Source organism: Stenotrophomonas maltophilia group sp. msm4 (assembly GCF_032025605.1).
In the GTDB taxonomy this organism is placed as follows: Bacteria; Pseudomonadota; Gammaproteobacteria; order Xanthomonadales; family Xanthomonadaceae; genus Stenotrophomonas; species Stenotrophomonas sepilia.
In genome coordinates, this window is the sequence record NZ_JAVSKK010000002.1 from 275,658 (window position 1) to 330,256 (window position 54,599).

The 54,599-nt window shown below is 67.7% G+C and carries 57 protein-coding genes and 1 riboswitch (2 of these 58 cut by a window edge); of the genes, 34 read left to right on the forward strand and 23 right to left on the reverse strand.

The features are described 5' to 3' along the window. The 13 genes from ROV93_RS10400 to ROV93_RS10460 form a co-directional block, all read left to right on the forward strand. Positions 1–126 carry the 3' end of a YciI family protein gene (locus ROV93_RS10400; RefSeq protein WP_032953878.1) on the forward strand. It extends 288 nt beyond the left edge of the window, so the window shows 126 of its 414 coding nt (coding positions 289–414); the start codon falls outside the window, past its left edge; it ends in the stop codon at positions 124–126. Positions 127–193: 67 nt separating this feature from the next. Further along, positions 194–616 (forward strand): VOC family protein, encoded by a 423-nt coding sequence (locus tag ROV93_RS10405; protein WP_061478615.1) that lies wholly within the window; start codon positions 194–196, stop codon positions 614–616. Between the two features lie 33 nt (positions 617–649). Beyond that, positions 650–1,060 carry a VOC family protein gene (locus tag ROV93_RS10410; protein ID WP_005415091.1) on the forward strand — a complete coding sequence of 137 codons (411 nt, stop codon included), beginning with the start codon at positions 650–652 and terminating at the stop codon, positions 1,058–1,060. A 22-nt stretch (positions 1,061–1,082) separates the two neighbouring features. Further along, positions 1,083–1,439 carry a DUF1428 domain-containing protein gene (locus tag ROV93_RS10415; RefSeq protein WP_032128771.1) on the forward strand — a complete coding sequence of 119 codons (357 nt, stop codon included), beginning with the start codon at positions 1,083–1,085 and terminating at the stop codon, positions 1,437–1,439. Positions 1,440–1,484: 45 nt separating this feature from the next. Further along, a complete protein-coding gene (locus tag ROV93_RS10420; RefSeq protein WP_072167719.1) occupies positions 1,485–2,747 on the forward strand; it encodes a sigma-70 family RNA polymerase sigma factor in 1,263 nt (420 codons plus the stop codon). Positions 2,748–2,853: 106 nt separating this feature from the next. Next, positions 2,854–4,050 (forward strand): hypothetical protein, encoded by a 1,197-nt coding sequence (locus ROV93_RS10425; RefSeq protein WP_312539645.1) that lies wholly within the window; start codon positions 2,854–2,856, stop codon positions 4,048–4,050. After that, entirely contained in the window at positions 4,041–5,141 is a 1,101-nt protein-coding gene (locus ROV93_RS10430; RefSeq protein ID WP_061478618.1) for a hypothetical protein, read from the forward strand. The genes ROV93_RS10425 and ROV93_RS10430 overlap by 10 nt, the downstream gene beginning before the upstream one ends. A gap of 100 nt (positions 5,142–5,241) precedes the next feature. Beyond that, positions 5,242–5,919, forward strand: coding sequence for a hypothetical protein (locus ROV93_RS10435; RefSeq protein WP_005415096.1), 678 nt, complete (start codon positions 5,242–5,244; stop codon positions 5,917–5,919). A 16-nt stretch (positions 5,920–5,935) separates the two neighbouring features. After that, on the forward strand, positions 5,936–7,591 hold the full coding sequence (locus ROV93_RS10440) for a CsgG/HfaB family protein (RefSeq protein WP_072167721.1): 1,656 nt from the start codon (positions 5,936–5,938) through the stop codon (positions 7,589–7,591). A 248-nt stretch (positions 7,592–7,839) separates the two neighbouring features. After that, positions 7,840–9,489 (forward strand): M28 family metallopeptidase, encoded by a 1,650-nt coding sequence (locus tag ROV93_RS10445; protein ID WP_072167722.1) that lies wholly within the window; start codon positions 7,840–7,842, stop codon positions 9,487–9,489. A 189-nt stretch (positions 9,490–9,678) separates the two neighbouring features. Beyond that, positions 9,679–10,938 carry a histidine kinase gene (locus ROV93_RS10450; protein WP_072167723.1) on the forward strand — a complete coding sequence of 420 codons (1,260 nt, stop codon included), beginning with the start codon at positions 9,679–9,681 and terminating at the stop codon, positions 10,936–10,938. After that, a complete protein-coding gene (locus ROV93_RS10455) occupies positions 10,928–11,698 on the forward strand; it encodes a LytTR family DNA-binding domain-containing protein (RefSeq protein ID WP_088496427.1) in 771 nt (256 codons plus the stop codon). The genes ROV93_RS10450 and ROV93_RS10455 overlap by 11 nt, the downstream gene beginning before the upstream one ends. Before the next feature lie 34 nt (positions 11,699–11,732). Next, positions 11,733–12,077, forward strand: a complete 345-nt coding sequence (locus tag ROV93_RS10460; protein WP_072167816.1) for a hypothetical protein — start codon at positions 11,733–11,735, stop codon at positions 12,075–12,077. Positions 12,078–12,116: 39 nt separating this feature from the next. Here the strand turns inward: ROV93_RS10460 and ROV93_RS10465 are convergent, their stop codons facing one another. Further along, the gene (locus tag ROV93_RS10465) at positions 12,117–12,731 is read right to left on the reverse strand and encodes a hypothetical protein (RefSeq protein ID WP_049411437.1); all 615 of its coding nucleotides are present in this window, start codon (positions 12,729–12,731) and stop codon (positions 12,117–12,119) included. A 309-nt stretch (positions 12,732–13,040) separates the two neighbouring features. On the opposite strand from ROV93_RS10465, the gene ROV93_RS10470 reads away from it, so the two are divergent. After that, positions 13,041–13,970 (forward strand): oxygenase MpaB family protein, encoded by a 930-nt coding sequence (locus tag ROV93_RS10470; RefSeq protein ID WP_072167724.1) that lies wholly within the window; start codon positions 13,041–13,043, stop codon positions 13,968–13,970. A 108-nt stretch (positions 13,971–14,078) separates the two neighbouring features. Here the strand turns inward: ROV93_RS10470 and ROV93_RS10475 are convergent, their stop codons facing one another. Further along, entirely contained in the window at positions 14,079–16,190 is a 2,112-nt protein-coding gene (locus ROV93_RS10475) for a M13 family metallopeptidase (protein ID WP_072167725.1), read from the reverse strand. A 176-nt stretch (positions 16,191–16,366) separates the two neighbouring features. On the opposite strand from ROV93_RS10475, the gene ROV93_RS10480 reads away from it, so the two are divergent. Next, positions 16,367–19,429 (forward strand): EAL domain-containing protein, encoded by a 3,063-nt coding sequence (locus ROV93_RS10480; protein WP_312540212.1) that lies wholly within the window; start codon positions 16,367–16,369, stop codon positions 19,427–19,429. 137 nt (positions 19,430–19,566) lie between these two features. On the opposite strand, the gene ROV93_RS10485 is transcribed toward ROV93_RS10480, so the two are convergent. Continuing rightward, positions 19,567–20,448: a LysR family transcriptional regulator gene (locus tag ROV93_RS10485; RefSeq protein WP_072167727.1), complete on the reverse strand. Its 882-nt coding sequence runs from the start codon at positions 20,446–20,448 to the stop codon at positions 19,567–19,569. Between the two features lie 96 nt (positions 20,449–20,544). On the opposite strand from ROV93_RS10485, the gene ROV93_RS10490 reads away from it, so the two are divergent. The 3 genes from ROV93_RS10490 to ROV93_RS10500 all read left to right on the forward strand — a co-directional run bounded on the left by ROV93_RS10490 (position 20,545) and on the right by ROV93_RS10500 (position 23,542). After that, positions 20,545–20,955: a DoxX family protein gene (locus ROV93_RS10490; protein WP_061478627.1), complete on the forward strand. Its 411-nt coding sequence runs from the start codon at positions 20,545–20,547 to the stop codon at positions 20,953–20,955. A gap of 31 nt (positions 20,956–20,986) precedes the next feature. Next, positions 20,987–21,775: a class III extradiol ring-cleavage dioxygenase gene (locus ROV93_RS10495; RefSeq protein WP_072167728.1), complete on the forward strand. Its 789-nt coding sequence runs from the start codon at positions 20,987–20,989 to the stop codon at positions 21,773–21,775. 117 nt (positions 21,776–21,892) lie between these two features. Beyond that, entirely contained in the window at positions 21,893–23,542 is a 1,650-nt protein-coding gene (locus tag ROV93_RS10500; protein WP_005415111.1) for a Na+/H+ antiporter, read from the forward strand. Positions 23,543–23,690: 148 nt separating this feature from the next. Here ROV93_RS10500 and ROV93_RS10505 read toward each other — a convergent pair whose 3' ends face one another. After that, positions 23,691–23,939, reverse strand: coding sequence for a DUF3297 family protein (locus ROV93_RS10505; RefSeq protein ID WP_005415112.1), 249 nt, complete (start codon positions 23,937–23,939; stop codon positions 23,691–23,693). 90 nt (positions 23,940–24,029) lie between these two features. On the opposite strand from ROV93_RS10505, the gene ROV93_RS10510 reads away from it, so the two are divergent. Beyond that, positions 24,030–24,572: a hypothetical protein gene (locus ROV93_RS10510; protein ID WP_061478630.1), complete on the forward strand. Its 543-nt coding sequence runs from the start codon at positions 24,030–24,032 to the stop codon at positions 24,570–24,572. 108 nt (positions 24,573–24,680) lie between these two features. Here ROV93_RS10510 and ROV93_RS10515 read toward each other — a convergent pair whose 3' ends face one another. The 5 genes from ROV93_RS10515 to msrB (ROV93_RS10535) all read right to left on the reverse strand — a co-directional run bounded on the left by ROV93_RS10515 (position 24,681) and on the right by msrB (ROV93_RS10535) (position 27,915). After that, entirely contained in the window at positions 24,681–24,956 is a 276-nt protein-coding gene (locus tag ROV93_RS10515) for a DUF4031 domain-containing protein (protein WP_061478631.1), read from the reverse strand. 13 nt (positions 24,957–24,969) lie between these two features. Next, on the reverse strand, positions 24,970–25,464 hold the full coding sequence (locus ROV93_RS10520; protein WP_072167729.1) for a hypothetical protein: 495 nt from the start codon (positions 25,462–25,464) through the stop codon (positions 24,970–24,972). A gap of 95 nt (positions 25,465–25,559) precedes the next feature. Further along, on the reverse strand, positions 25,560–26,498 hold the full coding sequence (motB, locus tag ROV93_RS10525) for a flagellar motor protein MotB (protein ID WP_072167731.1): 939 nt from the start codon (positions 26,496–26,498) through the stop codon (positions 25,560–25,562). Between the two features lie 3 nt (positions 26,499–26,501). After that, entirely contained in the window at positions 26,502–27,356 is an 855-nt protein-coding gene (gene motA, locus ROV93_RS10530) for a flagellar motor stator protein MotA (RefSeq protein ID WP_005407915.1), read from the reverse strand. Between the two features lie 91 nt (positions 27,357–27,447). Continuing rightward, entirely contained in the window at positions 27,448–27,915 is a 468-nt protein-coding gene (msrB, locus tag ROV93_RS10535) for a peptide-methionine (R)-S-oxide reductase MsrB (RefSeq protein ID WP_005415117.1), read from the reverse strand. A gap of 140 nt (positions 27,916–28,055) precedes the next feature. On the opposite strand from msrB (ROV93_RS10535), the gene ROV93_RS10540 reads away from it, so the two are divergent. Together ROV93_RS10540 and ROV93_RS10545 are read left to right on the forward strand one after the other, a co-directional pair. Continuing rightward, positions 28,056–28,427 (forward strand): hypothetical protein, encoded by a 372-nt coding sequence (locus tag ROV93_RS10540; RefSeq protein WP_053498066.1) that lies wholly within the window; start codon positions 28,056–28,058, stop codon positions 28,425–28,427. Positions 28,428–28,570: 143 nt separating this feature from the next. Then, positions 28,571–28,750: a lana protein gene (locus ROV93_RS10545; RefSeq protein ID WP_072167733.1), complete on the forward strand. Its 180-nt coding sequence runs from the start codon at positions 28,571–28,573 to the stop codon at positions 28,748–28,750. A 50-nt stretch (positions 28,751–28,800) separates the two neighbouring features. Here ROV93_RS10545 and ROV93_RS10550 read toward each other — a convergent pair whose 3' ends face one another. Further along, positions 28,801–29,280: a winged helix-turn-helix transcriptional regulator gene (locus tag ROV93_RS10550; protein WP_005407919.1), complete on the reverse strand. Its 480-nt coding sequence runs from the start codon at positions 29,278–29,280 to the stop codon at positions 28,801–28,803. Between the two features lie 149 nt (positions 29,281–29,429). On the opposite strand from ROV93_RS10550, the gene ROV93_RS10555 reads away from it, so the two are divergent. Both ROV93_RS10555 and alr read left to right on the forward strand, forming a co-directional pair. Further along, on the forward strand, positions 29,430–30,734 hold the full coding sequence (locus tag ROV93_RS10555; protein ID WP_072167735.1) for a D-amino acid dehydrogenase: 1,305 nt from the start codon (positions 29,430–29,432) through the stop codon (positions 30,732–30,734). Continuing rightward, positions 30,713–31,780, forward strand: a complete 1,068-nt coding sequence (gene alr, locus ROV93_RS10560) for an alanine racemase (RefSeq protein ID WP_072167736.1) — start codon at positions 30,713–30,715, stop codon at positions 31,778–31,780. The genes ROV93_RS10555 and alr overlap by 22 nt, the downstream gene beginning before the upstream one ends. A 95-nt stretch (positions 31,781–31,875) precedes the next feature. On the opposite strand, the gene ROV93_RS10565 is transcribed toward alr, so the two are convergent. Next, entirely contained in the window at positions 31,876–32,439 is a 564-nt protein-coding gene (locus tag ROV93_RS10565; RefSeq protein ID WP_072167817.1) for a DUF3016 domain-containing protein, read from the reverse strand. A 244-nt stretch (positions 32,440–32,683) separates the two neighbouring features. Here ROV93_RS10565 and ROV93_RS10570 point away from each other — a divergent pair, with 244 nt between their 5' ends. Continuing rightward, positions 32,684–34,672 (forward strand): ATP-binding protein, encoded by a 1,989-nt coding sequence (locus tag ROV93_RS10570; RefSeq protein WP_005415123.1) that lies wholly within the window; start codon positions 32,684–32,686, stop codon positions 34,670–34,672. Positions 34,673–34,715: 43 nt separating this feature from the next. After that, positions 34,716–35,009: a DUF3247 family protein gene (locus tag ROV93_RS10575; protein WP_019660923.1), complete on the forward strand. Its 294-nt coding sequence runs from the start codon at positions 34,716–34,718 to the stop codon at positions 35,007–35,009. A gap of 70 nt (positions 35,010–35,079) precedes the next feature. Here ROV93_RS10575 and ROV93_RS10580 read toward each other — a convergent pair whose 3' ends face one another. After that, positions 35,080–35,343, reverse strand: coding sequence for a hypothetical protein (locus ROV93_RS10580; protein ID WP_005415125.1), 264 nt, complete (start codon positions 35,341–35,343; stop codon positions 35,080–35,082). Positions 35,344–35,501: 158 nt separating this feature from the next. Between ROV93_RS10580 and ROV93_RS10585 the strand changes: the two genes are divergently transcribed. The 3 genes from ROV93_RS10585 to ROV93_RS10595 are packed head-to-tail and all read left to right on the forward strand — an operon-like array spanning position 35,502 to position 37,944. Continuing rightward, positions 35,502–36,566 (forward strand): class I SAM-dependent methyltransferase, encoded by a 1,065-nt coding sequence (locus ROV93_RS10585; RefSeq protein WP_072167737.1) that lies wholly within the window; start codon positions 35,502–35,504, stop codon positions 36,564–36,566. Continuing rightward, positions 36,563–37,264: a pseudouridine synthase gene (locus ROV93_RS10590; protein ID WP_072167738.1), complete on the forward strand. Its 702-nt coding sequence runs from the start codon at positions 36,563–36,565 to the stop codon at positions 37,262–37,264. The genes ROV93_RS10585 and ROV93_RS10590 overlap by 4 nt, the downstream gene beginning before the upstream one ends. Then, a complete protein-coding gene (locus ROV93_RS10595) occupies positions 37,261–37,944 on the forward strand; it encodes an HAD family phosphatase (protein WP_072167739.1) in 684 nt (227 codons plus the stop codon). Before ROV93_RS10590 ends, ROV93_RS10595 begins: the two co-directional genes overlap by 4 nt. A gap of 128 nt (positions 37,945–38,072) precedes the next feature. Here ROV93_RS10595 and fabB read toward each other — a convergent pair whose 3' ends face one another. Both fabB and fabA read right to left on the reverse strand, forming a co-directional pair. Beyond that, complete coding sequence (gene fabB, locus ROV93_RS10600) at positions 38,073–39,281, reverse strand: beta-ketoacyl-ACP synthase I (protein ID WP_005415129.1); 1,209 nt, start codon at positions 39,279–39,281, stop codon at positions 38,073–38,075. Beyond that, positions 39,281–39,796: a 3-hydroxyacyl-[acyl-carrier-protein] dehydratase FabA gene (gene fabA, locus ROV93_RS10605; protein ID WP_005415130.1), complete on the reverse strand. Its 516-nt coding sequence runs from the start codon at positions 39,794–39,796 to the stop codon at positions 39,281–39,283. The genes fabB and fabA overlap by 1 nt, the downstream gene beginning before the upstream one ends. A gap of 190 nt (positions 39,797–39,986) precedes the next feature. Between fabA and dinB the strand changes: the two genes are divergently transcribed. Then, positions 39,987–41,081 (forward strand): DNA polymerase IV, encoded by a 1,095-nt coding sequence (dinB, locus tag ROV93_RS10610; RefSeq protein ID WP_072167741.1) that lies wholly within the window; start codon positions 39,987–39,989, stop codon positions 41,079–41,081. Positions 41,082–41,374: 293 nt separating this feature from the next. On the opposite strand, the gene ROV93_RS10615 is transcribed toward dinB, so the two are convergent. After that, positions 41,375–42,286, reverse strand: a complete 912-nt coding sequence (locus ROV93_RS10615) for an MBL fold metallo-hydrolase (RefSeq protein ID WP_072167742.1) — start codon at positions 42,284–42,286, stop codon at positions 41,375–41,377. Positions 42,287–42,351: 65 nt separating this feature from the next. Further along, the gene (locus ROV93_RS10620) at positions 42,352–42,990 is read right to left on the reverse strand and encodes an NAD(P)H-binding protein (RefSeq protein WP_072167743.1); all 639 of its coding nucleotides are present in this window, start codon (positions 42,988–42,990) and stop codon (positions 42,352–42,354) included. A 108-nt stretch (positions 42,991–43,098) separates the two neighbouring features. Here ROV93_RS10620 and ROV93_RS10625 point away from each other — a divergent pair, with 108 nt between their 5' ends. The 3 genes from ROV93_RS10625 (at position 43,099) to gph (ending at position 45,548) form a co-directional block, all read left to right on the forward strand. Further along, the gene (locus tag ROV93_RS10625) at positions 43,099–44,028 is read left to right on the forward strand and encodes a LysR family transcriptional regulator (protein WP_072167744.1); all 930 of its coding nucleotides are present in this window, start codon (positions 43,099–43,101) and stop codon (positions 44,026–44,028) included. Next, a complete protein-coding gene (locus ROV93_RS10630; protein WP_072167745.1) occupies positions 44,025–44,816 on the forward strand; it encodes a class I SAM-dependent methyltransferase in 792 nt (263 codons plus the stop codon). The genes ROV93_RS10625 and ROV93_RS10630 overlap by 4 nt, the downstream gene beginning before the upstream one ends. Before the next feature lie 63 nt (positions 44,817–44,879). Further along, a complete protein-coding gene (gene gph, locus ROV93_RS10635; RefSeq protein WP_072167746.1) occupies positions 44,880–45,548 on the forward strand; it encodes a phosphoglycolate phosphatase in 669 nt (222 codons plus the stop codon). Between the two features lie 91 nt (positions 45,549–45,639). Here gph and btuB read toward each other — a convergent pair whose 3' ends face one another. Next, on the reverse strand, positions 45,640–47,481 hold the full coding sequence (gene btuB / locus ROV93_RS10640) for a TonB-dependent vitamin B12 receptor (RefSeq protein ID WP_072167747.1): 1,842 nt from the start codon (positions 47,479–47,481) through the stop codon (positions 45,640–45,642). 115 nt (positions 47,482–47,596) lie between these two features. Beyond that, positions 47,597–47,820, reverse strand: a riboswitch (cobalamin riboswitch). A 143-nt stretch (positions 47,821–47,963) separates the two neighbouring features. Between btuB and ROV93_RS10645 the strand changes: the two genes are divergently transcribed. Then, entirely contained in the window at positions 47,964–48,542 is a 579-nt protein-coding gene (locus ROV93_RS10645) for a histidine phosphatase family protein (protein WP_072167748.1), read from the forward strand. Positions 48,543–48,631: 89 nt separating this feature from the next. Here ROV93_RS10645 and ROV93_RS10650 read toward each other — a convergent pair whose 3' ends face one another. Together ROV93_RS10650 and ROV93_RS10655 are read right to left on the reverse strand one after the other, a co-directional pair. Further along, entirely contained in the window at positions 48,632–48,994 is a 363-nt protein-coding gene (locus ROV93_RS10650; RefSeq protein WP_053498035.1) for a TfoX/Sxy family protein, read from the reverse strand. Continuing rightward, positions 48,991–49,473, reverse strand: coding sequence for a GAF domain-containing protein (locus ROV93_RS10655; protein WP_072167749.1), 483 nt, complete (start codon positions 49,471–49,473; stop codon positions 48,991–48,993). The genes ROV93_RS10650 and ROV93_RS10655 overlap by 4 nt, the downstream gene beginning before the upstream one ends. Before the next feature lie 68 nt (positions 49,474–49,541). Here ROV93_RS10655 and bioD point away from each other — a divergent pair, with 68 nt between their 5' ends. Next, positions 49,542–50,225: a dethiobiotin synthase gene (bioD, locus tag ROV93_RS10660; protein ID WP_072167750.1), complete on the forward strand. Its 684-nt coding sequence runs from the start codon at positions 49,542–49,544 to the stop codon at positions 50,223–50,225. A 78-nt stretch (positions 50,226–50,303) separates the two neighbouring features. Here bioD and ROV93_RS10665 read toward each other — a convergent pair whose 3' ends face one another. The 4 genes from ROV93_RS10665 to msrB (ROV93_RS10680) form a co-directional block, all read right to left on the reverse strand. Beyond that, positions 50,304–51,755, reverse strand: a complete 1,452-nt coding sequence (locus ROV93_RS10665; RefSeq protein ID WP_072167751.1) for a PLP-dependent aminotransferase family protein — start codon at positions 51,753–51,755, stop codon at positions 50,304–50,306. A 172-nt stretch (positions 51,756–51,927) separates the two neighbouring features. Beyond that, positions 51,928–52,665: a peptide-methionine (S)-S-oxide reductase MsrA gene (gene msrA, locus ROV93_RS10670; protein ID WP_072167818.1), complete on the reverse strand. Its 738-nt coding sequence runs from the start codon at positions 52,663–52,665 to the stop codon at positions 51,928–51,930. 14 nt (positions 52,666–52,679) lie between these two features. Next, complete coding sequence (locus ROV93_RS10675) at positions 52,680–54,449, reverse strand: cytochrome c biogenesis protein CcdA (protein ID WP_072167752.1); 1,770 nt, start codon at positions 54,447–54,449, stop codon at positions 52,680–52,682. Between the two features lie 2 nt (positions 54,450–54,451). Continuing rightward, positions 54,452–54,599 carry the 3' end of a peptide-methionine (R)-S-oxide reductase MsrB gene (msrB, locus tag ROV93_RS10680; RefSeq protein ID WP_005415145.1) on the reverse strand. It continues 425 nt past the right edge of the window, so only the last 148 of its 573 coding nucleotides appear in the window; its start codon lies beyond the right edge, outside the window; the stop codon is at positions 54,452–54,454.

A 54,599-nucleotide genomic window follows, 5' to 3' on the forward strand; every position in this document is an offset into this window, starting at 1 on the left:
GCGCCGTTCGGCGAGGGCGGCACGCTGGAACTGCGTCCCCTGATCTCCGCAGAAGACTTTGGTGAAGCCTTCACCCCCGAATTACAGCAGCAGGAACAGCGTCTGCGTGCACAGCTGGAAGGCTGACCCGATTCCTCTCCCAACCGGGCACGCCCCGGCACTACCACCCTGAACCGCACAACGGAGTATTGCCATGAGACTGATTCCCTTCCTCGGCTTCAGCGGCCAGGCCCACGAGGCAATGGCGTTCTATGCCAAGGCACTCGGTGGCCAGGTCACCTCGGAAATGAAGTACCGCGACATGCCGCCCTCCGATGGCTCGCCGGGCTGCAACGAAATGCCGCCGGAAACCCTCGACCACGTCGCGCACAGCCAGCTCGAGATCGGCAACGCCATCCTGATGGCAGCCGACGGCCCCGGCGGCGGCGAGGGCGGCTCGACCACCATCAATGTCGATGTCGACAGCATCGAAGAAGCCGAACGCGTGTTCGCCGCGCTGGCCGAAGGTGGCCAGGTGCAGATGCCGATCGGCGAAACGTTCTGGGCACATCGCTGGGGCATGCTGATCGACCGTTACGGCAAGCCGTGGATGGTCAACTGCATGAAGCAGCCCTGATCCCGCCTCTGTCATCCACAAGGAGCTTCAACGATGAGTGCACCACAACCGCAGATGATCTTCGTCAACCTGCCCGTGCAGGACCTGGAGAAGTCCAAGGCGTTCTTCACCGCGCTGGGCTACAGCTTCAATCCGACCTACACCAACGACGACGCGGCCGGCATGGTCATCAGCGAAAGCATCTACGTGATGCTGCTGACCCAGCCCTTTTTCCAGCAGTTCACCAACAAGCCGATTGCCGACGCGCACACCCACACCGAAGTGATCAACGCACTCTCGGCACCCAGTCGCAAGGCCGTTGACGAGTTGGTGGACAAGGCCCTGGCCGCCGGCGCCAGCGAACCGCAGCCGGCGCGCGACTACGGCTTCATGTACCAGCGTGGCTTCCAGGACCTGGACGGCCATCTCTGGGAGATCGCACACATGGACGGCGAGCCGGGCTGACGGCCGCCGCAGGAGAACCCGCATGGCTTACGTGGACGCTTACGTGCTGCCGTGCCCGCAGGACAAGGTGGCGGCCTACCGCCGCCTTGCCCGCAAGGCCGGCGCGGTGTGGAAGGACCATGGCGCGCTGCAGTACATGGAATGCGTGGCCGACGATGTGGAGCCGGGCAAGAGCACCTCGTTCCCGCGCGCGGTCAAGGCGAAACCGGGCGAGACGGTGATCGTCGCCTTCGTGGTGTTCCGCTCGCGCGCGGCACGCGACCGCATCAACGCAAAGGTGATGGCCGACCCGCGACTGGCGTCGCTGGGCCCGAAGGACATGCCGTTCGATACGAAGCGCATGTTCTGGGGCGGCTTCAAGCCGATTGTTGAAGCGTGAGCTGCGGCGCTTGTGCGGGCCGGGCCTGCGTGCTGTGATCGGCGCATGCTCGAGCCCGCACTGACGCAGCGTCTGGAAACCCTCTGGCGGATGGAGTCGCCAGTGCTGATCGCGCGCCTGGCGCGGCTGCTCGGTGGCGATGTCGGCCGTGCCGAGGAACTGGCCCAGGACACCTGGCTGGCCGCGCTGGAGCGTTGGCCGGAGCAGGGCATCCCGGACAACCCCGGAGCCTGGCTGATGACCACCGCGCGCAACCGTGCCATCGATGTGCTGCGCCAGCACCAACGTGTGGCTCAGCAGCACGCGCAATGGGGCGAGGAACTGCATCCGGCGGCGCTGCCGGCACCCGATGACAGCCAGGCGCTGGAGGACGACCTGGGCGATGACCTGCTGCGGCTGATGTTCGTGGCCTGCCATCCCGTGCTGCCGGCCGATGCGCGCGTGGCGCTCACCCTGCGCCTGCTCGGTGGCCTGACCACCGTGGAGATCGCGCGCGCGTTCCTGCAGCCGGAACCGACCATCGCCCAGCGCATCGTGCGCGCCAAGCGCACCCTGGCGCAGAAGCAGGTGCCCTATGAAGTGCCGCGCGCGGAGGCGATGCCGGAGCGCCTGGCCTCGGTGCTGGAGGCGATCTACCTGGTGTTCAACGAAGGCTATGCGGCCAGCGCCGGCGACGACTGGATGCGCCCGACGCTGTGCGAGGAAGCGCTGCGGCTGGCCCGCATCCTGGCCCATCGGTTGCCGGTGCCGCCGGTATTGGGCCTGCTGGCGCTGATGGAGCTGCAGGCCTCGCGCGCAGCGGCGCGGGTGGACGCGCAGGGCGTGCCGGTGCTGCTGGACCAGCAGAACCGCGCACGCTGGGATTGGCTGCAGATCGAACGTGGGCAGCAGGTGCTGGCGCGTGCGCTGGCCGCGGGTGGTGGCGACGATCCCTACGTGCTGCAGGCGCGCATTGCGGCCTGCCATGCAGCGGCGCGCCGCCCCGAGGATACCGATTGGCCGCGCATTGCTGCGCTCTATGCACAGCTTCTGCAGGTGCAGCCTTCGCCAGTGGTGGCATTGAACCGGGTGGTGGCGATCCTGCGCAGCGACGGTCCCTTTGCCGCCTGGGCGCAGCTGCAGCCCTTGCTGGTCGACGCGCGCCTGCGTGACTACGCGCCGCTGCAGGTGGTGCGTGGCGAGCTGTTGCAGGCACTGGGGCGCGAGCAGGATGCGCGTGACGCTTTTGGCGAGGCGGCTCGGCTCAGCCAGAACCAGGCCGAGCGCGGACTGTTGCGGCAACGGGCGGGCCTGCCCCCCACGGACTGAGCCGACAAGGACAGCACTTGTCGCCGCGCGCCTTAGCGGCTATGTTTCGCGCCCAGCGGACGCATCAGCGCCCGCATTCCGTGCGTATTGACCGAGGAGCGGTTGGATGTATTCAAGGACGAAGAGCGCATCGCGCGCTTTTGCGCGCCTGCTTGCCTGTGCCCTGTGCCTGGCCGTATGGCCGATGGCCGTGCAGGCCGCGGACAAATCGCAGCAGGCCTATTGGGCCGGTTTTGCCTATACCGCTGACGCCGCCGCCGTGCAGGCGACCACCCCACATGCGCATGCGGTGCTGGAACGGCGTGGCCTGATTCCGCTGAACCAGACGCTGGCGCAGTCGCTCAAGCGCCGCGAACCGGCCCATCTGGAGCTGATCGACCAGCCGGTGGCGATGCTCGACGGCACCACCAGCGCCACCGTGCTGGCCGCCGCGCTGGACCGCGAACTGGCCTCGGTCGAGCCGATCGGCGACCAGTACAAGGTGCTGGTGGAAGTGGCGCTGCAGGCGTTGTTCTTCGACTTCCGCGAGCGCCAGGTGATCGCGTCCTATCCGCTGACCCTGCAGCGCATCGACGTGCAGGATTACCGACCGGACAACGACGATATCGACGCGATCGTCGCCGATCTGCTGTATGGCGGCGCCGATACCAGCCTGTCGCAGGTGCTGGCGGCCAGCCTCGCCCAAGCCAGGTTGCCCGACGCGGCGGTGCGCCGTCTGCAGGTCGGTGGTGTAACCCTGTCCGACGCGGTCCGCGCCAAGCTGCCCGACCCGAAGTGGGAAGCGCCGCTGCGCGCCACCCTCGCCCATGAACTGTCCAAGACGCTGTCGTCCAACACCGGCGTCGGGCTGCTGCCGCCGGCCTCGGGCCAGGCGATCGGTGGCGCGATGGCTGCCCGCTTTGCCGACGGCAAGGTCTACCAGCTGAAGATTCCCGAGCCCGACTACGTCATCAACCTGCAGGTCGATGCACTGAAGAGCGGTGTGATCGAGGAAACCCCGGCGATGAAGACGATGCTGTTCGGCGCCTTCTTCACCGCCAGGGTGACCGAGCCGTTCTCGGGGAAGGTCTATTTCGAACAGCCGCTGCGCAAGGGCGCCACCAAGGTGGTGCCGGCCACGCAGTGGCAGGTCGACCAGTGGTCGGCCAGCTACGAAACCCTGCTGGCCGGGCTCGACGCCTTCGCCGGCGCCGCCGCCAAGCGTGCCGATTCGCGCGCCTGGCTGGACGAACAGAAGCCGGGCGGCCGCCCGTTGCAGCAGCAGACCCAAGCCCTTCAGGAGTTGATCAAGTCATGTCGTTGATGCGTACCATCCTGCTCATCCTCATCGCGCTGGTGGTGGCCTCGCCGGTCGCTGCGCAGACCGCGAGTTCGCGCGGCACCGGCTCGGCCAGCTACGGCCTGCGCCTGAGTGCCGATACCCGTGCCCAGGCCCTGAACAAGGCCAAGGTCAATGCCCTGGAGGCGTACATCGCCGAAACCGGTGCGGCCAAGCTGCGCCTGTTCGAAGCGCGCCGCGCCGAGTTCATCGGTGAGATCGACCGCTACGTGCTCAGCGCCGTGCCGCTGTCGGACACCGAAGACAAGAAAGCCAAGACCTACACCGTCACCGTCCGTGCCGAGATCAACACCACCCTGCTGCAGACCAAGCTGGATGCGGGTTCGGCCGTGGCCGGTGCCACCGCCGCGCAGCGCTCGCTGCTGACCTTCCTGTTCATGGCGCGCTCGCAGGACACCGTGCAGTCGTTCCAGGACAAGGAATACCGCCGCGTCGACGCCAGCAGCAGCTACAGCGAGAACACCCGTGAGGGCGACAGCTTCCGCGGCAACTCGGTCAGCACCAACGGCAGCATCAACCAGAATGGTTCGGTGTCGGTCACCAGCGGCGGCAGCACCACCGCGCGCGCCGACAACATCACCTGGAAGGTGGCCAACGCCGCCGAGGTCAACACCGCGATGACCGGGGCCTTCAGCGCCGCGGGCTACGAAGTGGTTGAAGCCGAATACGTGGAAGGCGAATCGCGTGGCCTGCTCAGCATCGAGCGCATCCGCAAGGACTTCAGCACCGGCAACGACCTGGCCCCGGCCACCCTGCGTGACACCGCCAACGGCATCCGTGCGGCCAACATTCCGTACATCGCCGTCGGCACCCTCGACATCGGCATGCGCGACCGTGATCCGGCCAGTGGCAACACCCGCGTGTTCGTCACCGTCACCGGCAAGGTGCTGGATGTGACCGGTCGTTTCCCGCGCACCGTGTCGTCGGTCGGCCCGGTGCAGTTCTCCGGCACCGGCCCGAATGAAACCGTGGCCCGTACCAATGCCCTGCAGCTGGCTGCCGAAAAGGCCGCCCAGCAGATGATCAACGAACTGAACGTCAAGGCGGTCCGCTGATCCGCCGCCCCGGTGGGTGCCGAGCGCGCTCGGCATCGCCCCGGGGCTCACCGATTCCCCACGTGCCGCACCGCGGCCGTCTCTCCCAAAGGACTCTCACATGATCCGCAATACCGCTCTTGTCCTGGCCATCGCGGCCGCCACCCTGTCGATGCCGGCGCACGCTGGCCTGGGCAAGCTGAAGGACCTGGCCGGCGCCGCCACCGGTACCTCCAGCAGCAGCGCCTCCAGCGCCGCCGCACCGGATGAAGCCGCGCAGGAAGCACTGGTGCGTCGTTTCGTCAGCTCGCAGTCGCACTCGCTGCAGGCCCAGACCTCGTTCGCCCGTGCCTTCGGCCTGGCCGAGCAGGTGCAGCTGCTGGAAGCCGAGCGCCAGGCGCTGTCGTCGGGTTCGGTCAGCGTCGATGCGATGAAGAAGTCGGTGTCGGTCAGCGAAGCCGCTCAGGCCGCGATCGACGAGCGCCAGGCCGCGCAGCCGGAGCTGAACGCTGAATCCAAGCAGCACTATGCCGAAGGCCTGGTCTCGCTGCTGGCGTCGGCTGCCGAAGCGCAGAAGCTGGGCGGCGAAGCCAGCAACTTCACCGCCGGCATGAAGAACCTGGGCGCCACCCAGATGGCCACCGTCGGCCGCAAGCTGGCTGCCGGTGCATGGGTGGCCAAGGAATCGCCGGGCTTCATCCAGGGCCTGTACGGCTCGACCAAGTCGGCCGTGACCTTCGCCAAGAAGAGCAAGGTGAAGGTGCCGTCGAACGCCGATTCGATGCTCGACTCGATCTGATCCGAGGATCAACCCCATGCGTACGACCTCCCGTTTGATCGGCCTGGGCCTGGCTGCCGTGCTGCTTGCAGCCTGCGGCAAGCAGGACACCCCGGCCGCCGATGCGCCCACACCCGCCAAGGACAAGGCAACCAGTGCACTGGCCAGCAATGCGCCAGTGGAAGCAGCGCCCCTGCGTGGCACGCCGGATTTCGGCGGCACCACCCAGGTCGCGCGCGAGGCCGACGGCATCGGCAGCACCCCGGAACTGGCGGTGCTGGCGGCGCTGCAGTCGGCGGTGGCGCAGGTCAACGGCGTACGCGTGGCCAGCCAGATGCAGAGCCTGCGCGCAGGCCTGCATGTGGACGTGGATGATGAACACGTCGGCGATATCCGCGCCGACGCGTTCACCCAGCAGATGATCGCCGGCTCGCAGGGCGCGGTGCTGGGCTATGAAATCCTGTCGCAGGACGAAGTGCGGCAGCTGGACGAGGAAACCATCGCCCGCGTGCGCGCCAGCGATGAAGGCTGGAGCTTCAAGGGCTCGGCCTCTGCCAGCGCCTCTGGCGAAGCCACGGCCAAGGGCGGCGGTGCCTCGGCCAGCGTCAGGGAAAGCTACGACGAGAAGGTCAGCGTCGATGCCAAGCGTGGCGCAAGCTCGTTCGATTCCGACGTGACCCACCGCAGCATGCGCAGCTACTGGAAGGTACGCGTGCGTGCCCAGATCGCCCAGTACCGCGCACCGGACGAGCAGGGCAAGCCGAAGATCGTGGTCGCGCTGCCGCGTACGAAGGCCGGCAGCTATGCCGTGGGCGATGGCCGCGTGAGCGCCGATGAAGTGGCCGACGCGATCCGCGCACGCCTGTCCGACACGTTGACCCATACCCAGCGCTTCATCGTGCTGGATCGCGAGTTCGGCGACGAACTGCAGGCCGAGATCGACCACATCAACAGCGGCAACGTGCGTTTGCAGGACACTGCCCGCGTCGGCCAGCAGCTGGCGACCGACCTGATCCTGATCCCGACCATCGAACGCTTCGAGTACCCGCGCAGCGTGCGCAACCTGCGCATGTCCGACCGCCAGGTGACCTCGTATTCCGGTGGCGGCCGCATCACCCTGCGCCTGATCAACGCCACCACCGGCCAGGTGGTGATGTCCGACAGCTTCGACCACCAGTTGGCCTCGACCGGCCCGAGCACCCTGCCGCGTGTGGTCAACGGCCGCAACATGGCTGCGGCGATGATGGAATCGCTGTCCGGCCAGATCGGCACCAGCATCGTCACCACGCTGTTCCCGGTATCGGTGGTGTCGGTGGACGGTGATCAGGTGGTGCTGAGCCAGGGCGGTGACACCGTGCAGGCCGGCCAGCGCTGGCAGGCCGTGCGCCTGGGCGAGGAACTGAAGGACCCGCAGACCGGCCGTTCGCTGGGCCGCAGCGAACACCCGTGCTGCACCATCCGCATCGACCGCGTGGCTGCGCAGACCTCGTACGGCACCATCGAAGATGGCGTTGACGCGATGCGCGGCGGCTTCCGTCCGGGCCAGATCGAACTGCGCCAGAAGCTGGGCAGCAAGCCGGCTGCCGCCGCTGCTGGCGCAACGGCCTCGGCAGCACCGGCTACCGCCGCGCGCCCGGTGGCCAAGCCGAAGCCCAAACCTGCTGCCGCCCCGGCCGAAGACCCGAACTGGTAACACGCCCAAGCGACACACAGATGGGGTCAGAACCCTTTCCTGCCGGGAAAGGGATCTGACCCCTTCGTGTTTCCGTTCGTGTCGACCAAGGTCGAGACCCCACCAACAGCAGCCGGACCCACCCCGCCTACCCTCAGGAAACCAGCTTTTGCTGTTGCTTCGGCTGTTGCCGTTGTTTCGGCAGGCGCAGGGCGCAGCCCTGCCGAATCCCATTACACTCCAGAAGGATTTCCCTGCTGGAGAGAGCAATGAAACGAGTGGTACTGGGCGTGCTGGCCCTGTCGGTGTCGAGCGCACTGATGGCGGCCACCCCGAAATTCGATGGCGCGCGGATCTCCGCCGACGTCAAGGAACTGGCCTCCGACGCCTACGAAGGCCGCTCGCCGGCCACCGCCGGCGAAGAGAAGACCATCGCCTATCTCAGCAAGCAGTTCGCCGATGCCGGGCTGCAGCCGGGCGGCGACCTGAAGGACGGCAAGCGCCTGTGGACCCAGGCCGTGCCGCTGCGCAAGGGCGACATCGTCGGCACACCGCAGCTGGCGCTGCACCAGGGCGGCAAGACCGTTGCGCTGGAGCAGGGCAAGCAGATTGCCGTGCGCGCCGCCATGAACGGCGCCAGCAACGTCGACATCAGCAAGGCCCCGCTGGTGTTCCTCGGCTATGGCGTGAAAGCGCCGGAGCGCAACTGGGACGACTTCAAGGGCGTGGACCTGAAGGGCAAGATCGCCGTCGTACTGATCAACGATCCGGACTTCGAGACCGGCCAGGGTGATTTCGACGGCAAGGGCATGACCTACTACGGCCGCTGGACCTACAAGTACGAGGAAGGCGCGCGCCAGGGTGCACTGGGCGTGCTGATCGTGCACGAGACCGCACCGGCCTCCTATGGCTGGGCCACCGTGGCCGGTTCCAACACCAACACCATGTTCGACGTGGTGCGCGACAACCCGGCCGAAAGCCACCCGCTGCTGGAAGGCTGGATCCAGCGCGACCTGGCGGTGGAGCTGTTCCGCTCCGCCGGGCAGGACTTCGAGGCGCTGAAGAAGAAGGCGCAGCAGCGCGACTTCACCCCGGTGCCGCTGACCGGCGCCAGCCTGGACGCGAAGTACGCGGTGAAGACCGAAGTGATCACCTCGCACAACGTGGCCGCACGCCTGGAAGGCAGCCGCCACCCGGACGAGACGATCATCTACAGCGCGCACTGGGACCACATCGGCGTGGGCGAGCCGGACGCGCGTGGCGACCGCATCTTCAACGGCGCACTGGACAACGCCAGCGGTACCGCCTCGCTGATCGAGCTTGCCCGTGGCTTCGCCAAGGAAAAGCGCCCGGAGCGCTCGCTGCTGTTCCTGGCGGTCACCGCCGAGGAAAAGGGCCTGCTGGGGTCGGAGTACTACGCCACCCATCCGCTGTACCCGCTGGAAAAGACCGTGGCGGTGATCAACATGGACGGCATGGCGCCGTTCGGCCCGTCGCGTGACTTCGGCATCTACGGCGCCGCGCGTTTCGAGCTGCTGGACCAGCTGAAGGACGTGGCCAAGGGCTGGGATATCCGCTACACGCCGGACCCGAAGCCGGAAGCGGGCCTGTTCTTCCGCTCCGATCACTTCCCGTTCGCCAAGCGTGGCGTGCCGGCGCTGTCCTGGTCGGCCGGCCAGGACTGGGTGGACGGTGGCGTCGCCGCAGGCAAGAAAGCCTCCGAGGACTACACCGCCAAGCGTTACCACCAGCAGGGCGACGAATGGCAGCCGGACTGGGTGTTCGCCGGTGCCGCCCGCGACCTGGAAGTGCTGTACACGCTGGGCAACCAGCTGGCCAACTCCCGTGCCTGGCCGAACTGGAGCAAGGACGAGTCGTTCCGCGCCGTGCGTGACGCCAGCGCCGGCCAGCGCAAGTAAGAAGCACCGGTAGTGCCGGCCGCTGGCCGGCACTGCTGCCAGGTTTGCGGACATAACGGGATGCCGGCCAGCGGCAGGGCACTACCAGAACGGCTTCCATCCGCACTTTCCGGCCCTTCGTCGCAGGCCGCTTGCTTGCCCGGCCGGCCGCCCTATGCTCGGCTCACCCCCTTCCTCCAAGGCGCCGCCGTGTTCGCCAGCCTCTCACTCCTGTTCCGTCACCTGCTGGCCTGGGCTGCGGCGCTGTTCGTCGCTGGCATGGTCTGGAGCGGCATCTTCAGTGGCATGAACGATGGCCCGGGCTGGATTTTCGGCCTGCTGGCGATGTTCCTGATCATTTCCGCGCTGGGCAGTGCCATCACCCACATCCGCCGGGTCTGGCTGGTAACCGGTCGCCTGGACGCCACCACCCTGTCCGGTCGCCAGCGCCGCCAGATCGAACTGCCGATGGACGCCGGCCACGCCTTCTCGGTGGTGGAGGCGGCAATCTCCGAACTACCCCGCGTGGAAGACGTGGAAAGCTCGGCCGGCAGCCTGCAGGTGCGCGCCTATGTGCGCCGGGTCGATCTCTGGAATGGCCGCCAGCCGTCGCGCTGGAACCTGCCTGCGCGGCTGGCGATCAAGCGCAACAGCGTGCTGGCAACGGTCACGCCGGGGCAGGGCACCAGCACCGTTACCCTGCTGTTCGAACCCGATGCCGGCTGGTGGGCCGACCTGCTGGCGCTGGACGAGGGCAGCAACTTCGAGAACGCTGAAGCAGTCACCCGTGCGATCAGTCGCCGCGTCGCCGACCAGCGCCGCGACGAACAGGCTGCGGCCGAACAGACCCAGGTGGAAAAGGAACTGTCGGTGGCGCGGCTGAACCTGCTGCATGCGCAGGTGGAACCGCACTTCCTCTACAACACGCTGGCCAACGCGCAGGTATTGACCCGCACCGACCCGGCACGGGCCGAGCAGATGCTCGGCCACCTGATCCAGTACCTGCGCAGCTCGTTGCCACAGGTGGACGAATCGGTGTCCACGCTGGGCGTGGAGCTGGAACGCACCCGCGCCTACCTGGAGATCCTGCGCATCCGCATGGGCGCACGGCTGGCGGTGGAAGTGCAGGTGCCCAGCGAACTGCATGGCGTGCACCTGCCGGCGATGGCGCTGCAGACGCTGGTGGAAAACGCGATCAAGCATGGCCTTGAACCCAAGCCCGGCGGAGGCACGATCTGGATCCTGGCGCGCGGCTTCGATGACCACGTGACGGTGACCGTGGCCGACGATGGGCTCGGCTTCGGCCAGGGCACCAGTGGTACCGGCATCGGCCTGAAGAACCTGCGCGAGCGCCTGCGCCTGACCTGTGGTGAGCAGGCCGGCGTGGCGATCGTCGCCAACTTCCCCAGTGGCGTGGCAGCGACCATGACCCTGCCGCAGTCGCACAAGGAGCGCAGCCATGCCGCTTGAGGCACTGATCGCTGAAGACGAAGAACTGCTGCGGCAGTCGCTGGTGGAGCAACTTCGCCGGCTGTGGCCGGACCTGAAGCTGGTGGCCGAGTGCGAGGACGGCGCCAGCGCGCTGGAGCAGCTGGCCGAGAAGCAGCCGGACATCGCCTTTCTCGATATCCGCATGCCTGGCATCAGCGGCATCGAGGTGGCACGCGCGCTGTCCGAGCTGAGCCCGCGCACCCAGGTAGTGTTCGTCACCGCCTACGACCAGTACGCCATCGATGCGTTCGAGCAGGGCGCGATGGATTACCTGTTGAAGCCGGTCAGCGACGAGCGCCTGCTGGCCACCCGCGAACGCATCCTGTCGCGGCTGCCATCGACGCGCCAGGACGATGCCGTGCTCGAGCGCCTGCTGCAGCGGCTGGGCCCGTCGCAGGGCGCGGCCGAGCGCCCGCCACTGGCCTGGATCACCGCCAGCAACGGGCGCGAGACGCAGCTGATCATGCTGGAAGACGTGGCGTACTTCCGCGCGGACAACAAGTACACGACCGTGGTCACCGCCAGCGGCGAAAGCCTGCTGCGCACGCCATTACGCGAGCTGCTGGAAGTGCTCGATGCGCAGCACTTCCGCCAGATCCATCGTTCGACCATCGTCAACATGAAGGCAGTGGCGGCGGTCAGCCGCGACGATACCGGGCGCGGCGTGCTGCGCCTGCGCGGGCGCACGGAGACGCTGGTGGTCAGCCAGCCGTTCATGAGCCTGTTCCGCGGCATGTAGCCGCAGCCGCATCCCCCTGCACCGAGGAATGAACATGTCCCGTCTGCTGATTGCGTGCGTTGCCGTGCTGGCACTGGCCGGCTGCGAAAAATCCCGCAACACCTCGATCACCCGCACCCATGCCAACGGCGTGGACACGCTGTACAGCAAGAGTACGGTGGTCGATGGCAAGGCGCGCTTTCAGTGCATTGCCAGCAGCAGTGGCCACTGCCATTACCTGGTGCTGGACCCAGCGTGCAGCACCGATGCCGCGTGCACCACACCGCCGCTGCGCCGGTTTGCCGTTGCAGCAGGCAAGACCGAGGCCATGCCTGGGCTACCCAACGGCTTCCGCCAGTGCGTCAGCCAGGACCCGATAGAACACTGCCACCGTGAGTGATCACGGTGGCAGTGTGGGTCCCCCCGCTTCCCTGAAGGCTCAGTAGGCAGGTTGCAGTGTCAGGTCGTGATGGTGCTCGGTCTCGCCCACATGGTTGAGGCGGCCGACCAGTTCGGAGTGCTGCTTCATCCGGCCGATCTCGGTCATGATGCGGATGTCCTCGTGGCGCAGTTCGCGCCTGGCGGTGACCGCCTGCTTATAGTCCAGCACTTCCGGGTAGTGCTCGGCCAGGTCCAGCGCCTCGGCCACGTGCTCCACGCTGTCGGCCTTGGAACTGATGCGGGCGCGGCTGTTGAACGCCTTCATCCAGCGCTCGAAGCCGGCCTGCTGATCGAACATGTTGGCCATGAACCAGATCACGAACAGGATCGAGACCCACGAGCCGAACACGATCACCACGCGGGTGAAGGTGATATGGAAGTCGTCGCGCCACAGGTAGTTGGCGATCAGGCCCAGGATCAGCAGCGAGGCCGCCTGCCAGCCGACGATCGAGGCGATCAGCCACTGGCACTTGGCCTGGGCCAGCACAGCCACTTCATCGCGGATCTGCTGCTCGCTGAGGTTGCGCCAGTGCGCCACCTGTTTGTCGAACGGGCTGCTGTAGAGCTCGTTGTCGCGAAGCAGAATTCCCAAACCCTTGAACAAGGCAATCATGGCTGGCTCCTTGTGGAACGTGCGTCGATCAGCATTGGACGGTGTGGCGGATCCAGTTCTAGCACTTCCAGCGAGCCGTGCAATGGGGGCAATGCCAAGCGGCGCAAGGGTTTGACCGGCGGGAGTGAAAATTGATGCAATGCAGCAGCGCAGTCACGGCCTGCGACAGGATGTCGCAGGGTGAAACGTGCTGCGACCGCACATGAAACCGTCGCTGAGCGGGGAGGCTCGCCGCCGGAGGCGTGATCGCCGAGAATCGGAGCCAACCGCGCAAGACGCGACTGTTCTTCCGCCTCTCCTGGACCTGTGATGCCGGCTTTGCTGCAGCGACTCTCCCGCCCCGTCACGGCGCCGATCCGACGCTGGGTACTGGACGCCTTCCCGCGCGGCCAGAGTGGTATCGACTACGACCATCCGCAGGGCGACCCGGGCTGGTTCGGCCCGGACAGCGTCACCTGGCGGCTGCACGCCGAATTTCCCTCGATGCTCGCCGGTGGCCTGTGCGCGCTGATGCTGCAGACCCTGCACCCACGCGCGCTGGCCGGGGTCTATGACCACTCCAATTTCCGCCAGGACCTGGTGGGTCGGCTGCGCCGCACCACGGCCTTCGTTGCCGGCACCAGCTATGCGCCCAGCGGCGAGGTGGAGGCGCTGGTGGCCAGGGTGCGCCGCATCCATGCGCAGATCCGCGGCCAGACCGCGCAGGGCGAGCCCTACGCCGCCGACGATCCGCAGTTGCTGACCTGGGTGCACGTGACCGAAGCCTTCGGTTTCCTGCAGGGGTTCCGACGCTACGGGCGCGAGGTGCCGGCGCACATCGCCGATCGCTATTACGACGAGTACCGTTGCGTGGCCGAGGCACTGGGCGCGGTGGATGTGCCGCGCAGCGAAGCGGAAGTGGCGGCGTACTTCTGTGCACGTCAGCCGGAGCTGCGTGTGGATGAGCGCTCGCGCGAGGTGCTGGAGGTGCTGTCCGGGGTGCGCCTGCCGGTACCGGTGCCGGGCCTGTCGCGCGAGGTGTTCCTCGGTGCGGGTGCGGCGCTGCTGCCGGACTGGGCCGAAGGCATGCTTGCACGCAGTGGCCGTCAGCGCGCCCAGGCTGCGGCGTCTGCGAAGCTGATGCAGGGCATGGCGCCGCTGTTCCGCCGTGCGCTGCCCGACGGCCTCGCCAGCCGCGCCTGTGCACGCATGGGCGCGCCGGTGGAGATCCTGCGCGAGTGGCCCGCGGTTGCCTGGTAGGTGCCAACCTTGGTTGGCACGCTTTTCGCGGTGCCGCGGAAGCGCCAACCAAGGTTGGCAGCTACCCGCAAGTGAAACGGGCGCCTTGCGGCGCCCGTTCCGGTTACATCACCACACCTTGACCCGCTTGTCCGGGGCCAGGTACAGCTTCTGGCCTTCCTTCACCTCGAACGCCGGGTACCAGGCGTCGATGTTGCGCACGGTCAGTGCGCGGAACTGGCCCGGTGCATGCACATCGGTCAGCAGCGAGTTGCGCAGCGCCTGCTCGCGGCTCTTGCTGCGCCACGCCTGGGCGAAGCCGAGGAAGAAGCGCTGGTCCGGGGTAAAGCCTTCCAGGGTCTGGCCCGGCTTGCCCTGCAGCGACAGCTGGTAGGCATCGTAGGCGGTGCCCAGGCCGGCCACGTCGGCAATGTTCTCGCCCAGGGTCAGCTTGCCGTTCACATGCACGCCGGGGAACGGCTCGTAGCTGCTGAACTGCGCGGCCAGCGCATCACCGGCGGCGTTGAACTGCTTCAGGTCCTCGGCGGTCCACCAGTTGTGCAGCTTGCCGGTTTCATCGAACAGCGCGCCGGCGTTGTCGAAGCCATGGCTGATCTCGTGGCCGATCACCGCGCCGATCGCACCGTAGTTCACCGCGTCGTCGGCGGCGCCGTCGAAGAACGGCGGCTGCAGGATCGCGGCCGGGAACACCAGGCGATTCTCCAGCGGTACGTTCATCGCGTTGATGGTCTGCGGCAGCATCGCCCACTCGCTGTGGTCGACCGGCTTGCCCAGCTTGGCGATGTTGCGCTGGTACTCGAACAGCTCGGCGCGCTGCGCATTGCCCAGCGGGTCATCACGGCGGATCTCAAGGCCGGTGTAGTCGCGCCACTTTTCCGGATAGCCCATGCCCACGGTCAGGCCGGCCACCTTCGCCTTGGCGCTCGCCTTGGTCTGCGGGGACATCCACGCCAACGCGTCGATGCGCTTGGCGAAGGCGGCGATGATGTTCTTGGCCATCTCGTCCGCGCGTTCCTTGGTCTTCGCGTCGAAGTGCTTCTCGACATAGCGCTTGCCGATCGCTTCGCCGACGGCATGGTTGGCATCATCCACGGCGCGCTTCCAGCGGTCGCTCTGCTGCGGCGTGCCGCTCAGCGCGGTGCCATGGAAGGCGAAGCGGGCATCGGCGAACTTCTTCGGCAGGTAGGCGGCGGCACGGTCCAGCGCGTGGAAGGCCAGGTAGTCCTTCCACACCTCCAGTGGCTCGGTGGCGACCAGCCTGGACAGGCCGGCCACGGCCTTGGGCTGCCACACGATGAAGTCCTGCTGCTTGCCCAGCGCGGCCGCGTCGAGGAAGGCGTTCCAGTCCATGCCGGGCGCCTTGGCATTGAAGTCGGCCTGGGTCCACGGATTGGCACCCTTGGTCACATCATTGGTTTCTTCCTGGGTGGCATGCGCCTGCGCGATCTTCGTTTCCAGTGCCAGGATGCGCTGCGCCTTGCCGGCCGGATCGGCCACACCGGCCAGCTGCAGCATCTGCGCGATGTAGGCCTGGTACTGCTTGCGCAGCTCGGCCATGCGGCCGCCGCCCAGGTAGAAATCGCGGTCGGGCATGCCCAGCCCGCCCTGCACCAGGTACGGCGCGGTGCGGTCCGGCTGCAGCAGGTCCACCGACACCCACAGGCCGAACAGGCGGTCGGTGTAGAAGTTGGTGGCATTGAGCAGGTCGACGTCGGCGCGCAGGTCGCCGCCGAGGGCGCGGGCCAGCCCGGCCTTGTCGGCGATCGCATCGATCGCCTTCAGCTGCGGCTCCACGGGTGCAACGCCGCGCTGCTCGATGCCGGCTTCGTCCATGTAGGCAGCGTAGTAGTCGCCGATCAGCTTGTCGTCACCGCTGGCCTTGGTGTTGCCGGCCGCCCCTTCAAGGATGGCGCGGGTGTCGGCCAGGGTCTTCTCGGCAATGACGTTGAAGCTGCCGAAGCGCGAGCGGTCGGCCGGAATCTCGGTGTTCTTCACCCAGGTGCCATTGGCGAAGCCGAAGAAGTCGTCGCCGGCGGCGATGCTGCGATCCATGCCGCTGGCATCGAAGCCGAAACTGCCCAGCATCGGCTTGGCCGCAGCGGGGGCGGCATCGGCCGGCGCGGTGGCACCGGCGGCCGGTTCGGCCGGGCGGTCACAGGCGGCCAGGGACAGGCTGGCAACGATGGCCAGCGCCAGGGTGGGACGGCGCAGCTTGGACATGGACTTCTCTTGCAGCGGAAAACCCCAAGTCTAATCCGCTCCGGCGCCACTGGCCGCGTCCTTGCGCCGCCCGTCCTGTGCAGGATCTGGCTGAACGCGCAGACGCGATCTTCACGCCGTCACCGGGGTGGTGCATGCTGGACCCTGGAGCCCTGCGCGGACACGGGGAGGTGGCCATGCGGCGGCGGGTCAGGCGTCAAGAATGGCGTCCACCGGCCGTTGAGGTCGGGGACGTGGAGGATTCGTTCGCGCATGAAGCCAGCCGACTGCACAAGGAACACCCGCCGATGCCCGCGCTGAAACGCGCGTTGGCCCGCCCGCTGCGCGCCATTACCTGGGGCGGAGTGCTGCTGGGCGTGCTGCTGGTAACCGGCCTGACCCTCATGCTGGTCAATGACTACCACCGCCGCCTGGAAGCGGCACAGCGGCAGAGCCGGGCGCTGGCGGTGGGCAGCGAGCGCCTGCTGGCGCTGGAACTGCGCAACCTGGAGCGCGCCATGTCCGGCATCGCCGCCGACGCCGCCGAGCTGTTCCGCAGCGTGCCGGCGCAGGCGCCGGCCTTGATGGATGCCTCCATCGGCGGGGTGCTGGGCCGGCATGCCGAACTGCACAGCATCGCCGTGCTCGACCGCCATGGCCGACCGTTGACGGCCGGCGAGGGCGACCTGCAGCTGCCGCTGTGGACCGACCCGCAGCGTCGTGGCCAGGGCAGCGCCCTGTACATCGGCCCGCCGCAGCGGGCCAGCGATGGCGGTTGGGTGGTGCCGTTGGCGCTGCCGATGGCCGGCGAACGCTGGCTGCTGGCACGGCTGCGCTGTGGCGAACTGCAACGCATCGTCGGCGGCCTCGATGTCGGCCCCAACGGACTGGTCTCGATCAGCGATGCCGAGGGTTACATGCTGGCCCGCGTGCCTGATCCGCACGGCACGGTGGGCCGCCGCTACGGCCTGCCGCGCCGTGACCTGCTCGGCACGCAGGCGGTGGTCGAGCTGGGCAGCGTGCCGGGTGTGGTCGACGGCGTACCGCGCATCATGACCATCAGCACGCTGGAACACAGCCCGCTGGCGGTGCAGGTCGGCCTGGCCGACGAAGACGTACTGGCGCCGTGGTGGCCGTACCTGCAGGCGTCGGTGGCGATCGTACTGGCTTACATCGCGGTGTTGCTGGTGCTGCTGTACGCCGTGCGGCGCAGCACCCGCAGCCAGCAGGCGATGGCCGAGGAGCTGAAAACAGGCCACGCCGAGCTGCGTCTTGCGCATCAGGTCGGTCGTGTCTGTACCTGGTACGTGGATGAGGACGCCGCATTGCTGCGCTGGTCGCCGCTGGCGCGCGAGATCTTTGGCGTGCAGACCGATGCGCTGTCGGTGGCCGATTTCTTCGCACGCGTGCATCGCGACGATGCCGCGCGCCTGCAGCATGCCTTTGACCAGGCATTCGCCGGCAGCGCCGTGCTCGACCAGGTGTTCCGCCTGGTATTGCCCGGGGGCGAGGTGCGCTGGGTGGGCGCACGTGGGCAGCGGGTGGAAGTGGCCGACAGCGAGCGGCGCATGATCGGCGCGCTGACCGACCTGAGCGAACGCTATCAGGCGCGCGAGCAGATGAGCGAAGTGGAACGGCGCTTCCGGCTGCTGTTCGACCGCAATCCGGCGCCGTTCTGGGTATTCGACCCGGATACGCTGCGCTTCATCGAGGTCAACGACGCTGCGGTGCGCCAGTACGGCTACAGCCGCGACGAGTTCCTGGCGATGAGCATCCTCGACATCCGCCCGCGCGAAGGCTGGGACGAGGTGCGTGGTGCCATCCAGCGCGCACAGGTGGGCGATCCTCCGGACGCGACCGTGCGCCTGCACCGGCGCAAGGACGGTAGTGTGTTCGAGGTGCGCGCACACCTGTCCAAACTCGATTTCGATGGACAGCCGGCGTGCCTCGTGCTGGCCGAGGATGTCAGCGAAAGGCTGGCCTACGAGCGCGACCTGGCCTATCGGGCACGGCACAACCCGGCCACTGGCCTGCTCAACGTGCGCGCCCTGACCGAACAGCTGGACGAGCAGCAGCAGGGCTACACCATCGCCTTCGTGCAGTTGCGTGGCCTGCAGCTTGTGGCCGATACGCTGGGCCGCGAGATCGGCGATGCGGTCCTGCAGTCGATGGCGACCCGGCTCGGTGGACTGGGGGCGCGTTGCGGCACGCTGGCATTCCAGCCGGCGGAAGACTTCGTGTTCGCGATCGGGGCCGAGCACGATACCCAGCGCGTGCTGGATGACCTGCTGCAGATCGTGTCAGCGCCGATGCGTGGCAAGGATTCGCTGCACCAGTTCGAACCGCGCATCGGTGTGGCCGTACACACTGCCGGTGACGGCCACAGCGCCGAGCAGGTGATCGGCATGGCCGCACAGGCCGCGCACGCGGCGCGTGCCGAGGGCAACGTGGTGGTCTGGTTCGATGCGGCAGTGACCACGCGGCTGGCCGACCGCCTGCGCCTGGCCGGGCGCATCCACGCCGCCATCGACAACGAGTTCCAGCTGTATTTCCAGCCCATCCGGCATGCCAGCGATGGCAGCCCGGCCGCGCTGGAGGCACTGCTGCGCTGGCCGCAGGCCGATGGCAGCTTCATCCCGCCCAACGAGTTCATCCAGCTGTGCGAGGACACCGGGTTGATCCTGGCACTGGGCCGCTGGGTGATCCGCGCCGCGGCGAAGGCACAGCGCCGGTTGGTCGAGGCCGGTTGGGGCGAGCTGCCGATCGCGGTCAACGTGTCGGCAGTGCAGTTCTTCAACAGCGACCTGGTGGCCGAATTCACCCGCGTCCAGCAGGAGTTCGGACTGGCCCGCGGCGCACTGCACGTGGAGCTGACCGAGAGCAGCCTGATGCGCAAGCCGGCGCAGGCGATGCAGACCATGCAACGCCTGCACGAGCAGGGCATCCGCGTGTCGCTGGACGATTTCGGCACCGGCTATTCCAGCATGTCCTACCTGCAGCACCTGCCGCTGGACATCCTGAAGATCGATCGCAGTTTCGTCGCCGACGTGGAAACCAATCCGCGCAACGCCTCGATCTGCCGCGCATTGCTGTCGCTCGGCCACAGCATGGGCCTGACCATCATCGCCGAGGGCGTTGAAACGCCGGGGCAGCTGGACTGGCTGGCCGCGCACGGCTGCGACCAGGTGCAGGGCTACCTGCTGGGGCGGCCGGCGCCGCTGGAGCGGATCATCGACGCGCTGGATGAAGTCCCTGCCTGATCGGGGCTTCGTATTTGCCGGCCAGCGGCCGGCACTACCCGACTGAAGCATGACGGTAGTGCCGGTCGCTGGCCGGCAAGCATCAGACGGAAGCATGACGGTAGTGCCGGCCGCTGGCCGGCAAGCGCGAGACTCGGCTACACCCCGGCCTCCACCAGGTGGTTGATGAAACTGCGCACCTTCGGCGCCAGGTGGCTACGGCTGGCATACACCGCGAAGATGCCGATCGGCGAGGCCTCCCATTCCGGTAGCACGCGCACCAGGCGGCCATCGGCCAGCGCGTCTTTCAGCAGGAAGTCGGGTTGCAGGATCACACCCATGCCGGCGATCGCCGCTTCGCGCAGCACGTCGCCGTTGTTGGCGTGCAGCAGGCTGTTCACCGCCACCTTCACTTCACCGCCGGGTCCCTGCAGCGGCCAGTGGTCGCCAGCGGCCCAGTAGCTGTAGCTCAGGCACGCGTGATCCTGCAGGTCCTGCGGCGTCTGTGGGGTGCCGCGTGCAGCCAGGTAGGACGGCGCCGCGCACAGGCTCACCCGCGATTCGCCCAGCCGGCGCGCGATCAGCGCCGGGCTCGGCTCGCGGGTGATGCGGATGGCCACGTCGTAGCCTTCCTCGACCATGTCCACCAGGCGGTCGGACAGGGCCAGGTCCAGTTCCACCTGCGGGAAGCGCTCGCGGTAGCTGGCCAGCAACGGGCCAAGGCGGGCGATGCCCCAGCTGACCGGTGCGTTGATGCGCAGCGTGCCGGAGGGTTCCAGCGCCTGCGCGCCGATGCTGGCCTCCAGCGCGTCGAACTCGGCCAGCAGGCGCACGCACTGGGCGTAGTAGGCGGCGCCGGTGCTGGTGGGGCTGACCCGCCGGGTGGTGCGGTGGAGCAGGCGGGTGGACAGGCGCTTTTCCAGTGCCGCGACCTGGCGGGTGACGCCGGCGGTCGACATGTCCAGGGCCTGCGCGGCGGCACTGAAGCCGTTGCGCTCGACCACCGCTACGAACACGCGCATCGCCTCGAGGGTGTCCATTGTTGCGCCTTCTGAAATAAATAAGGTCAAACGATCGTATTTATCGTCTCATGAAGGCGCAATAACCTGTCTCCACTCCCGTCAAGGTGCTTTGCCATGCACACCACGACCGCTCCTGTCTCGCCGCTGGCCCCGTACGGTGCCACCCTGCTGCGCCTGGCCCTGGGCGTGCTGTTCCTGGTCCATGCGCTGATCAAGCTGCTGGTATTCACCCCGGCCGGTACGGCGGCATTTTTCGAATCGCTGGGCCTGCCCGGCGTGCTGGCTTACCTCACCATCGGCGCCGAGCTGGTGATCACCACTGCGCTGCTGCTGGGCATCTACGCGCGCTGGGTGGGCCTGGCCGGCGTCCCGTTGCTGCTGGGCACCATCGTCACCGTGCACGGCGCCAACGGCTTCGGTTTCGCCAATGCCGGCGGCGGCTGGGAATACCCGGCGTTCTGGGCATTGGCGCTGGTGGTGCTGTTCCTGGTCGGCGACGGCAAGTGGACCCTGCGTTCGCGCTGATCGCCGCCTGACCCTGCAACCGGAGGATTCCATGTCCCGCCTGCCTTCGCTGTACATCTCCCATGGTTCGCCGATGACCGCCCTGCATCCGGGCCAGGTCGGCGTGCGCCTGGCCGAGCTGGCGCGCGACCTGCCGACGCCGCGCGCCATCGTGATGGCCTCGGCGCACTGGCTGGGGCGGCAGCCGCAGGTCGGCGCGCATCCGCAGCCGCCGACGATCCATGACTTCGGCGGCTTCCCGCGCGCACTGTTCGAACTGCAGTACCCGGCGCCGGGCGATCCGGCGCTGGCCGAAGAAGTGGCCGGCCGCATCGCCGCTGCCGGCCTGCCGGTGGCGCTCGACCCTGAGCGTGGCCTCGACCATGGCGCGTGGGTGCCGCTGCGGCTGCTGCGCCCGCAAGCCGACATCCCGGTGGTGCCGCTGTCGATCCAGCCGCTGCTCGGCCCCGGGCACCAGTTCGCGCTGGGCCGCGCGCTGGCGCCACTGCGAGAGCAGGGCGTGCTGCTGGTCGGCTCGGGCAGCATCACCCACAACCTGCACGACTGGGGCGACTACCAGGACGGCAAGGAAGCGCCGTACGTGCGGCCCTTCATCGAATGGGTGGAACAGCGCCTGGCCGCCGATGATCGCCAGGCCCTGTTCGACTACCGCCGGCAGGCGCCGTTCGCCGAACGCGCGCACCCGACCGACGAGCACCTGCTGCCGCTGTTCTTCGCGATGGGCGCAGCCGGCGAGGACAGCTTCGGTGCGCGCCGCATCGATGCCGGCATCGATGCCGGCTTCCTCGCCATGGACCTGTACCGCTTCGACGGGGCATGAGCCGGGGCTGACGCGCGACCGCCCCGGCCGTCGCGCTCATGGCCGCATGTGGTAGTTTTTTCCGGGTTTCCGGCGCTGGCCTTCGAGCCTCCCCGCGCGCCGCTTCCTGGAAGAAGCATGCATACCATTGAAGTCGTCCTGGCGATGCTGGTGGCCGTTGTCGCCAGCGGCTACCTGGTTCGCGTCCTCCCGTTCTCGTTGCCGCTGCCGCTGGTGCAGATCGGCCTGGGCGCGGTCATCGCCGGGGTGTTCAACCGCGGCCACGCGCTGGAGCCGGAAGTGTTCTTCCTGCTGTTCCTGCCGCCGCTGCTGTTCCTTGATGGCTGGCGCATCCCCAAGCAGGGCCTGTTCCGCGACAAGGGCGCGATCCTCGAACTGGCTTTCGGCCTGGTGGTGTTCACCGTCATCGGTGCCGGCCTGCTGATCCACTGGATGATTCCGGTGATGCCGCTGGCGGTGTGCTTTGCGCTGGCGGCCATCGTCTCGCCGACCGATCCGGTGGCGGTCGGCGCGATCGCTTCCAAGGCACCGATTCCCAAGCGACTGATGCACATCCTGGAAGGCGAGTCGCTGCTCAACGATGCGTCCGGCCTGGTCTGCTTCCGCTTCGCGGTGGCGGCGGTGATGACCGGTTCCTTCTCGCTGGCCACGGCCTCGCTGACCTTCCTGTGGGTGGCGGTGGCCGGCCTTGCCGTGGGCGTGGCGGTTACCCTCGGCGTGTCCACGTTCCAGCGCTGGCTGTGGCGCCGCTTCGGCGAGGAACCGGGTGCGGCGATGCTGGTCAACCTGCTGATCCCGTTCGCGGCCTACCTGCTGGCCGAAGAAATCCATGCCTCGGGCATCCTCGCCGCAGTCGCCGCCGGTATCGCGATGAGCTACGTCGAGCTGACCGGCCGTGTCTCCGGCAGCATGCGCGTACAGCGCGCGGGCGTCTGGAACATGCTGCAGTTCAGCTTCAACGGCATCATGTTCGTGCTGCTGGGCGAGCAGCTGCCCGGCATCGTCGAGCGCGCCACCACCACCATGAACGAGTCCGGCCACCAGAGTGCATGGTGGCTGCTGGTGTACGTGGTGGTGATCAACCTGGCGCTGATCCTGTTGCGCCTGCTGTGGGTATGGTTGTCGCTGCGCTGGAACCTGCTGCGTGCACGCCGCCGAGGCCTGGAACGCGGCGAGGCACCGAACTGGCGCATCGTGGTGGCGACCTCGGTGGCCGGCGTGCGCGGCGCGATCACCCTGGCCGGCGTGCTGACCCTGCCGTTGTTCCTGCCTGATGGCAGCGCGTTCCCGGCGCGCGACCTGGTGATCTTCCTGGCCGCGGCGGTGATCCTGTTCTCGCTGGTCGGCGCCAGCGTGGCGCTGCCGCAGCTGCTGAAGGGCCTGCAGCTGCCGGCCGATTCGGGCGAGCGCAAGGAAGAGGACCTGGCACGCCGGCTGTCGTCAAAGGCCGCGCTGGCCGGGGTCGAGCGCATGCGCCAGCAGCTGGTGATGAACCAGAACACCGAGAACGTGCAGCTGTACAACGACGCTGCCTCGCGGGTGAGCCTGCTGTACCAGCGGCACCTGGAGAAGGACAACGATGGGCCCGACGTGGACCCGGAGAAGGTGCGGCGCATGGAGCTGGGGTACCGCCAGCTGCGCAGCGCCGGCCTCAATGCCGAGCGCGAGGAACTGTTCCGGTTGACCCGGCGCGGGGTGATCTCCGATGAGATCTCGCGGCGCCTGATCCGCAACCTGGATCTGCTGGAATCGCGCAAGCGCGAATGACGCCTGGGACCGGGCGTTGCAGACGCTGACGCGGATTCCGCCCTGGCATGTAGAGCCGAGCCCATGCTCGGCTGCGCTTGCTTCAGGCGTCATGAACCCGGAACGAAAAGCAGCCGAGCACAGGCTCGGCTCTACATGCCGGTGCCGGTTATTCCGGCTTCTGGTCCAGGAAATACACCTCGACCTTGCCCTTGACCTTGATCGTCATCGGGTTGCCGCGGCGGTCGCGGGCCTTGCCGGCCTGCACGCGGATCCAGCCTTCGCTGACCGAGTATTCCTCGACGTTGTCGCGCTCGACGTCGTTGAAACGCACGCCGACGCCGCGCTCCAGCGCCTGCGCATCATGGAAGGGGCTGGCCGGGTTGATCGCCAGGTGGTCGGGAGGGGTATCGCTCATCGCTTCATTCACAGTGACGGCCACCAAGGCCGGCTTCAGCGGCACAGGATAAACCGTAGAATGCCGGCCTGCCCCAGAGGACGTTCCGCCATGCCCGACAACAGCGACTATTTCGACTTCGAGGAAGACATCCACGACTTCGACGAGGATGGATTCGAGGCGCGGGTCTGGAACCTGCTGGTGCTGATCAACCCGGGCGACGAAGAGTTGGCCCTGCAGCAGTTCAACCGCTGGCGCGAGCACCTGTCCGAGGACGGGCAGCCGCTGGAAGCGGACAGCGACTGGCTGCCGGCGCTGTTCACCGCCATCGCCTGGCAGTCCGGTTTCGATGTGGAGCGCGACGACCTGGAATCGCTGCAGTCGGCGGTCAACGAGCTGTCGGCGCGCTTCAACCTGCAGCTGGACTGGGGTGGCGACCTGGACGACGAGGACTTTGCCGAAGGCCTGGACGGCGTGCAGCTGATGGCCACCGCCTTCGACCGCCTGCGCGAGCACAACTACACGCTGTGGAGCGTGGATGCCGGCAGCGACGGCTTCACCGGCGTGATGGCGCTGACCCGTGACGACGACGCGATGCTGGCGCTGTGCTCGCTGCTGAACGTGGAAATCCGGCTGGGCAGCGACCCGTTCTGAGCGGGCAGGCAGCGCTGCGCATGTAGAGCCGAGCCCGCGCTCGGCTGCAGTCCGCGAACAGCAGCCGAGCATCGGCCCGGCTCTACAGGAGGCAAACGGCAGCCGAGCCTATGGCCGGTATTGCGCCCGGGCGTTGGCGATCACCGCCTTGACCAGTTCGCGCTCGGTGTGCCGGGAAATCGCTCGCGCGCCAAGCGCGATCGCCTGCGCGCGCAGCTCGACCGTGACATCGTAATGGGCACCGCTGGCCTTGTTCTGGAAGGCCCGCGGGGGGATGCCGAGCTGCGCCGCCATCGCGTGCAGCTCGGCCAGGGTGTCGGCCATCAGGTGCGCCCAGCGCTGTCCGCGCCAGGGATGCACCGCGTCATCGACGTAGACCGTCACCGCCGCGGCCGGTTCAGGCCTGCGGCTTGCTGTCGCTGTCAGCGGCCGGGGTGGCCTCGGCGTCGGCAGCAGCTTCAACCACATCGCCTTCGGCGGCCTCAGCGGCTTCTTCGCCTTCTTCGGCTTCCACGGTCTCGAACTCGGACACCAGCTTGTCCAGGTACTCGTCAGCGGTCTGGCCGGATTCGGCGGCCAGGGTGTCCAGCAGCTTCTGCAGCAGTTCGGAGTACTCCAGGTTGACCTTGCGGCCTTCCTTCTCCTGCACGTTGGCCAGGTGCTTGAGCATGGCCAGCATCGGCACCGGGTTCTCGGCGTTGCCCATGGTCTGGCCGCCGATGGCCAGCAGCCATTCACGGCCCTGCAGGCCGATGGCCGCCACCACCTGGCCGTCTTCGTTGGTCAGCACGGCATGGTTCTGCACCTGCTGCTGGGCATTCAGGCGCAGGAACGGGCGCTTGCCCTGCTGCTTCTTGCGCTTGTCACGCTTGGCCTTGGAGGACTGGGACATGGGGTGGGGTCACCTGGAAACGGAAAGACCACCATTGTAGCGGGTGTGCGGGGTGATGCCCCTGGCAGGTGCGGACCAGGGTCCGCACCTGCCGTTTACTTTGCCGGCCCCTGCGCGGCCTGCACGTCCGGGTCGGCGGTCGGCGCCGACAGCCCCACCTGCGGACCGGCACCGGCCAAGGCGGCCGCTTCGGCGGCCTGGGTCATCACCACGATGCTGATGCGGCGGTTGATCGGGTTCTGCGGGTCGGCCTTGTCGAACAGCACCGATGAAGACAGGCCGACCACGCGGGTGATCTTGCTGTCCTCCAGGCCGCCGTCCACCAGTGCACGGCGTGCAGCGTTGGCGCGGTCGGCGCTCAGTTCCCAGTTGCCGTAGCCACGCGCAGCCGAATAGGCGGTGATGTCGGTGTGGCCGGTCAGGCTGATCCGGTTCGGCACGTGGTTCAGGTAGTTGGCCAGCTCGTGCAGGATCTGCTGCGTGTACGGTTTCAGCGTGGCGCTGCCGAGGTCGAACATCGGCCGGTTCTGCTTGTCCACGATCTGGATGCGCAGGCCCTCCGGGGTCAGGTCCAGCAGCAGCTGGTCCTTGAACGGCTCCAGGGCCTGGCTCCTGCTGATCGCTTCCTGCAGCTCCTTCATCAGTGCTTCCAGCTGCTGCTTGTCGCGCTGCTGCTGGTCCACCGGCTGCGGTACCGCTTCCTTCTGGTTCTGGAAGGGGTCGTTGCTGTTGCCACGCGAAATGTCGGTGGCACCGCCCAGCTTGATCATCGAGGTGCTGGCGCCGCCCGGGCCGGCCATGCCGGGCGCCGGCGTGGCGCTCTGACCGCTCAACGGGCTGGGGTTGCGGAAGTACTCGGAAATGGCCGCACGGTCGTTCTTGTTGGTGGTGGCCATCAGCCACAGCACCAGGAAGAACGCCATCATCGCGGTCACGAAGTCGGCATAGGCCACCTTCCACGAACCACCATGATGGGCGGCGTGGCCGGCCTTCTTGACCCGGCGGACGATGACGGTGGGCTTGTTCTCGGCCATGGCTTACTTGACCGTCTTCAGGTGCTGCTCGAAATCGGAGAAGGCCGGGCGCACGTTCGACGGCAGGGTCTTGCGGGCGAACTCCAGCGCGATCTTCGGGTTGTAACCGCGCAGGCAGGCCAGCAGGGCGGTCTTGACCGATTCGTAGATGCGGCTGTCCTGCTCGGCGCGGGCCTCCATCGCGGCGGCCATCGGGCCGACGAAGCCGTAGCCCAGCAGGATGCCCAGGAACGTACCGACCAGCGCGCCGGCCACGTGGCCACCGACCTCGACGATGTCGCCACCGATCGAGCCCATGGTGATGACGATGCCCAGCACCGCGGCGACGATGCCGAAACCGGGCAGCCCGTCGGCGACCTTGGTCAGCACCTGTGAGGGTGCCATGGCCTCAGCGTGGTGCTTTTCCAGCTCCAGTTCCAGCAGCGGTTCCAGCTCATGCGGCTCGATGTTGCTGCCGATCATCAGGCGCAGGCAGTCGGTGATGAAATCGATCAGGTGGTGGTCGGCCTGCACCTTGGGGTAGTTGCCGAACAGCGCGCTTTCGGCCGGGCGCTCGACATGGTCTTCCAACGCCATGAAGCCTTCGCGGCGGGCCTTGTTGAGCAGTTCATAGAGCAGGCTGAGCACATCGATGTAGTCCTGCTGCTTGTAGCGCGGGCCCTTGAACACACCCACCATGGCCTGCAGGGTCTGCTTGACCGTCTTGGCCGGGGTACCGACCAGGAAGGCGCCGAGCGCGGCGCCGCCGATGATGACCAGCTCATAGGGCTGCCAGAGGGCACCCAGGCGGCCGTGGGCACCGAGGTAGCCCCCGATCACGCTGATGATGACGACCAGGAATCCAACGATGATGAGCATGGGGCGACGCAAGGAGAGGGGATATCTCCTTGTCGGCCCGTCGCCCGGTTTTCTGAAGAGGGAATTCTGTGAAATCGGTCAGCGGGGTGTTTCAGCCCGCCACGCCGCTTTCTGCGCCGCCACGCTGCAACGGATCGGGCCAGGGCTCGCCATTGCCGGTGAACGAAAGTGAGACGGAGTTCAGGCAGTGGCGCTCGTAGGTGGGCGGCGGACCATCCGGGAACACGTGGCCCAGGTGGCTGCCGCAGCGCGCGCAGGTGATCTCGGTGCGCACCATGCCGTGGCTGGTATCACGGATCTCGCGCACGTGCGCCGGGTCGAACGGGGCGAAGAAGCTGGGCCAGCCGGTGCCGGAATCGAACTTGGTGCTGGAGCGGAACAGTGGCAGCGCGCACAGCCTGCAGCAGTAGACCCCCTCGCGCTTGTTGTCGAGGAACACGCCGCAGAACGGCGCCTCGGTGCCGTGCTGCAGCAGCACGCGGCGCTCCTCGCTGCTGAGGCCAGCGATCAGCGCCTCGGTCTGGGTGGCAGTGGGGGGCGTCAGGTCGAAGGCGGTCATGGCGGCGCTCCGTGGGGTCGATGGCCTGGGGATGGCGGAAAACGTGGGGGTGAAGACGCGACCTTGCAAGTGTGATGGCCGTTCATGGGCGGCACACAGGGGCGGGCGCAAGGTGAACGCGATCCACGCCGGAGCGTGCCATGAAACCAATCCTTCCCCTGCTGCTGGCCCTGTTGCCCATCGTCGCGCTGGCGCAGGTGCCGACCGCCGACCCGACTGCGACCCGCAGCGCGACCACCGTGGCGCCGCAGCCCGTGGCACCACCGCCACAGGCCGCTCGCCCGCAACCGCAGGTGCTGCCGTCGCCGCAGCCGGCGCAGCCGATCAGATCCACCGGTCCGGCCCGGGTCGCGCCGACGCCGGTGCCGAAGCCGGCCGACAAGGTCTATGACCGCAATGGCCGCATCGTTCCGGGCGTGCGCCCGGCCGGCCCGAACCGCGTGTTCGATTCGCGCACCGGCCGCTATTACGACAGCGTGCCGGCCGGCGATGGGCAGCAGATCAAGCGCTGAGTCCTGGTGCCACCAAGGTTGGCTGCTGGCTGACGCTGAGCGGGCTGAACGCACGAAAACAGCATCCAGCCGATCACTGCTTTTTCGCCTGCGATTAACCGTTCCGGGACCACCGTGGCCCTGCGCCGGCATCCCGCCGCCGCATGTCCTTCGTCCACTGGATCGCGACCATGAAAAACCAGCAGAACCGTCATCCCGGCAAGGAACCGCAGGGCCGCAACCCGCAGCAGCAACAGCAACAGCAACAGATGGAGCCGCAGCCGCCGCACAAGGGCGGCAAGCAGCAGGAGCAGCGCTCGCAGAAGCATCCGCAGCAACGCTGACGGATCCGGCGTCGGAGCCCGCGTTGCGGGCTCTGACCTGATCGCCGGCCTCAATCCGGAATCGGCAGGCTCAGCGTCTCCTTCACCTCTTCCATCACGATGTAGCTCTTCGACTCACGTACATGCGGCAGTGTAAGCAACGTGCTGCCGAGCAGCTTGCGGTAGGAAGCCATTTCACTGATCCGTGCTTTCAGCAGGTAATCGAAGTCGCCCGACACCAGGTGGCACTCCAGCACGTTGGGCAGCTTCAGCGCGGCGCGCCGGAACTCCTCGAAGATGTCGCCGGACTTGTAGGCCAGGCTGATCTCCACGAACACCAGCAGGCTGGCCTTCACCGCGGCCGGGTCGAGGTGGGCGTGATAGCCGGTGATTACCCCTTCGCGTTCCAGGCGGCGCACCCGCTCGGTGCACGGGGTGGTCGACAGGCCGACCCGCTCGCCCAGCTCGGTGAAGGAGATGCGGCCTTCGGCCTGCAGGATGCGCAGGATCTTGCGGTCGATCTTGTCCAGTTCGCGGGTACGGGTGGCCATGGCCGTCAACCTTGGGGAATGAATTGCAGGAGAACATCCTGCCGGTTGATTTCAATTCAGGCAAATCAACTGGTATTGGCTGTCTATACTTCCCCAATTATGGCCCCGGCACGCTTCAGTGCAGGGAATGATCGGGTTGGAGAAGTCCCATGCGAGTCCTAGTTCTCGGCAGCGGCGTGATCGGCACTACCAGTGCCTGGTACCTGCGACAGGCCGGGTTTGAAGTCACGGTCATCGACCGCCAGCCCGGCCCGGCGCTGGAGACCAGCTTCGCCAATGCCGGCCAGCTGTCATTCGGCTACACCTCGCCGTGGGCGGCGCCGGGCGTGCCGAAGAAGGCGATCGGCTGGCTGTTCGAGAAGCACGCGCCGCTGGCGATCAAGCCGGGCATGGACCTGGCCCAGTACCGCTGGCTGTGGCAGATGCTGCGCAACTGTACCCACGAGCGTTATGCGATCAACAAGGCGCGCATGGTGCGCATGTCCGAGTACAGCCGCGACTGCCTGAACGAGCTGCGCGCGCAGATCGGCATCGAATTCGAAGGCCGCGACCTGGGCACCACCCAGTTGTTCCGCACCCAGCAGCAGCTGGATTCCTCGGCGCAGGACATCGAGATCCTGGCCCAGTACGGCGTGCCGTACGAGGTGCTGGACCGGGCCGGCATCATCCAGGCCGAACCGGCCCTGGCCCACGTCGATGGCCTGGTCGGCGCGCTGCGCCTGCCGCGTGACCAGACCGGCGACTGCCAGCTGTTCACCCGCCGCCTGGCGCAGATGTGCGTGGATGCCGGCGTCGAATTCCGCTTCGACCAGGACATCACCGGCCTGGAATTCGATGGCGACCGCATTACCGGCGTGCGCATCGACGCCAAGCTGGAAACCGCCGACCGCTTCGTGGTTGCGCTTGGCAGCTACTCGCCAGCGCTGGTTGCACCGCTGGGCATGCGCCTGCCGGTGTACCCGCTGAAGGGCTATTCGCTGACCCTGCCGATCACCGACCCGGCAATGGCGCCGACCTCGACCATCCTCGATGAGAGCTACAAGGTGGCGGTGACCCGCTTCGACGACCGCATCCGTGTCGGCGGCATGGCCGAAGTGGCCGGCTTCGACCTGTCGCTGTCACAGCGCCGCCGCGAGACCCTGGAACTGGTGGTCAGGGATCTCTATCCGAAGGGCGGCGACCTGTCGCGCGCGCAGTTCTGGACCGGCCTGCGCCCGGCTACGCCGGACGGTACGCCGGTGATCGGCGCCACGCCGTTCCGCAACCTGTACCTCAATACCGGACACGGCACGCTGGGCTGGACCATGGCCTGCGGCTCAGGCCGCTACCTTGCCGACCTGATGAGCGCGCGACAGCCGCAGATCAGCACCGAAGGCCTGGATATTTTCCGCTACGGCCAGTACGGTCACGCGCCGCAACTCGAGAACCGCACATGCGTCCTGCCCGCGCGCTGATCGATCTGGGCGCCCTGCGCAGCAACTACCGGCTCGCCCGTGAACTGGGCGGTGGCAAGGCCCTGGCGATCATCAAGGCCGATGCCTATGGGCATGGCGCGGTGCGCTGTGCGCAGGCGCTGGAGGGCGAGGCCGATGGATTCGGCGTGGCCACCATCGAAGAGGCACTGGAGCTGCGCCAGGCCGGCATCCGTGCGCCGATCCTGCTGCTGGAAGGCATCTTCGAGCCCAGCGACATGGCGCTGGTGGCCGAGCATGACTTCTGGTTCGCCGTCGGTTCGCCGTGGCAAGTGGAGGCACTGGCGGCGTTCGACAGCCCGCGCCCGTTGACGGTGTGGCTGAAGCTGGACAGCGGCATGCACCGCCTCGGCCTGGACGTGGACAGCTTCCGCGCGGCGCATGCACGCCTGTCGGCGCTGCCGCAGGTCGAGCGCATCGTGCTGATGACCCACCTGGCACGTGCCGACGAACTGGACAGCGAGCGCACCCGCGAGCAGGCCGCAACCTTCGCGCGCGCCATTGATGGATTGGAGGGCGAGACCAGCGTGTGCAACTCGCCGGCGCTGCTGGGCTGGCCGGAGGTGCGCAGCGATTGGGTGCGCCCGGGCCTGATGCTGTACGGCGCCAACCCGCTGCCGGATGACACCGCGTTGACCGCGCGACTGCGCCCGGTGATGACGATGCAGTCCAAGGTGATCGCCGATCGCTGGATTGAAGCCGGTGAACCGGTGGGATATGGCGCGCGCTTCGTGGCCAAGGCGCGCACCCGCGTGGGCGTGGTCGCGCTTGGCTATGCCGACGGTTACCCGCAGTTCGCCCCGAACGGCACCCCGGTGCTGATCGACGGCCAGCCCGGCGGGCTGATCGGGCGCGTGTCGATGGACATGTTGACGGTGGACCTGACCGCGCATCCGCAGGCCGGCATCGGCAGCGTGGTGGAGCTGTGGGGTTCCGCGCCGAAGCTGTCGGAGCTGGCGCCGCGCTGTGGCGTCAGTGCCTACCAGCTGCCGTGCGCGGTCAAGCGCGTGGCGAAGGTGTACGTGTAGAGCCGAGCGCACGCTCGGCTTCCGTAGCGGCCGACCCTGGTCGGCGCTGTGAATGCGTGTCGGCCAAGGTAGACACCTGCCGATGGGCCTACGGCCTACCGTGCTGCGGTGGCCTGCGCTGTCAGCTGCCGCTTCACCCAGTCGTCGATCAGGTGCTTTTCGTAGCGCAGTGGATCGCTGTCGCTCTTCAGGCCGATGTTGTGCAGGTAGCCGGTATCGCTCAGGCGCGCGTCGCCCTCGCTGATGATGCGGCCGCTGGCGTCCTTCAGCGTGTACTGCAGGCTGATCCGCGGTGGGTAGATGTCGCGCATGATCCGGATGTCGCGGCCGCGCGGGCCGTGCCACGGCTCGTAGTCACCGGCGCGCTTGATGTCGACCAGGGTCACATCAAGCGTCTGTCCCGGTTGCAGCGGTTTGGCGGCAGCGGTCTGCAGGTAGCGTGCCAGCTGCTGCACCCAGTCGCCACGCTCGGCTTCGAAGCGGTTGGTACTCTGGCGGATTTCGGTGAACTTGGCCGGATCGTCCCACTTCACGCTGACCGGGCCATCGGCCTGCAATGCGCGGGGAGCTTCCGGGTCGGTCACGGTGCGCGGGGCCGCGCTGGCGCCGCCCGCCGCCAGGGCGCCTGCCAACAGGGCAATCGCGAGTGAGCGTTTCATCACGGTCTCCTGCGTCCCCTCGATGGGGGCGATGTTGATCACAGATCGAGTGTGATCCTGCTTCCCGGTGTCGGCAATGGCCGCATGCGTCGTCTGCAAGAGCGGTTGCCGCCAATTCATCGACGTCAACCATGACTGACGGCGCTTGACGCTGTGAATACGCCCTTTGGAAGATGCTGTGCCTCCAACCTGGCCTGCACAGACACCCTTGTCCACACTGCCGCCCCTTGTGGAGCGCCCACCGATGACGGTGCCGGCGCCCGAACCCGACCTGCATCATGGCGTGCTTGAGCGCATCAACGCCGGTTTCTGCGTGATCCAGGTGCTGTTCGAGGGTGATCGTGCGGTCGACTACCGCTTCATCGAGGTCAACGATGCCTTCGAGCGCCACACCGGGCTGAAGGATGCGCGTGGAAAGCGCATGACGGCGCTGGAGCCCGGCCATGAGCAGGACTGGTTCCGCATCTATGGCGAGGTCGCACGCAGCGGCCGCCCGGCCCAGTTCGAGATGGAGGCGCGTGCGCTGGGCCGCTCGTTCGCGGTGGATGCGGTGCGCGTGGGCCGGCCGGGCGAGGACAAGGTCGGCATCCTGTTCTTCGACATCACCGCACGCAAGCAGATGGAAGTGGAGCTGGGCGAAAGCGAAGCCCGCTTCAGTGCGCTGGCCGACGGCCTGCCGATGCCGGTGTGGGTCTTGGACGAGCGCGGCCATGCCCGTTTCGTCAACAGTGCCTTCAGCGAGTTCTTCGGCGGTGACGAGACGCGCGTGCCGGAGGACGTCTGGCGCGGCTTGGTGCATCCGGACGACGCATCGGTCTTCGAGTACGAACTGCAGGAAGCATTGAAGGCGCAGCGCTCGATGCATGCGCTGGTGCGCGCACGCCGTGCCGATGGCCAGTGGCGCTGGCTGGAGATGAACGCCCGCCCGCGCTTCTCGCGCATGGGCCGCTTCATCGGCCTGGCCGGCAGCAGCCCGGACGTGACCGAACGCCGCGAGATCGAGCTGGCCCGCGAGGAACTGCTGCAGTCCGAGCGTGCCGCGCGCAGTGCTGCGGAAAACATGGCGCGGCTGAAGGATGAATTCCTGGCCACGCTGTCGCATGAGCTGCGTACGCCGTTGACCACCATCCTCGGCTGGAGCGAATTGCTTCTGCAGCGAGTGGACAACACCAGTCCGCTGTACAAGGGCCTGAACGTGATCGCCAACAGCGCCGGTGCGCAGAAGCGGCTGATCTCGGACATGCTCGACCTCAGCAGCATGCTGCTGGGCAAGGTGCAGCTGGAGGTGGAAGTGCTGGACCTGTGCGCGGTGCTGGGTGAGGCGATCGGCGCGCAGGAACTGGTGGCCGAAGGCAAGGCGCTGGACGTGCACCTGCAGCTGCCCACGCAACCCAGCCTGGTGCTGGGCGACGCCACGCGCCTGCAGCAGGTGTTCTGGAACCTGCTCTCGAACGCGATCAAGTTCACCCCGGCTGAAGGCCGCATCGACCTGCAGCTGCGGGCCGACGGCAACTACTGGGAGATCACCGTGCGTGACAGCGGTGATGGCATCGCACCCGAATTCCTCAATCATCTGTTCAGCCGCTTCCGCCAGGCCGACGGCACCACCACCCGCCGCCATGGCGGCCTAGGCCTGGGCCTTGCGATCGTGCAGCAGCTGGTCGAACTGCATGGTGGCACGGTCACTGCGGCCAGCGAGGGCCACGGCCACGGCGCGACCTTCACCGTGCGCCTGCCCCAGCATGTTCCCGATGCCGAACGGCGGCCGCTGCGTGAAGTGATCAGCGGGCCGATCCTGGAGCCGGTGATCGTCGAGCCGTATCCGCTGCGCGGCATGCATGTGCTGGCGGTGGAAGACCAGCCGGAAGTGCTGGAGTACTTGCGGCGCATGCTGGAAGAGCAGGGCGCCAGCGTGTCTGCGGCCAGTTCGGCCGGCGAAGCGCTGGCACTGCTGGCCGACACCGGCCACCTGCAATACCACGTGCTGCTGACCGACATCGGCATGCCGGGCATGGATGGCTATGGGCTGGTGCGCACCTTGCGCGAGGACATGGGCGTGGATGCGGCGACCTTGCCTGCGGTGGCGGTGACTGCACTGGCGCGTGCCGACGACCGTCGCCGCGCGCTGGCCTCGGGCTTCCAGGAGCATGTGGCCAAGCCGTACTCGGTAGCGCAGCTGGTGGCTGCCGTGCGCAAGGTGCAGGTGCCGCGCGCGGACAGCGCGCTGCACTGAACATTCACGGCCGATCGGCGACCCTGCAATCAGGAGGTCGCCGATGTCCCGTATAGCTCCACGTATCCACACCGATCCGGCGCAGATCGCGCGCCTGGAAGCCCTGCTGCCGCAGCTGGATGGCGAAACGCAGGTGGAACTGATTCTGCACGATGGCCGCCGCCTGCTCGGCACGGTGGCGGTGAGGCCAACTGTGCAGCAATACCGCAACGCCGCTGGTGATGAAGGCAGCAACGGCCAGTTGCGCCTGGATGACTACGACACGCCGGTGCAGCAGCACCATGTGTGGCTGGATGAAATCGCCAGTATCAACCGCCTGCCACCCAAGGCGCCTTGATCCGGTGTAGAGCCGAGCCCACGCTCGGCTCTGCCGCCGCCCGAGCGTGGGCTCGGGCGCTACGGATGTGTCAGTGCTCGAACAACGTCGGCGTCGCCTCGAATCGGCGTGCGTACGCACGCTCCTCTGCAACCCTCGCCACCTCGTCATCGGCCAGGTCCGGTGCCCCATAGACGGCGTAGGCAACGCTGCCGTCGGCACCATGACCGATCTGATGCAGCCGGTAGCGCGAGTGGCCGCCGCCGGTGTCCTCGGGGTAGTGCACGGGCGGATGGCTGCCTTCCAGGTCCATTTCACTGTTGTCGACCACGCCACCGACGAACAAGGCTCGCATGCAGGTTCTCCTGGGTTTCCGGGGGGAGCCTCTACCCTGAACGTTTCAATGTTTCTGGCGGATCAAGGCCCCGTTCGGGTTTCGCAAAGCGGGCCGCCGGGGCCGGCCCGGCCAAGCCGGTACAATGGACGGCCCTCACGCTTGAAGTACCCGCGCCGATGGCCTCCAGCGACGACGCCCCCCTGCAGACCCTGCTCCTGCCGTTCTCCCAAGGCGCCCTGCGCTGGCCGGAGGGCCCGGTGGCCTTCCTGCGTGCCCGCGATGGCTGGCCATTGCGCGAAGTGGCCGGCAACCGCGAGGTGCACTGCGAACAGAGCTTCGCCCCGTTCGCGCAACCGCTGCAGCAGGCTGCCGGCTGGACCGTCAGCGGCCAGCTGGATGACGCGGCCGGCAAGGGCCGCTACCCGTTGGTGCTGGTGCTGCCGCCGCGCCAGCGCGAAGAAGCCCGTGCGCTGTTCGCCCGTGCGCTGGCGCTGGTCGCCGATGGCGGCCGCATCGTTGCCTGCCAGTCCAACAACGAAGGTGCGCGTTCGGGCGAGGGCGACCTCAAGCAGTTGGCCGGCCTCGGTGGCTGCCTGACCAAGAACCACTGCCGCGTGTACTGGACCGCCCCGCTGCAGGGCCGGCACGACGTTGACCTGGCCAAGCGCTGGTCGGCGCTGGATGCGGTGCGCCCGATCGTGGGCGGTCGCTTCCTCAGCCGCCCGGGCGTGTTCGCCTGGGATCGCATCGATCCGGCGTCGGCGCTGCTGGCCGAGCACCTGCCGGCCGACCTGGCCGGACGCGCCGCCGACCTCGGCGCGGGCTACGGCTATCTGTCGCGCGAACTTCTGGAACGCTGCCCGAAGATCACCGCGCTGGACCTGTACGAGGCCGAGCAGCGCGCGCTGGCACTGGCCGAGCTCAATCTGGCGCCGCCGCCGCGACCGCTGCCGCTGCGTTTCCTGTGGCAGGACGTCACCGCCGGCATCGAGCCGGGCTACGACGTCATCATCAGCAACCCGCCGTTCCACACGCCTTCGCGCGCTGACCGCCCGGACATCGGCCAGCGCTTCATCGCCGTGGCTGCGCAGGCGTTGCGCCCGGGCGGGCGCCTGTACGTGGTGGCCAACCGCCACCTGCCTTACGAGCACACCCTCAACGACAGCTTCGGCGCGGTGCGCGTGGTCGCCGAGCGCGACGGTTTCAAGCTGGTGGAAGCCGTGAAGGGGAAGGGCAAGTGAAGCTGGTCAAGCACATCGCCAACCTGGGCTATGGCAGCCGCAAGCAGGTGCAATGGATGTTCCGCGAAGGCCGCGTCACCGACGCCGATGGCGAGGTGCTGTATGCCGACGACCAGGTGCCGCATGACGCCATCCGGGTCGATGGCGAGCCGCTGGACCCACCGCCGGGGCTGTCGATCGCGCTGCACAAGCCGGCTGGCTACACCTGTTCGACCAAGGACACCGGGCGCCTTATCTACGACCTGTTGCCGCCGCGCTTCCGCGACCGCGATCCGGTGCTGTCCACGGTCGGCCGCCTCGACCGCGAGACCAGTGGCCTGCTGTTGCTGACCGACGATGGTGGCCTGCTGCACCGGATCATCTCGCCGAAGTCGAAGCTGCCGAAAGTCTATGAGGTCGAGTTGAGCGAGGACCTGCGCGGCGACGAGGTGGCGCTGTTCGCCAGCGGCACGCTGATGCTGGAATCGGAGAAGACGCCCCTGCTGCCGGCTGAACTGGAAGTGCTGGATGCGCGCCGTGCGCGGCTGGTGCTGCACGAAGGCCGCTACCATCAGGTACGCCGCATGTTCGCCGCCACCGGCAACCACGTGCAGGCCCTGCACCGCAGCCGCGTCGGCGGGCTGGACCTGCAGGGGCTGGACGAAGGGCAATGGCGGCAGCTCACCCCTACCGACCTGGATACGCTGTTCGCTCCATGACCCCCATCGCTGCGCTGCCGTTTCTTCCCGACGCCGTCATCTTTGACATGGACGGCCTGATGATCGACAGCGAGCGTGTCTCGCTGGCCTGCTGGGGCCAGGCCGCCGATGAATTCGGGCTGGGCCTGGACGAGGCGGTGTTCCTGCGCATGGTCGGCCTCGGCGACCGCGATTCGCACGCGCTGCTGCGCGCGCAGGGCATCGAGGACAGCGTGATCGATGCGGTGGCCGCACGTTGCCACGACCTCTATGAGGCACGCACACAGACCGGGTTGCCGTTGCGTCCGGGCATCCTGGAACTGCTGGAGCTGCTGAAAGTGCACGCGGTACCGCGGGCGGTGGCCACCACCACGCGGCAGCCGCGGGCCAACCGCAAGCTGGCCGCTGCTGGCCTGCTGCCGTATTTCGATGCGGTGATCACCAGTGGCGACGTGGCGCGGCCGAAGCCGGCGCCGGATATCTACCTGCTGGCCGCGCAGCGATTGGGGCAGGTGCCCGGGCGTTGCCTGGCGCTGGAGGATTCACCGGCCGGTACGCGCGCGGCGCTGGCGGCTGGCATGACCGTGATCCAGGTGCCGGACCTGGTGCATCCGGATGAAGAGCTGCGTGCCCTGGGCCACCGCATCGTTGGATCCCTGGTGGACGCGCACGCGCTGCTGCTGCCGTTGCTGCCGAAGTAAGGTGGGTGCCGACCGTTGGTCGGCCCAGTGCCCCGGTAGGTGCCAACCTTGGTTGGCACAGAGCCGAGCATGGCTCGGCTCTACATCCTTGGGTGGGTGCCGACCGTTGGTCGGCACGCCCGTCCCCATCACACCCGCCCGAACACCAGCGCGGCGTTGGTGCCACCGAAGCCGAAGCTGTTGGACATCACCGTATCCAGTTTCTGCTCGCGGCTCTCGCGCAGGATCGGGAAGCTCTCCACCTTCGGGTCCAGCTCGCCGATGTTGGCCGAACCGGCAACGAAGCCATCGCGCATCATCAGCAGGCAGTAGATCGCCTCGTGCACGCTGGCTGCACCGAGCGAGTGCCCGGACAACGCCTTGGTCGAAGACAGCGGCGGCACCGCATCGCCGAACACTTCGCGGATCGCGTTGAGCTCGGTGACATCGCCAAGCGGGGTCGAGGTGCCGTGGGTGTTCAGGTAGTCCAGCGGGCGATCGACACCCTGCAGCGCCATCTTCATGCAGCGCACCGCACCTTCACCGGAGGGCGCCACCATGTCGGCACCGTCGGAGGTGACGCCATAGCCGATCAGCTCGGCATGGATGTGGGCACCGCGTGCGACGGCGTGGTCGTAATCCTCCAGCACCAGCATGCCGCCACCACCGGCAATGACGAAGCCGTCGCGGTCCTTGTCGTACGGGCGCGAGGCACTGGCCGGGGTTTCGTTGAAGCTGGTCGACAGGGCACCCATCGCGTCGAACATCACGCTCATCGACCAGTGCAGGTCTTCGCCACCGCCGGCGAACATGATGTCCTGCGCACCGTGCCGGATCATGTCCGCAGCGGCGCCGATGCAATGCGCCGAGGTCGCGCAGGCAGCCGACAGCGAGTAGCTGACGCCCTTGATCTGGTAGGCCGTGGCCAGGCAGGCCGAGACCGTCGAGCACATCGTGCGCGGCACCATGTATGGGCCGACCTTGCGCACGCCACGTTCGCGCAGCAGGTCGACGGCACCGATCTGCCATTCGCTGGAGCCGCCACCGGAACCGGCGATCAGGCCGGTGCGCAGGCTGCTGACCTGCTCGGGGCTGAGCCCGGCATCGGCGATGGCATCGCGCATGGCCAGGTAGGCGAAGGCCGCCGCGTCGCTCATGAAGCGCTTCTGCTTGCGGTCGATCAAGGCGTCCAGGTCGAGGTCGACGCGGCCACCGACCTGGCTGCGCAGGCCTGCTTCGGCGTGGTCGGCCAAGGCGGTGATGCCCGAGCGTCCCTCACGCAGCGCGGCCGAAACGGTATCCAGATCATTGCCGAGGCAGGACGTGATGCCCATGCCGGTGATGACGACGCGACGCATCAGAAGCTCCCGGTTTCGGTGAACAGGCCGACGCGCAGGTCGCGCGCGCTATAGATTTCGCGGTCGTCCACGTACATGCGGGCGTCCGACTGGGCCATCACCAGCTTGCGGTTGATGACCCGGCTGATGTCGATCTCGTAGCGTACGAGCTTGGCGTCCGGCAATACCTGGCCGGTGAACTTCACCTCGCCACAGCCCAGCGCGCGGCCCTTGCCGGGTGCACCCAGCCAGGTCAGGAAGAAGCCGGTCAGCTGCCACATGGCATCCAGGCCCAGGCAGCCTGGCATCACCGGGTCGCCGATGAAGTGGCAGCCGAAGAACCACAGGTCCGGGCGGATATCCAGTTCGGCGCGTACCATGCCCTTGCCATGCGGTCCGCCGTCCTCTCGGATGTCGGTGATGCGGTCGAACATCAGCATCGGGTCGTTGGGCAAACGGCCGGCGGCGGTGCCGAACAGTTCACCGCGTGCGCTGGCCAGCAGCTGTTCGCGGTTGAACGCGTGGAGACGGGTCATGAAGCACAATCCTGGAAGCGGAGAACAGGGAAACAAGCGCCCGAGAATGCCCGTGGAAACTGCGCCGATCAAACATTTCAACCGTACGCAACCGTAGTGTTTTCAAGGGAATACGCGCATCCTGTTGATGTGCAACGACCATACTTCGGCGTGTGGCCCACCCGGCCCGGCCCCGCCTTTTCCACCTGACATGACCCGACTGCGCAAGATCATCCACGTTGACATGGACGCGTTCTACGCGTCGGTGGAGCAGCGCGACGATCCGTCACTGCGCGGCAAGCCGGTGGTTGTGGCATGGCGCGGCGCACGCTCGGTGGTGTGCGCGGCATCGTACGAGGCACGCGTGTTCGGTGTGCGTTCGGCCATGCCGGCAGTGCGGGCCGAACGCCTGTGCCCGGATGCGATCTTCGTGCCGCCCGACTTCGCACGTTACAAGGCGGTGTCACGCCAGGTGCGCGAGATCTTCCTGCGCCACACCGACCTGGTTGAGCCATTGTCGCTGGATGAAGCCTACCTGGACGTGACCGAGCCGAAGAGCGGCATCGAACTGGCGACCGACATCGCCCGTACCATCCGCATGCAGATCCGTGAGGAGACCAACCTGACTGCTTCAGCCGGGATCGCGCCGAACAAGTTCCTGGCCAAGATCGCCTCGGACTGGCGCAAGCCCGATGGCCAGTTCGTGATTCCGCCGCAGCGGGTGGACGCCTTCCTGCTGCCGTTGCCGGTGAGCCGGGTGCCTGGCGTCGGCAAGGTGATGGAAGGCAAGCTGGCCGCGCGCGGCATCGCCACCTGCGGCGACCTGCGGCAGTGGGCACTGATCGATCTGGAAGAAGCGTTCGGCAGTTTCGGCCGCAGCCTGTACAACCGCGCACGCGGCATCGACGAGCGGCCGGTGGAACCGGACCAGCAGGTGCAGTCGATTTCCTCGGAGGACACCTTCGCCGAAGACCTGCTGCTGGAAGACCTGACCGAGGCCATCGTGCAGTTGGCGGAGAAGACCTGGAATGCCACTCGCAAGACCGAACGTGTCGGCCATACCGTGGTGCTGAAGTTGAAAACCGCGCAGTTCCGCATTCTCACCCGCAGCTTCACCCCGGAACGTCCGCCGGAGTCGATGGAAGAACTGCGCGACATCGCACTGGCCCTGCGCGCCCGCGTCGACCTGCCAGCGGAGACACGCTATCGGCTGGTGGGTGTCGGGCTGGGCGGCTTCCGCGAAAAGGAACCGGTGGTGCAGGGGGAATTGTTCGAGCACGACATGAACAATCCCACAGATACCTAATCATCAAATAGTGGGGTCAGAGCCCGTTGCGCAGCAACGGGCTCTGACCCCGTGCCGACCAACGGTCGGCACCCACCATCAGCAGCAGGTTCCGACAGACCTGTCGAAGGCGGGGTGGGTCCGGTTGCGGGGGCGTGTGAGCCGCATGGATGCGGCGACCGAGCTTACATGGACGTACTTGCAGCGCCCCCCGCAACCGGACCCACCTCGCCTTCCCACCGATAGCCAGCTGTTGCTGTTGCTGTTGCCTCTGCAGGTGCAGGGCGCAGCCCTGCAAAAGAAAACTCCCCACCTCATGGCCACTGCATCTCGCCCTTGGCCACCTTCGCACTCAGCTCCAGCGATGCCACGCCGGCCAGCGTCGGGTAGCGCGCCTGCATCGCCTTCACCAGTGCCGCACTGTCCTTGGCCTTGGCCGCCTCGGCGTCGAACGCGCGGATGTAGTCCGCAGTGAAGCGCAGCGCACTGGCATCCAGTGCGGCACCCGGCGCGTAATGCCCCGGCACCACCACCTTCGGCTTCAGTGCCTGCAACCGCTGCAGGGTCTGCAGCCAGTCAGTGTGCGACTTCGTCGTCTGCGTGTCGGCCATCCACACGTGCTCACCGGCCACCACCGGAATGCCGCCGACGATCGCGCGCAGCGACGGTACCCACAGCACCGTGCGGTCCGGGGTCGGGCCATCCAGGCCGATCAGTGGCAGGCGCTGGCCTTCCAGCTGCAGGGCATCGCCGTCCAGTACCTGCGGCACCACGATGCGTGCCGGCACGTCGGCGCCCATCTTCGGTCCCCAGTAGGCCAGCTTGCCGGCCTGGGTCTGCTGGATGTGGGCGACGGTCTGCGCAGTGGCGACGATGCGTGCCTGCGGGAAGGCATCCTGCAGGGTGGCCAGGCCGAAGTAGTAGTCCGGATCGCCGTGGCTGATGTAGATCGTGGTCAGCTGCTTGCCACTGGCGCGGATCCGTTCGACCAGCTTGCGCGCGTCGCTGGCACCAAACTGTGCATCGACCAGGATCGCGTCGTGGCGGCCTTCGATCAGCACCGAGGATACCGAGAACATCGCCTGCGGGCCGGGATGGAAGGTCTGCAGGTGCAGTTGTGATTTCGTCGCGATGGTCGGCGCCGCGGTGGCCGGTGCGGCCAGCAGCGGCGCACTGGTGAACGTGGCGGCCAGGGCGAGGGGAAGCAGCAGGGCAGCGGTACGCATGGGGAATTCCTTGTGTCGGATAGGGAGCCGAGCGTGGGCTTGGCCCTACAGGGCTCGCGCGTCGATCAGTACGCGGCCGTGATGATCTGCTTCGGGTACTGGTGCGCTTCCAGCTCGGCGACGAACGCGGCGCCGTAGTCGGCATAACTGATGCGGCTGTGGCCGCTGGCGTCGGCCAGGAAGGCCTTGGGCTGCACACGGTACTGGCCGCGCTCTTCGCCCGGGCCGATTTCGGCGGCCGGCGAGAAGAAGGTCCAGTCCAGGTCGTCCACTGCCTGCAGGCGATTGAAGGCTTCACGATGGGCTAGCGCGTACGGCTTGTAGGCTTCCGGGAAGTTGGGGGTATCGACCAGCTGCACGCCCGGCGCGACTTCCAGGCTGCCGGCGCCACCCACCACCATCAGGCGCGGTACTCCGGCCTTGCGCGCGGCGGCCGCCAGCTGCGCGGCGATCTCGCCCACGCGGCCGATGTCATCGCCCGGACGCGGGCCGTAGGCGCTGGCCAGCACGTCGTGGCCAGCGATGGCGGCGACCAGCGCGTCCTGGTCATCCAACGAGGCGATCACCGGATGGGCACCGGCCAGTTCGGCCGGAAGGTCCTGCGCGCTGCGCACGATGACGGTGAGTTCGTGGCCGTGGGCCAGCGCGTGGCGGGCGATCTGGCGGCCGATGTTGCCGGTGGAACCAACGAGGGCGATCTTCATGGCAGGACTCCGTGGGGCGATGTGGGCTGGGAATGGGGCCACTCTAGGCCGCTGCAGTCGCTCGAAAAACAGCGTATAACGCGCTTGTTTGTTGCACGAATCGAGCATATGGACCGATTGACCGCCATGGCCGTGTTTGTCGAGGTGGCCGAGCGCGGCAGCCTCACCGCCGCCGCAGAAGTGCTGGACATGTCGCGGGCGATGGTCAGCCGCTACCTGGCCGAGGTCGAGGGCTGGCTGGGCGCACGCCTGCTGCACCGGACCACACGCCGGGTCAGCCTGACCGGCCCGGGCGAGGCGGCGCTGGCGCGCTTCCGGCAGATGCTGGCAATCGGCGAAGAACTGCAGGGCGAGCTGGCCAGTGATGATCCCGAGCCGCACGGCACGCTGCGGGTGACCGCCAGCGTGTCGTTCGGGCAGAGCCACCTGGCGCGGGCGGTGGCCGGTTTCGTCGCACGCCATCCGGCGGCGCGCATCGAGCTGCTGCTGGTCGACCGCACGGTGAACCTGGTCGAGGAGCGCGTGGACCTGGCCGTGCGCATCGCGCGCCAGATCGACCCCAGCCTGATCGCGCGGCGGCTGGCCACCTGCCGCTCGGTGCTGTGCGCGACGCCGTCGTACCTGCAGGCGCGTGGCACGCCGACCGCGCCGGAGCACCTGGCCGCGCACAACTGCCTGACCCACCACTACGTCGGCAAGAGCCTGTGGCAGCTGCACCGCGATGGCCGTTCGCTGTCGGTGGCGGTGGGCGGCAACATCAGCGCCAACGATGCCTCGCTGCTGCTGGAGGCGGTACGCGCCGGTGCCGGGATCGCCATGCTGCCGACCTACCAGGTGGCGCCACTGCTGCGCAGCGGCGAGCTGATCGAACTGCTGCCCGGATTCAGTCTGGACGAGCTCGGCATTCATGCCGTGTACGCATCACGGCGCCAGCAGCCCGCTATCATGCGGCGATTCCTGGATTACCTGGCCGAGTGTTTCGCCAGCCCGGCCTTCCAGGATCTGGATTGGCGCCCACCGGGCAAGGAGAACACATGAACCATGGACAGGCCTTGATCGACCACAACCGTGCTGCCTGGGACCGCCAGGCCAGCGAAGTGCGCGAATGGTCGCGCCCGGTGGAGAGTTCAACCATTGCCGCCGCGCGCGAAGGCCGCTGGCAGGTGCACCTGACCCCACGCGCGCTGCCACTGGACTGGCTGGGCGACGTGCGCGGCCGACGCATCCTGTGCCTGGCCTCGGGTGGTGGCCAGCAGGCCCCCGTGCTGGCCGCTGCGGGCGCCGACGTCACCGTGTTCGACCTGTCCGACGGGCAGCTGGAACAGGACCGCCGGGTCGCTGCGCGTGATGGACTGCAGCTGCGCACGGTGCAGGGCGACATCCGCGACCTGCACGTATTCGCCAACGACAGTTTCGACGTGGTGTTCCATCCGATCTCCAACCTGTACGTGCCCGACGTGCGCCCGGTGTGGACCGAATGCCGCCGCGTGCTTGCGCGCGATGGCATGTTGATGGCCAGTTTCTACAACCCGGTGCTGTTCGTCGGTGCACGTGATCCGCAGCTGGACGCACAGGGTTTGATCCGGCCGCAGTACGCCATTCCCTATTCGGACCTGGAAGACCTGCCCGCCGCAGAGCGTGAGGCGAAACTCGCCCGCGGTGATGCGCTGACCTTTGGCCACAGCCTGACCGAACTGATCGGCGGGCAGCTGGATGCAGGCTTCGTGATTGATCGGTTCATGGAAGACTGGCAGCCGAAGCCGCGCTTCCTGATCGACCGTTACCTGCCCACCTTTCTGGCCACCCGCGCACGCAGGATCGGATGAGGCGGATCCTGGAAAAAAACGCGGCGTACAATGGGCGGCCCCACGTTGTACAGGCGTCGTCCCTTGTCGTATCCCTATCCGCTGGTCGTATTCGATCTCGATGGCACGCTGGTCGACAGCGCATCTGACATCGCCGAAGCGCTGAACCGCACGCTGGAAGCCATCGGCATGGCACGCGTGCCGGAAGCCACCGTGCTCGGCTGGATCGGCGACGGAGTGCGCCGCCTGGTCGAACAGGCCGTGCACGCCGCCGGTCGTGAGGTCGACCTGGCCGAGGTCATGCCGGTGTTCATGGTGCACTACCGTGAATGCCTGCTGCGCAGCCCGCGCCTGTTCGATGGCGTGGCCGAGGCACTGGCGCAGCTGCGCGCGCGCGACGTGCCACTGGCGATCTGCACCAACAAGCCCGAAGCACTGGTGCCGCCGCTGCTGCAGCACCTGGGCATCGGTGATGCGTTCGCGCTGGTACTGGGCGGCGATTCACTGCCACAGCGCAAGCCCAGCGGCGAACCGCTGCGGCACATCGCCACGCACTTCGGGCTGCCGGTGCAGGCGTGCCTGATGGTGGGAGATTCGTTGACCGACTACCGCGCCGCCGAAGATGCGGGCATGCCGATCGCGCTGGTGCGCTACGGCTATCCGCGCGGCCTGGACCTGGCCAGCGCGCATGCGGTGGCGGTGATCGACGACCTGCGCGAACTGCCGGGGTTGACCGCCGGCGTCCCGGTGTAGAGCCGAGCCCATGCTCGGCTGCTTTGCTGCCTGAGCCGAGCATGGGCTCGGCTCTACAGAGAAAGCGCCGGGCAATGCCCGGCGCCTTCTTTCATTTCGGCTGGTAACGCACACTCAACTGGTACTCACGGCCCGGCTGGTTGAACCACGCCACCGTCTCATATCTGCGGTCGAACACGTTGGTGGCACGCGCCAGCAGCGACCACGACGGCGTCAGCGCGTACTCGGCGCGCAGATCCAGCGTGCCGTACCCCCCCACCTTCACCGCGTTGGCGGCATCGTCATAGCGCTTGCCCGCACCCTGAACCGTCAGGCCTGCGCGGAAGTCCCCGAAACGCCGGTCGATGTCCAAGCGCGCGGTCTGCTGTGCACGACGCGGCAGCCAGTTGTCGAACTGCGTGCTGCCGCCGGTGCGGTTGCGTGGGTCGGTGTAGCTCAGCTGGGCGTTGATGTCGAAGCCGGCCAGCAGCACGCCACCGGTCAGTTCGGCACCGCGGATGCGCGCCTTCTCCACCTGCTGCATCCTGAAGGTCGCCGCATCGTAGGTGATCAGATCATCGATGCGGGTTTCATAGACGTCCAGGCCCCAGTGCCAGCCCTGTCCCTGCTGCGAAACGCCCAGGTTGGCGCTCTTGGACTTCTCCGGGTTCAACGTCGGCACACCGCTCCACGGGTCATACAGGTCGCTGAAGGTCGGCGCCTTGAACGCGGTGCCGTAACTGGCATTGACACGCAGGCCGTGGCCGAGCTCCATCGCCCAGCCGAGGCTGCCCGTGGCATGGTTGCCGAACTGCTGGTTGTCGTCGTTGCGCGCGCTGGCCTGCAGCTGGTGGCGGCCGAAGCGTCCCTGGTACTGCACGAACACGCCGGTGTTGCGGCGGCTGTCGACCCGATATCCGGCACTGCTGCCATCGAGGTTGTCTTCGCTCCAGTCCACGCCGGTGCTCAGCAGCTGGCCTTCGGCCAAGGCGAAGTCACCCTGCAGCGAGGCACTGTCGCGGTGGGTCTGAGCGCTGCCACGGGCACCGAAGTCACCGAAGTTGTCCGACTCGTTGTCACTGCGCCCGACATTGGCGGTGAACGCCAGGCGTTCGGACGGGGTGTAGCGCACCTTGCCGGCCAGCACCTGCTGGCGGGTTTCCGAATAGTTGTAGTAGCCGTCGTAATGGTTCTTTCCCTCGGCACGCAATGCACTGCCTTCCACGTTCCATTGGTCGTTGAAGGTGTAGCCACCGCGCAGGCTCTTGGACAGGTTGCGGTAGCCATCGCGGTCATGTTCGTCGGCAAAGCAGCCGGTGAACAGCGTTGCCGAGCCGCGGCAGGCATCGATGCCATCGGAATGCTGGTAGGCGATGTCGGCGCCGAACCAGCCGCGTTCGGTCCCGCCGCCGATCCCGCCGCTGGCTTCGCGCAGGCCGTTGCTGCCGCCACCGAGCTGGAAGTGCGGGGCGAAATCACCCTGGTTGCGGCGGGTGAAGATCTGGATCACGCCGCCAATGGCATCGGCGCCGTACAGGCTCGACTGCGGGCCACGCACGATTTCCACGCGCTCGATCTGCGCCAGCGGCAGGTCCTGGTACATCGCCAGGCCGAGGTCGGCACTGTTGATGCGCACGCCGTCGACCAGCACCACGGTGTGGCCCGAGTTGGTGCCGCGCAGGAACAGCGAGCTCTGCTTGCCGAGCCCACCGGCATTGGTCAGGTTGATGCCGGCGCGGCCGCGCAGCAGTTCCTGCAGCGAGGTGGCCTGGCTGGATTCGATCTGCGCGCGGTCGATCACCTGGGCCGGCGCGATGCTGTCCTGCAGGGCGATCGGGGTGCGCGTGGCGGTGACCAGGATCTGGTCGAGCGCGATGGTGTCATCGGCGGCCTGTGCCAACGCGGGCAGGGCGGCCAGTACGGCCAGGGACAGCATTCGGGACTGCAGCTTCATGGGGGGACTCCAGGTGCCACGCACGCCCGCGTGGCGAAGGGGCGGAGCCGCGAAGGCAGGCACGCGCCGATGCCGCAGCGCACGCCACGGTCATCCAGCGCCATGCCCACCGCATCGCGACCTGAGGCTTCCGGGCCGGTCTCCGGGCTTGCCGCCGGGTGGCGCGAGGCCACCGTCCAGGCGCCTTCCCATGCCTGCGGCACAGTGGCGGTGTTGCCTGGAACTGACGTGCTTACCGTTGCGGGGGCAGCGCCGGCCTGGCGTGGAATCACGCGTCACCGGCTTCCCGTTTCAACCTGCCGGCCACGGCCGCAGGTCACCTGGAAGTGCGCGCAGTCTACGGCATCGCAGGCCGTCCCGTTGCGTCGCGCCTGCGCGGCTGCCTTTGCTGTGCCTTTAGAATGGTTGCTCGATCCCGTGGTGCCGTTACCGATGTCTGCCCGTTCTCCGTTGTACCTGTGTCGCCCGTCCGGGACGCACGCATGATCCTCGACCTGGTCCGCCATGCCGGCAACGGTCGCGATGAGTTCCTTGATGGCCGCAGCGATCCACCGCAGCTGGCCGGCCTGCCGCAGGAGCTGGTCGAGGCCTATGCCGAGCAACGCTGGGAGCGGGTGATCAGTTCACCGCGGTTGCGCGCGCTGCACACGGCGATGGCGCTGGCCACCCCACGCGGGCTGGACGTCGAAGCGGACGAGGAATGGGAAGAACTGGATTTCGGCGATTGGGACGGGCAGTCGCTGTTCGACCTGCCGGAAGATGCGCTGGCCGCCTTCCACGCCGATCCGCATGCGTTCCCGCCGCCGAACGGCGAGAGCTGGGGGCATTTCGAGCGGCGTATCGCGCGCGCGCTGGATCGCCTGCTCGATGATGATGATCCGGTGCCGACGCTGGTGGTCAGCCATGGTGGCCCGCTGCGCATGGTGTTGTCGCAGGTCTGCGGCCTGCCGATGTCGCTGTGCTGGGCCCTGCGCATCGACCACGGCACGCGCCTGCGGGTGTGGCTGGAGCGGGGCGAGATCGGGCTGGTGGGCGAGCTGCTGGAACTGCAGCAGCCCTGATCTGCTCTTGTAGAGCCGAGCCATGCTCGGCTGCACTTCGATCAGAAAGGCCAGCCGAGCGTGGGCTCGGCTCTACAGGAGGGCGCGGCTCAATCCTCGTCCGCGCGCTCGGCCACGTTGTCCTCGGCGTCATCGTCGGCATCGAAGCGCTGCTCATGGACCGGGCCCGACGCCGGGCCGGCCGCCTTCAGCGGATGCGCGGCGATGCGCGCTTCGTAGTCCTGCACCAGCGCTTCACGCTGCGGCTCGCTCAGCTCCTGCCAGTGGCAGTCCAGCAATGCGCCTTCCAGCGAGTACAGCAGGTTCAGGCTGGGCTTGAAGCCGGCCCGCTTGACCTTGACGAAGGCGCCAACTGCGCCGATCGCAACCAGGTCCTCGCGGCTGCGCAGCCCGACCTGGCGCAGCCACGCTGCACTCTTCGGGCCGATGTTGCGCAGCTTCGGTGCGCTCATCCCAGTGCCTCGACGAACACGCGGGCGATGGCTTCCAGGCCGGCCTGATCGTCGGCGTCGAAGCGGCCGACCTTCGGGCTGTCGATATCGAACACGCCGATCAGTTCATCGCCGCGCAGCAGCGGCACCACCAGCTCCGAACGCGAGGCCGAATCGCAGGCGATGTGGCCGGGGAAGGCATCGACGTCGTCCACGCGCTGGGTTACGCGCTGGCTGGCGGCGGCACCGCACACGCCCTTGTCCAGCGGGATGCGCACGCAGGCCGGCAGGCCCTGGAACGGGCCGACCACCAGTTCCTTGCCGTCATACAGGTAGAAGCCCACCCAGTTCAGGTCGGGCAGGGCGTGATAGACCAGTGCGGAGAGGTTGGCAGCGTTGGCGATGCGGTCGGACTCGGCGTAGATCAGGCCACGGGCCTGTTCCAGCAGCTGGGCGTATTGTTCCGGCTTGCTGCCGGTGAGCGAGGCATTGGCGAACATGCCTGCAGTCTAGCAAGTGCACCGGGCCGGCGATAATGCACGCACTGTTGCCCTGTTGGAGCCCATCGATGCCGTTGCCCGCTACGCTGCCGCCCGCCCTGTTCGTTACCGGCACCGACACCGAAATCGGCAAGACCGCGGCCAGCACCGCGCTGCTGCATGCACTGCGCCAGCGTGGCCTGCGCGCGGTGGGCATGAAGCCCGTGGCCAGCGGCAGCGAGGACCTGGGGCAGGGCCTGCGCAACGAGGACGCGCTGGCGCTGCAGGCGGCCAGCTGGCCGGTACCGGAGTATGCCGACCTGAATCCCTATGCGCTGCGGCAGCCGCTGGCACCGGAGCTGGCCGCTGCCGAGGACGGCGTGCAGGTGGCGCTGGCGCCGATCGTGGCCGCGTTCGAACGCCTGCGCGCGAAGGCCGATATCGTCGTGGTGGAGGGCGTGGGCGGTTGGCTGGCGCCGGTCTCGGCCACGCTGGACCAGCTCGACCTGGTGCGTGCGCTGCAGCTGCCGGTGCTGCTGGTGGTGGGCATGCGGCTGGGCTGCGTCAACCACGCGCGGTTGACCGCGCAATCGCTGCAGGCCAGCGGCGTGGACTGCCTGGGCTGGATCGGCAACCACATCGACCCGGCAATGCAGCGCCAGGACGAGAACATCGCCACGCTGCAGCAGCGCCTGCCGATGCCGTGCTGGGGACGGCTGCCGCATCTGCCGGGGGCGGATGGTCAGATCCTGAGTACGCACCTGCTCGACTGACCTGCTTCCTGTAGAGCCGAGCCCATGCTCGGCTCAGCGGGGACCGTCAGCGAAGGGCAGCCGAGCGTAGGCTCGGCTCTACAGGAGCTGGCGCACTGCCAGCTCCCGCGCGATCGCACCCAGCCGTTCCACCGCACCGATGAAGCGCGCATCCAGGCTCTGGCAGCACGACAGCCGCAGGCAGTGGCGATAGCGCGCACCACGCGAATAGACCTGGCCGGGCATGAACACGATGTCCTCCTGCAGCGCTCGCTCGAACAGCTCGCGCGTGTCCACGCCCGGCAGTTCCAGCCACAGCAGGAATCCGCCCTGTGGTTCGGTGGCGCGGGTGCCTGCCGGGAAATGCTCGGCTACCAGCTGGCGCAGCCGTCCCACCTGTTCGCGGTACAGGCGGCGCATGCGATGCAGATGGTGCTCGTAGCTGCCTGCTTCCAGATACGCGGCCACCGCATCGCCGAGCAGCTGCGGCTCGCCGCCGGTGGACTGGAACTTCAGCAGCGCGATGCGCTCTGCGAAGCGGCCGCCATCCAGCCAGCCGATGCGGTAATCCGGCGCCAGTGTCTTTGAGAAGCCACCGACCACCATCACCCAGCCATCGCGATCGAAGGCTTTCAGCAAGGGTGCCGGCGGTTCGCAGAACTGCAGCTCGGCGTACACCGCATCCTCGATCAGGGGCAGCTGCCGTGCGTTGACCAGCTCGGCCAGGCGTTGTTTGGCGGCGGTCGGCATGGTGCAGCCGAGCGGGTTGTGCACGGTCGGCATCACCACCAGTGCGGCCAGCGGCGTGTGCTCCAGCAGCGCATCCAGTGCATCCACATCCAGCCCGTGCTGCGGGTGGGTGGGCAACTCGATTGCCTGCAGGCCGAGGTTGGCCAGCAACGGATACAGGTTGAAGTAGGACGGCGCCTCGATGCCCACTGCGTCACCGGGCTGGGTGACCGCGCGCAACGCCAGCTGCAGGGCCTCCATCGCACCATGGGTCAGCAGGAGTCGCTCGGCGTGGGTGTGCAGGCCCATGCGCGGACTGCGGCGCACGATCTGCGCCAGCAGCCGGGGGGAGCCGTTGGGTCTCGCATAGGTCTCCACCGTCTGCTGGCCGTGGCGCAGCACCTGCGCGGTATGCCGGGCCAGCTGCGCGCCGGGATAGAACTGGCGACCACGTGGGCCGGCGAAGGCCAGGTCGACCACACCCGGGCGGCGCTGCGCTTCCAGTACCCGGGCCATCAGCACCTGCTGCAGCGGCGCGGTGGGCGCGGACGGGGTGTCGCGCAGCGAACGCTCCGGCACCGACAGCCGCGGCGCGACTTCGAAGCCCGCCTTCGGCCGCGGAATCACCAGCCCGGCATCTTCCAGCTGGCGATATGCCGCGATCACCGTGTTGAGGCTGAGCCTGCGCTGCGACGCCATCTGCCGCAGCGAAGGCAGGCGGCTGCCGACCGGAAGGCGGCCGCCGTGGATGGCCTCGGCCAGTTCGTCGGAGAGCCGCTGGTAGCGTGGAGGGATCATCGTGGCCTGGTCATCTGTATCCATCGAACATGCCGCCATCTGGTTCTGTACCCATGATGATGGCGAGCCTAGCATGTCGTCGTCGGCCGGGCCTGATCGGGGCGTGGCCGGCGCATTCCAAGCGCACGGCGGGACCGCCGTGCGTCTTTTTTTGGTGTGTAGAGCCGAGCACCGATCAGCCCCAGGGGAAATGCCGTCAGCGCATCGGCACCAGCACCGCCTCGCGCCGGTACAGCGCCGGAAACTGCTTGGCCAGGGCCGCCAGCTTCGGTGCGTCGTAGTAGCGGATGTAGGCGGCCTGCGGGTAGTTGGTCATGTAGTTCTGGTGGTAGCTCTCGGCCGGGTAGAAGCGCTGGCCGCTGACCAGCTGGGTGACGATCGGCGCACGGTAGCTGCCGGCCTGGCCGAGCTGGGCGATGTAGGCACGGCTGGCCGCCTGCTGGCGGGCGTCGTCAGTGAAGATCGCCGAACGGTACTGGCTGCCGTGGTCCGGACCCTGGCGGTTGAGCTGGGTCGGGTCGTGCGCGACTGAGAAGAACACCTGCATCAGCTGTCCATAGCTGACCTGGCGCGGGTCGTAGTCAATCTTTACGGCTTCGGCATGGCCGGTCTGGCCACCGCTGACGCGCTCATAGCGCGCATTGGCTGCACTGCCACCGATATAGCCGGACACCGCATTGCTCACGCCCTTGACGTGCTGGAACACGCCCTGCACGCCCCAGAAGCAACCGCCGGCAAACACCACGCTGGCGTGGGTGGCGTCATCGCGGAACGCCGCATCGCCGGTGGGGGCCGGCAGTGCCTGGATCTGCGCGCTGGCTTCGACCGGCGCCGCAGCCGCGCCGTGATCGACCAGCAGCACCCCGGCAATCAATGCCATGGCCACCAGGCCGGCAACACCGGCGGCGATGCCCTGTTCAAAGGAGAGTTTCATCATGTGCTCCCGGTTCAACCGAAGGTGAAGGCATAGGCCTGCACGCCCGCATCGAGGAATTCGATCTCGAAGCGATGCGGACCGACCGTGCCGCGCTGGCGTACCAGCTGGTACAGGCGATGCTCGTCGACCACGCCACTGCCATCGGCGCCGACATCACTACCGGCATCGGCAGCGGGCAGCGCCTTGCCATCCAGCCAGACGCGGAAGCGCACCGGCGTGCCGTCGCGGCTGGGCGCCAGCACCAGATGCAGGTCGCGCGCATGGAACTGGAAGGCAATGCGGCCACCGGCCTGCTGCAGCTGTGCGGCTTCATCGGTGACGGTCCAGCGCCCCGACAGTCCCCACTGGTTCAACGCCAGGGTGGTCGGCAGCGTGTAGTCGAACGCGCTGTTGCTGCGCTGTCCGCCGGGCGAGGCGAACTGCTCGGCGCGGGCGTGGCCCAGATAGGTTTCCGGCGAGCGCAGGTTGCCCATGTCGGCCTGCACGGCCACGCCTTTCAGGTCGGCGGCAGCAGGATCGGCAGGCGGCGGCAGGTTGGCCTGCCCGGCTTCGGTCAGCAGGCGACGGATCATCTGTTCCGAACGCGCGTAGTTGCCTTCGCCGAACTGGTGGCCGCGGATGTTGCCCTGCGCATCGACGAAGTACTGCGCCGGCCAGTAGCGGTTGTTGAACGCGCGCCAGATCGTGTACTGGTTGTCCAGCGCCACCGGGTACTCGACCTTCAGCTGCTGCACCGCCTTCATGACGTTGCGCGGGTCACGCTCGAAGGCGAATTCCGGCGTGTGCACGCCGATCACCACCAGGCCGTGGTCGCGGTAGCGGCGCTCCCATTCGTGCACGAACGGCATCGCGCGCAGGCAGTTGATACAGGAGTAGGTCCAGAAGTCGACCAGTACCACCTTGCCGCGCAGCTGCTGGGCCGTCAGCGGTGGGCTGTTGAGCCAGCCGGTGGCCCCGTCCAGCGCGGGCAGGGTGCCCTCGACCGGCAGCGGTGCATCGCCAGCGGCGTTGGCACCGGCCATCATCATCATCGGTGGTGCCGCCGGCTGCGCGCCGGGTACCGCGTCCAGCAGGCCCTGCTCGATACGCGCGGTGCTGACCGTGGAAAGGCGGGTCAGCAGGCCGGTATCCCAGCCCAGGCCGATCGCCACCACTGCCAGCAAGGCGGCCACGCCCAGCACCTTGCGCAGCACATCGCCGAGGCCAAGCCGCGCCTGCAGCGCACGGAACACCCGGCCGCCCACCCACACCGCCAGTGCCAGCGCGGTGATCGCGCCCAGCGCATACGCCAGCAGCAGGGCACTGGTACCCACGCTGGCACCATGCAGGGCGGCACCGGTCAGCACCAGGCCGAGGATCGGACCGGCGCATGGCGCCCACAGCAGGCCGGTGGCGATGCCGATCAGCAGCGAGGTCCACGCGCCGCCGCGCCCAGCGGCATCCGCGGCATCGGCGCGCGCGCTCAGACGGGCACCCACGCGCTGGAACGGCGCCAGCAGATGGTCGGCCACTCGTGGCCACAGCAGGGCGACCGCGAACAGCGCCATCAGCAGCAGGGCGATCCAGCGCCCGACCTGGTTGGCCTGTGCCACCCATTGGCTGCCCACCGCGGCCAGGCTGGCGACCACGGTGAAGGTGAGTGCCATGCCCAGCAGCAATGGCAGCGTGCTGCGCAGGAACGGACGGTCGGCACGCGCGAACACGAACGGCAGCACCGGCAGGATGCAGGGGCTGAGCAGGGTCAGCGCGCCTCCCAGGTAGGCAAGCAGCAACAGCAGCATCGTCAGGCTCCGGAAACAGGGGAAGAACCGACCGGCACCCGCCAGCCGTCGGCAGTGCCATCCGTGGCGCCGGGAACGAACACCATCGCTGCACCGTTCATGCAGTAGCGCAGCCCGGTCGGGCGTGGGCCATCGTTGAACACATGGCCG

Excerpts from the sequence above, each read along its gene's own strand:
- ROV93_RS10405 (WP_061478615.1), top strand. The coding sequence starts at position 194 with ATGAGACTGATTCCCTTCCTCGGCTTCAGCGGCCAGGCCCACGAGGCA.
- ROV93_RS10410 (WP_005415091.1), top strand. The coding sequence starts at position 650 with ATGAGTGCACCACAACCGCAGATGATCTTCGTCAACCTGCCCGTGCAG.
- ROV93_RS10415 (WP_032128771.1), top strand. The coding sequence starts at position 1,083 with ATGGCTTACGTGGACGCTTACGTGCTGCCGTGCCCGCAGGACAAGGTG.
- ROV93_RS10420 (WP_072167719.1), top strand. The coding sequence starts at position 1,485 with ATGCTCGAGCCCGCACTGACGCAGCGTCTGGAAACCCTCTGGCGGATG.
- ROV93_RS10425 (WP_312539645.1), top strand. The coding sequence starts at position 2,854 with ATGTATTCAAGGACGAAGAGCGCATCGCGCGCTTTTGCGCGCCTGCTT.
- ROV93_RS10430 (WP_061478618.1), top strand. The coding sequence starts at position 4,041 with ATGTCGTTGATGCGTACCATCCTGCTCATCCTCATCGCGCTGGTGGTG.
- ROV93_RS10435 (WP_005415096.1), top strand. The coding sequence starts at position 5,242 with ATGATCCGCAATACCGCTCTTGTCCTGGCCATCGCGGCCGCCACCCTG.
- ROV93_RS10440 (WP_072167721.1), top strand. The coding sequence starts at position 5,936 with ATGCGTACGACCTCCCGTTTGATCGGCCTGGGCCTGGCTGCCGTGCTG.
- ROV93_RS10445 (WP_072167722.1), top strand. The coding sequence starts at position 7,840 with ATGAAACGAGTGGTACTGGGCGTGCTGGCCCTGTCGGTGTCGAGCGCA.
- ROV93_RS10455 (WP_088496427.1), top strand. The coding sequence starts at position 10,928 with ATGCCGCTTGAGGCACTGATCGCTGAAGACGAAGAACTGCTGCGGCAG.
- ROV93_RS10460 (WP_072167816.1), top strand. The coding sequence starts at position 11,733 with ATGTCCCGTCTGCTGATTGCGTGCGTTGCCGTGCTGGCACTGGCCGGC.
- ROV93_RS10465 (WP_049411437.1), bottom strand. The coding sequence starts at position 12,731 with ATGATTGCCTTGTTCAAGGGTTTGGGAATTCTGCTTCGCGACAACGAG.
- ROV93_RS10470 (WP_072167724.1), top strand. The coding sequence starts at position 13,041 with ATGCCGGCTTTGCTGCAGCGACTCTCCCGCCCCGTCACGGCGCCGATC.
- ROV93_RS10475 (WP_072167725.1), bottom strand. The coding sequence starts at position 16,190 with ATGTCCAAGCTGCGCCGTCCCACCCTGGCGCTGGCCATCGTTGCCAGC.
- ROV93_RS10480 (WP_312540212.1), top strand. The coding sequence starts at position 16,367 with ATGCGGCGGCGGGTCAGGCGTCAAGAATGGCGTCCACCGGCCGTTGAG.
- ROV93_RS10485 (WP_072167727.1), bottom strand. The coding sequence starts at position 20,448 with ATGGACACCCTCGAGGCGATGCGCGTGTTCGTAGCGGTGGTCGAGCGC.
- ROV93_RS10490 (WP_061478627.1), top strand. The coding sequence starts at position 20,545 with ATGCACACCACGACCGCTCCTGTCTCGCCGCTGGCCCCGTACGGTGCC.
- ROV93_RS10495 (WP_072167728.1), top strand. The coding sequence starts at position 20,987 with ATGTCCCGCCTGCCTTCGCTGTACATCTCCCATGGTTCGCCGATGACC.
- ROV93_RS10500 (WP_005415111.1), top strand. The coding sequence starts at position 21,893 with ATGCATACCATTGAAGTCGTCCTGGCGATGCTGGTGGCCGTTGTCGCC.
- ROV93_RS10505 (WP_005415112.1), bottom strand. The coding sequence starts at position 23,939 with ATGAGCGATACCCCTCCCGACCACCTGGCGATCAACCCGGCCAGCCCC.
- ROV93_RS10510 (WP_061478630.1), top strand. The coding sequence starts at position 24,030 with ATGCCCGACAACAGCGACTATTTCGACTTCGAGGAAGACATCCACGAC.
- ROV93_RS10520 (WP_072167729.1), bottom strand. The coding sequence starts at position 25,464 with ATGTCCCAGTCCTCCAAGGCCAAGCGTGACAAGCGCAAGAAGCAGCAG.
- motB (WP_072167731.1), bottom strand. The coding sequence starts at position 26,498 with ATGGCCGAGAACAAGCCCACCGTCATCGTCCGCCGGGTCAAGAAGGCC.
- motA (WP_005407915.1), bottom strand. The coding sequence starts at position 27,356 with ATGCTCATCATCGTTGGATTCCTGGTCGTCATCATCAGCGTGATCGGG.
- msrB (WP_005415117.1), bottom strand. The coding sequence starts at position 27,915 with ATGACCGCCTTCGACCTGACGCCCCCCACTGCCACCCAGACCGAGGCG.
- ROV93_RS10540 (WP_053498066.1), top strand. The coding sequence starts at position 28,056 with ATGAAACCAATCCTTCCCCTGCTGCTGGCCCTGTTGCCCATCGTCGCG.
- ROV93_RS10545 (WP_072167733.1), top strand. The coding sequence starts at position 28,571 with ATGTCCTTCGTCCACTGGATCGCGACCATGAAAAACCAGCAGAACCGT.
- ROV93_RS10550 (WP_005407919.1), bottom strand. The coding sequence starts at position 29,280 with ATGGCCACCCGTACCCGCGAACTGGACAAGATCGACCGCAAGATCCTG.
- ROV93_RS10555 (WP_072167735.1), top strand. The coding sequence starts at position 29,430 with ATGCGAGTCCTAGTTCTCGGCAGCGGCGTGATCGGCACTACCAGTGCC.
- alr (WP_072167736.1), top strand. The coding sequence starts at position 30,713 with ATGCGTCCTGCCCGCGCGCTGATCGATCTGGGCGCCCTGCGCAGCAAC.
- ROV93_RS10565 (WP_072167817.1), bottom strand. The coding sequence starts at position 32,439 with ATGAAACGCTCACTCGCGATTGCCCTGTTGGCAGGCGCCCTGGCGGCG.
- ROV93_RS10570 (WP_005415123.1), top strand. The coding sequence starts at position 32,684 with ATGACGGTGCCGGCGCCCGAACCCGACCTGCATCATGGCGTGCTTGAG.
- ROV93_RS10575 (WP_019660923.1), top strand. The coding sequence starts at position 34,716 with ATGTCCCGTATAGCTCCACGTATCCACACCGATCCGGCGCAGATCGCG.
- ROV93_RS10580 (WP_005415125.1), bottom strand. The coding sequence starts at position 35,343 with ATGCGAGCCTTGTTCGTCGGTGGCGTGGTCGACAACAGTGAAATGGAC.
- ROV93_RS10585 (WP_072167737.1), top strand. The coding sequence starts at position 35,502 with ATGGCCTCCAGCGACGACGCCCCCCTGCAGACCCTGCTCCTGCCGTTC.
- ROV93_RS10595 (WP_072167739.1), top strand. The coding sequence starts at position 37,261 with ATGACCCCCATCGCTGCGCTGCCGTTTCTTCCCGACGCCGTCATCTTT.
- fabB (WP_005415129.1), bottom strand. The coding sequence starts at position 39,281 with ATGCGTCGCGTCGTCATCACCGGCATGGGCATCACGTCCTGCCTCGGC.
- fabA (WP_005415130.1), bottom strand. The coding sequence starts at position 39,796 with ATGACCCGTCTCCACGCGTTCAACCGCGAACAGCTGCTGGCCAGCGCA.
- dinB (WP_072167741.1), top strand. The coding sequence starts at position 39,987 with ATGACCCGACTGCGCAAGATCATCCACGTTGACATGGACGCGTTCTAC.
- ROV93_RS10615 (WP_072167742.1), bottom strand. The coding sequence starts at position 42,286 with ATGCGTACCGCTGCCCTGCTGCTTCCCCTCGCCCTGGCCGCCACGTTC.
- ROV93_RS10620 (WP_072167743.1), bottom strand. The coding sequence starts at position 42,990 with ATGAAGATCGCCCTCGTTGGTTCCACCGGCAACATCGGCCGCCAGATC.
- ROV93_RS10625 (WP_072167744.1), top strand. The coding sequence starts at position 43,099 with ATGGACCGATTGACCGCCATGGCCGTGTTTGTCGAGGTGGCCGAGCGC.
- ROV93_RS10630 (WP_072167745.1), top strand. The coding sequence starts at position 44,025 with ATGAACCATGGACAGGCCTTGATCGACCACAACCGTGCTGCCTGGGAC.
- btuB (WP_072167747.1), bottom strand. The coding sequence starts at position 47,481 with ATGAAGCTGCAGTCCCGAATGCTGTCCCTGGCCGTACTGGCCGCCCTG.
- ROV93_RS10645 (WP_072167748.1), top strand. The coding sequence starts at position 47,964 with ATGATCCTCGACCTGGTCCGCCATGCCGGCAACGGTCGCGATGAGTTC.
- ROV93_RS10650 (WP_053498035.1), bottom strand. The coding sequence starts at position 48,994 with ATGAGCGCACCGAAGCTGCGCAACATCGGCCCGAAGAGTGCAGCGTGG.
- ROV93_RS10655 (WP_072167749.1), bottom strand. The coding sequence starts at position 49,473 with ATGTTCGCCAATGCCTCGCTCACCGGCAGCAAGCCGGAACAATACGCC.
- bioD (WP_072167750.1), top strand. The coding sequence starts at position 49,542 with ATGCCGTTGCCCGCTACGCTGCCGCCCGCCCTGTTCGTTACCGGCACC.
- ROV93_RS10665 (WP_072167751.1), bottom strand. The coding sequence starts at position 51,755 with ATGGATACAGATGACCAGGCCACGATGATCCCTCCACGCTACCAGCGG.
- msrA (WP_072167818.1), bottom strand. The coding sequence starts at position 52,665 with ATGAAACTCTCCTTTGAACAGGGCATCGCCGCCGGTGTTGCCGGCCTG.
- ROV93_RS10675 (WP_072167752.1), bottom strand. The coding sequence starts at position 54,449 with ATGCTGCTGTTGCTGCTTGCCTACCTGGGAGGCGCGCTGACCCTGCTC.